This is a genomic window from Flavobacterium chryseum, from assembly GCF_004362015.1.
Taxonomy (GTDB): domain Bacteria; phylum Bacteroidota; class Bacteroidia; order Flavobacteriales; family Flavobacteriaceae; genus Flavobacterium.
Genome location: NZ_SNWW01000005.1, coordinates 173,015 through 230,685 on the forward strand (window position 1 = coordinate 173,015; position 57,671 = coordinate 230,685).

Here is a 57,671-nt window from a genome sequence, read left to right on the forward strand (position 1 = left end):
AATTAAATGCGTACTGATTGATGATGAGCCTTTAGCTATCAAGGTCTTGCAAAATTATTTCAACAATTTTACAGATTTTGAGGTTATTGGTACGTTCAATAATTCTCTTGAAGCACTTGATTTTATAAACAGTACGCCTGTTGACGCTGTCTTTCTGGACATCAATATGCCTATGATGACGGGATTTGAATTGATTAGTTTAATCGAAAACAAAACTAAAGTCATCATAACAACTGCTTTTAGAGAATTTGCTGCCGAAAGTTATGATCTGGATGTTTTGGATTATTTAGTAAAACCTATTCCGCTTCCAAGATTTATAAAATGCATTAATAAAATCACAACCGAATACAATTTAAAAAACAATATTAAAGTAGAAACCACAAAAGGCGATTCTCATATTTTTATTAAAGTAGATAAAAAAATGATGAAAATTAATATTGAAGAAATCTTATTTGTAGAGGGAATGAAGGAATACATTAAGGTTGTCACTCCCGATAAAACCTACATTACACACAAATCCTTAACTTCTTTATCTGAAGAATTACCGGCAGATCGTTTCCTGAGAATTCATAAATCCTACGTTATTGCGCTCAATAAAGTAAAATCTATAGAAGGAAACCGAATTCAAATACAATCTTACACCATTCCTATTGGTAGAAATTACAGTAAAGATGTAAAAAACAAAATTCTTGAATAAAATACATTTCCATTTTTCGTTTTCTAACTCGGTAAAAATTAACACATTGTTGAAAAAATGATGCCGTTGGTTTAATTTTAACATTATTTGTGCCATTTTATTTTTTTTTAATATAGTTAACAAATATATTTACGGTCTTCAAAAAACAATAAAATAAAAAATTAACCTTATTAAAATTATGAGTTCAGAAAATGTACAAACCAAATGGGGCCAGTTTATTCCCTTAGTTATCGTATTCTTCTTTTGGGGCTTTGTTGCTGCCAGCAATGATATCTTAATTCCTGTTTTTAAAACAGCTTTTAATCTGTCACAAGGAGAAAGTCAATTAGTATCATTAGCTTTTTATATTGCTTATACAGTAGGATCGCTGATTTATATGGGAATTTCCGTTTTAATCAAAGAAGATTTAGTGAATAAAATTGGCTACAAAAATGGTCTGTCATTAGGTTTGCTTATTTCTGCACTTGGAACATTATTGTTTTATCCTGCTGCAAATACAGGCTCATTTCCTTTAATGTTGTCAGGTTTATTCATCGTTGCACTTGGTTTTTCATTACAACAAACGGTTGCAAATCCTTTAGCAATTGCACTTGGACCAATTAAAACTGGATCTCAACGTTTAACTTTAGCGGGAGGAATCAACAATTTAGGAACTACAATCGGACCGTTAATTGTAACTTTTGCTATTTTCGGATCAAGTACTGGAGCTTCTACTCTAAGTATCGAAAGCGTTAAAATTCCTTATTTAATATTAGGTTTAGCGTTTTTATTAGTTGCTATTTTATTAAAATTCTCTTCTTTACCGGACAGACCGGCTTTAATCGAAGAAGAAATTGCAGCAGACGGTACAACTGCAAAAAAATCTGCATTGCAATATCCACAATTAGTAATGGGAATGATCGCTATCTTCCTTTACGTTGGTGTTGAAGTTTCTACAGCAAGTAATTTACCTGCTTACATGGAATCTATTATAAACGCGAAAACTGGTCTTATCTACACTTTACAAGAAATTTCTCCTTATATTTCTCTTTACTGGGCGAGTTTAATGATCGGCCGCTGGACAGGAGCTATTGAAGCTTTTACAGAAAAAGCAAGCTTACAACAAATATTACGTTTCGTTGCACCGTATTTAGCTTTTGGAGTATTCTTAGCGGTAAATGCAATTGCAAAACACGATTTAACTCCATTTTATGTATACGGTTTAATTATCTTGGTGTTAATTGCTGCAGATATTGCGAGCAAAGGAAATCCTGCAAGAATGTTGCTTATATTCTCTATACTAGGAATTGTTGCTTTAGCTGTTGGAATGTCAACTAATGGTATTGTGAGTATTTATGCTTTTACAAGTGTTGGCTTATTCTGTAGTACACTTTGGCCTTGTATTTTTACATTAGCGGTAAGCGGATTAGGAAAAAATACAAGTCAGGGAAGCAGCTTCTTAATCATGATGATTATGGGTGGTGGAGTTGTGAGCTGGTTACAAGGTTTTATTTCTGAGCATATTGGTATTCACGCTAGTTATTTAGTTGGAGTTTTATGTTTTGCTTATCTTGCATTTTATGCTTGGAGCGTAAGCGGAATTCTTAGAAAACAAGGAATTAGCTTTGACAAAAAACTTTCAGGAGGTCACTAAAACTGAATAAAAAAATAATTAAAAAATCCCAAATCCCAATATGTAAATTGGAATTTGGGATTTTTTTTATTGGCTTTTTAAATTTTACTTAGCAGTTAAAACTGCCTGTATGTTCTTCTTGAATATAGCTTTATTTTTATCAGATATGTCGTAAACAACATCTTTATCTGCATGCACAATAACCTTGTCGATATTTGCATCTTCAAGCGCTTTCGGGTTTTTTATTCTTAAAGTACAAGCTCCATCAAAATAACCATCATCTTCGACTATTTGTCTGGCTTCGATAACGGTTCCATCCTCTAATACTGCGGAAATCGTCATGTGATCATTTAAGGTTTTAGAATAAAAACCATCCATAACTAATAATAGTCGGTATGAATTTTTCATTTCCGGACCTTTAAATTCATGACGTGTAAAATTATAACGTAAACCTTTTGCCAGCGTCTGAAATTTTACAGTACAATCTAATTCAAAAGTGGCGACATCGCCAGCTTCATTAACACTTTTTAAAACTTTGGCCTGTGCATTTGCATTTAAACCAGCCACTAAAAATACTACGATTACAATTACTTTTTTCATATGTGCTTCGTTTTGAGACATATAAAAGTAAAAAAAAATCGCCATTTTCTGATAAAAATGACGATTAATATATTGTGTTTAAGTATTTTACTTATTTCCTTTTTCGAAATCAGCAACAAACTGAGCCAATCCGATATCTGTTAATGGGTGTTTCAACAAACCATAAATTGCAGAAAGTGGTCCGGTCATAACATCAGCACCAATTTTAGCACAGTTTACAATATGCATGGTGTGACGTACAGAAGCTGCTAAAATTTGAGTTTCGTAACCGTAGTTATCGTAAACTTCTCTAATTTCCTGAATTAAGTTTAAACCATCAGTAGAAACATCATCTAAACGACCAATAAACGGAGAAACATAAGTTGCTCCCGCTTTTGCAGCCAATAATGCCTGACCTACAGAAAATACAAGTGTAACATTTGTTTTAATTCCTTTATCAGAGAAATATTTCGCAGCCATAACACCTTCTTTTGTCATTGGCAATTTTACTACGATCTGATCATGCAATTCAGCCAATTCTTCACCTTCTTTGATCATTCCGTCATAATCCAGCGCATTTACTTCAGCACTTACATCACCGTCAACAAGGTTGCAAATGTCCACATAATGCTTTAAGATATTGTTTTTTCCGGTAATACCTTCTTTCGCCATCAAAGACGGGTTAGTCGTTACACCATCTAAAACACCTAAAGCCTGTGCTTCTTTAATCTGAGCTAAATTAGCTGTGTCAATAAAAAATTTCATATTATATCTATTTAATTGTGTTGGTTTCAAAAATAAATTTTACGTAAAGCAATCCCTCACGTAAATTTCGGTGCAAAATTACAACTTATAATTTTCAAAAATTAAAATGTCAAAAATAATTATAAAATTTCATTACTAAAATCAACAAAACCTTTAGCAAAAAATTTGTAATTTTAAAAAATAAAATATCCCCCAAAGTGTTAGAACAAAATTTTCAACAAGACGTTACCAATATTCAAAATATATCAATTGTTCCAAAATTACTGGATGTAATCTCCCAAACTACCGGAATGGGTTTTGTAGCAGTAGCGAGAGTTACTGAAGACAGATGGATCACTTGTAGTGTTTTGGATAATGTAGAATTCGGTTTAAAACCTACAGATGAACTACAGGTAAAAACAACAATTTGCGATGATATACGCAAAAACTACAGAGCCGTAATAATCGATGATGTCAATAAAGATGATGAATACCGAAATCATCACACACCGGCAATGTATCATTTTCAAAGTTACATTTCGATGCCTATTATGCGCGTCGACGGAAGTTTTTTCGGTACATTATGCGCTATAGATCCTAAACCAAATAGTTTAAACACATTCAAAGTTCGTGAAATGTTTAGTTTATTTGCCGAGTTAATATCGTTTCACCTAACTGCTATTGAAAAAGAAATTGAAAGCAAAACATCTTTAGAACAAAAGAGTAATCTTCTTGCTAAAACAGAAGTTGAAAAATTAGAGGTTGAAAAACTAAAAATAAATATTGAAAAAAAACTGATAGAAAAAAACATTTCTCTTGAAAAAATGAATGATGAACTTGAAGCTTTCAATTATATTTCAAGCCACGATCTTCAGGAACCTTTAAGAAAAATTCAGCTTTTTACAGATATTATCGAACGTGACGAAGCCAAAAATCTATCGGAAAAAGGCATAATGGCATTTGATAAAATCCGAACTTCTGCATATAGAATGCAAAATTTAATAAATGATCTTCTTATCTATTCTAAAACTAAATTTGACGAACGAAAATTTGAGTTAAAAGACCTTACTTCTATCGCAAATGATGTAATTGAAGATCTTACGGAAGAAGTAGAAAATAAAAATGTAGCCTTTGAAATAGAAAATTTAGGCATGCTGCATGTAATCGAATTTCAGTTCAGACAATTATTATACAACCTGATAAGTAATTCGCTAAAATTCTCGATTCCAGATAAAAAGCTAATCATTTCTATAACTTCGAAGATTGTAAATAGTGCTGAATTGAGCTATGACCAACTTTTACCAAATACACAATATTGCAAAATAACCGTGGCTGATAATGGTATTGGATTTGACCAGTCTCACAATGAAAAAATATTTGGTCTCTTTCAGGCTTTGCATACAAAACCCACCAAAAGTACCGGAATTGGACTTACAATTGTAAAACGAATTGTAGAAAACCACAAAGGTTTCATCAAAGCAGAAGGCGTTTTGAATGAAGGAGCAAAATTTGATATTTTTATTCCAATGGAATAATTTCAAAAATTGCTCCGATATGCTTTATTACAATTTATAGTGATTCATTAACATTTTCTCATAAACCTTATCTGGTAGTGCACGCTTTAAAACAATTGAAAACTTCTGCATAAAAACACCCACTTTATAATGCACTTTTGGGCTTTTTTGTTGCATGATTTTATAAACTGCTTCTGCCATTTCGTTTGGATTGCTTCCTGCATCAACATGTTCGTTCATTGTTGCCAATACATTTCCGTAAACTTTTTCGTAAGCAGATCCCGGAATAACAGGCGCATGATAACGTCCTGAAGCAATATTAGTGGCAAAATCGCCTGGAGCAACATTTGTGATTTCGATTCCAAATGACTTTACTTCCATTCTTAAAGCTTCGGTAATTAATTCTAAAGCTCCTTTTGATGCAGAATAAACGCTTCTGTAAGGCAATCCCATATAACCGGCAATCGAAGTAATATTGATAATTAAACCTGATTTTTGTTCACGCATTTGTGGCAAAACGGCTTTCATAACCTCAATGGGTCCAAAAAAGTTGGTTTCGAAGTTGTTTTTGATTTCTTCCGTCGGAATTTCTTCTAAAGGTCCGGTAATTCCAACTCCCGCATTATTAATCACAACATCTAATCGTCCTGATGTTGCTATAATTTTTGCTACAGCAGATTGAATTGATTCAGTATTTCTAACATCTAAAGCCACAAGTGGAAAAATAGAATTTAATACTTTTTCAGGATTTCGGCTTGTTCCGTAAACTACAAAACCTTTTTGATGCAAAAATTCTCCAATAGATTTTCCGATCCCTGAAGATCCTCCGGTAATTAAAACGACTTTACTCATTTCTAAGTTAGATGTTAAATGTTATAAGTTAAATGTGATTGTCTATAAATTAGATTTGATGCTTTAGGTAAAACTTCTCACCTCTTACATAAATTCTACTTCCGACAGGGGTAAAAATAAAAAAATCCTCCATAAGGAAGACTAGTTTTGTGTAAATTCTAAAAAATAAAAAATGGCAAGCGACCTACATCGCACCGCTCAACCACGTACCCTTGCTATGTTCCCATCCTGGGGGAGTCTGCAGGAGCTGGTCGTGTAGGACTTGCCGGTGCAAATATACAATCTTTTTATATTTTTGCAAGAGCTTTGTTGCTATAAAAATATCGTCGTATATTGGCTTATTCAAATTTTTAACTATGAAAAAATATAACTTCCTAACTGTCATTTTATTAGGAATCACATTAATTGGATGTGGAGATACAAAAAAAGGTGAAAATTCTTTATTTACCATCGATGATTCGGCTTTTCCTGCACATTTTTTGTCACAGGAAGCAGTTTCTATAGGTATTTTAAACCCAAATTCGAAAGAAGTTGATAGCATTGCCTACTTCGTAAACGACAAAAAAGTGGGAAGTAAAAAAGGGTCTGAGAAATTTAAATTTGAGTTAAAAGATCAAAAACTAGGTTATCAATATCTAAAAGCTACCGTTTATTTTGGAAGTGATTCATCTGACGCTACTAAAAGAATCGAATTAGTTTCGAATGTTGAACCAAAATTATTGAGTTACAAAATTGTAAATACATATCCTCACGATACAAAAGCTTTTACCGAAGGTTTAGAATTTCATGATGACGTTTTATTCGAAAGTACAGGTCAAAAAGGAGATTCTTATTTTAGATCTGTCGATTATAAAACCGGAAAAGTAATTAAACAAGTTGATCTTGGAAAAGAATATTTTGGTGAAGGAATTACTTTTCTTAATGGAAAATTATTTCAATTAACATGGCAGGAAAAAACAGGTTTTATCTATGATGCTAAAACTTTGAAACTGGAAAAAACTTTTAAATACGACAAAGAAATTGAAGGTTGGGGAATGACAAATGACGGAAAATATATCTATCGTTCTGACGGAACAGAAAAAATCTGGAAAATGGAACCGGAGACCCAAAAATTGATTGATTATATTAATGTTTATTCGGGAACTTCAAAAATAAAAGCGATCAATGAACTGGAATACATTAACGGAAAATTCTATGTAAATGTTTGGCAAAAAGATGCGATTGCAGTTGTAAATCCAATTTCGGGGGCTGTTGAAGGAATTCTAAACATGTCCGGTTTACGTAAATTCATAAAACATCCGGAAGCTGAAGTTTTAAACGGAATTGCCTACAACCCAAAAACCAAAACTATTTTTGTTACAGGTAAATATTGGGAAAAAATGTTCGAAATAACCGTTTCAGAATAGGATTATATATTAATACAAACGAATTTCACAAATTATCACAAATCAATTCGTGCTAATTTGTGAAATTTGTGTTTTATAATAAAAGCTATATAATGATTACTTTAATTCAAAATATAAAAGAACTGCTTCAGGTTCGTGAAACTGCTGTATCAAAAGTTTCTGGAGCCGAAATGGCTGTTCTACCTACTATTAAAAATGCTTTCTTAATTTTAAATGATAACATAATTGCAGATTTTGGACCGATGGAAAATCTTCCTGAAATTAAAGCAGATAAAATTATCGACGCAACTGGCCGAATCGTTTTGCCTTCATGGTGCGACAGCCACACACATATTGTGTATGCAGGAAATCGCGAACAGGAATTTGTAGACAGAATCAACGGATTTTCATATGAGGAAATCGCAAATCGCGGTGGTGGAATTTTAAATTCGGCTAAAAAACTCAACGAAACTTCTGAAGAAGAAATCTATGAGCAATCGAAACTTCGATTGGAAGAAGTAATGCATTTAGGAACAGGAGCTGTTGAAATAAAATCCGGTTACGGCTTAACGATTGAAGGAGAACTTAAAATGCTTCGTGTTATCAAAAAGCTGGCAGATCATTATCCCATTTCAATAAAAGCAACTTTTCTGGGCGCACATGCTTTTCCATTACATTTTAAAGAAAACAAGGCGGGTTATATTGAAGAAATTATAACTAAAATGCTGCCTGAAATTGCTCAAAATAAACTCGCTGATTATATCGATGTGTTTTGCGAAACCGGTTATTTTTCTGTTGAAGAAACAGAGAAAATTATGCAGGCAGGAATTGAATTCGGCTTAAAGCCAAAAATTCATGTCAATCAATTTAATTCTATTGGAGGAATTCAGGCCGGAGTCAAATTTAAAGCACTTTCTGTCGATCATCTCGAAGTTATGAACCCGGAAGACATTGAAGCTTTAAAAGGTACAGAAACAATGCCTGTTGCTTTGCCGTCCTGTTCTTATTTTTTAAGTATTCCGTATACGCCTGCGCGCGAAATGATAAAAGCAGGCTTACCGCTTGCTTTGGCAACAGATTTTAATCCTGGTTCTACTCCATCCGGAAATATGAACTTTGTTGTGGCAACAGCTTGCATCAAAATGAAAATGACACCTGAAGAAGCCATAAACGCAGCCACTATAAACGGCGCCTATGCGATGGGGATTTCAGAAACCCACGGAAGTATTACTAAAGGAAAGAAAGCAAATTTAATCCTGACAAAACCCATTTCATCTTATTATCAGATTCCTTACGCTTTTGGAAGCAATTTGATTGAAAGTGTTTTTGTCGAAGGTAAAATTTTAGCATAAAAAAAAGAGGAGTTTTAGGCTCCTCTTTTTTTGTGGTATTTTAGATGTCTCTTATTATCTTAAAGAAAAACTAGTTTTAGAAACTAACTCATCATTGTCAAATACATTAATGAAGTAAGTACCTTTTACGAAATCTTTACCTGGTAAATCTTCAGAAACATTTACTGTTTTGTTTTCGTATTGTACAGTTGTTTTAAAGCTGTAAGTTAAAGTATTATCACCAAAACTTTCTGTTTTTTTATCTCCTAAAACATTGTTTTTAGCATCGATAACTTGTACGTAGTACGTTTTATCTCCAGATTTAGCAATTGAATTTTCAGCAATTGTAAAACTTACTTTTAAAACATCTGCACGGCTTGCTTTATCTGTTTCAATTTGTTTTCCTGAGCTTTTCATTTTGTAAGCTGCAGTTTTTGTGTTTAAAACTGATAATTTAGAACCTTTTTCAACAGTTTTAGCCAATTCTTCGTTTTGACCAACTAATACTTCGTTGAATTTTTTAGATTCTCCTAAAACCACAATAGTACTATCTCTCTGAACTGTTAAAACACCATTTTGTTTTTTCAATTCATCGTTTTCAGCAACTAGAGTTTTCATTTTAGTTTGCATCCCTTGCACTTGATTTCTGTATTTAGATACATCTCCTTTAGATTTATTTAAATCATCCATCAAAGCTACTACTTTGTCTCTCTCCTGAATTAATTCATCAGACATTGAAGTGTTTTCTGCAATTGCAGCATCGTAAGTTGCTTTTAATTCTTGCAAATCTTTCATAACAGATTCTTTCTCTGTTAGAGTTGAAGTTAGTTCTGTTTTAACTACGTCAGTATCAGACGATAATTTAAAAATGTACACTAAACTACCAATTAGTAGGACTGCTAAAACAGCGATTACCGCCTTTAGACTTGAGTTGTTGTTCTTTGGGTTTTCCATATTTAATAATTTTCTTTAAAAACAAATTTAAGAATTAATATATCTTAATAACGTAACTTAGTGTAATTATATTATTTTTGGACAATATTTTTTTTTTATGGAGAAATTAATCCCTTTTACTATTAATGATTTAGCAAAAGTCACAAATCATCGAAGTGGTGAAATAAAATTCGGCGAAAAAATGATCATAATTCCGAAAGGAATTGACAAAGTCGACTTTTTGAGAGAAAGCGAAGCTAAATATGTATTACTGGGAATTCCGGAAGATATTGGTGTACGTGCTAATTATGGCAGACCCGGAACGGCATCTGCGTGGGAAAGTGCTATAAAAAGCATTGCTAACATACAGCATAATCGTTTTGCTAAAGGGAGCCAGATTATCGTTTTGGGACATATTGATGTTTCTCAGGAAATGAGAGAGGTTGAATATCTAGATTTTAATGATATTGATGACCGGTCTAAATTGAGTCAGCTGGTTGAAAAAATAGATAAAGAGGTTTCTCATATTATTTTTACGATTATCAAAGCAGGGAAAACACCCATTATTATTGGTGGAGGCCATAATAATGCTTACGGAAATATAAAAGGTTCGGCTTTAGCCAAGGGAAAACCAGTAAATGCCATTAATTTTGATGCGCATTCAGATTTTAGAATTCTCGAAGGCCGTCATAGCGGAAATGGATTTTCGTATGCTTATGAAGAAGGTTTTCTTAAAAAATATTTCATTTTTGGTTTACATGAAAATTATACTTCAAAAAGTGTTCTTGATATTATTAAAAAATTAGAAGACCGCGTTCGATATAACACTTACGATAGTGTGAATATTCGAAAAGAAAAAGATTTTAATCAGGAAATGGCTTTGGCTTTAGAGTTTATAAAAACAGACTCTTTTGGTATAGAAATCGATCTGGATGCTATTCCTAATATTGCAAGCAGCGCCATGACAATCAGCGGATTTTCGATTGAAGAATTGCGTCAGTTTGTATCTTTTTTCGGGGAACACAGAAATGCTACTTATCTGCATATTTGCGAAGGCGCACCAGATTTGGACCAATCGCCAAACAATCATTTAATTGGGAAATTAATTGGTTATTTAATAACAGATTTCATTAAAGCCAACAACGAAAAAAGTTTATTTTAAGACATTCATAACCACTTAATAATAAGTCTTTTACCAAATAAAACCCGATTCAAATAAACGATTGGCTGAATAAAGCTATCTTTGCACAGAATTTTAGTACTTAAAACTAGATTTCTTAATAAATAAGATATGTTATTCGAAGATTTATCACTTTCAAAAAGTATACAAAAAGCCGTATTTGAAGAAGGCTATTTAAACCCTACACCTATTCAGGAACAATCTATTCCGATCGTTTTGGCCGGAAGAGACCTTATTGGCTGTGCACAAACAGGAACAGGAAAAACGGCAGCATTTGCCATTCCAATTATACATCAGTTACACCGAATTGTTGGTTCTACAAAAAAAGCCAAAGTAATTCGTGCTCTTATTGTTACGCCAACACGTGAATTAGCAGTTCAGATTGGACAAAGTTTTGACACTTATGCTAAATATACCAATTTAACGCAATTGACTATTTTTGGTGGAGTTTCTCAAAACCCGCAAGTTGACACTTTAAAAAAAGGTGTTGATATTTTAGTTGCTACTCCGGGACGATTGCTTGATTTACAAAAACAAGGTTTTCTTGATTTAGATCATTTACACACTTTAGTGCTGGATGAAGCAGATCAGATGTTGGATATGGGTTTTATAAACGATGTAAAAAAGATCGTAAAACTGACTCCTAAAAACCGTCAGACCTTATTATTCTCTGCTACAATGCCAATTGCAATTCGCGAATTAGCCGAGATGTTTTTGCAGGATCCTGCAAAAGTAGAAGTTTCTCCGGTTTCATCAACTGCTGAAAATGTAGAGCAACGTGTTTATTTTGTGGAGAAAACAGAGAAAAGAAATTTGCTTTATCACTTAATAAAAAATGAAGATTTATCTAATGTTTTGGTTTTTTCTAGAACCAAACACGGAGCTGACAATGTTGTAAAAGCATTGCGCAAAAAAGATATTCCTGCAGAAGCTATTCACGGCGATAAATCTCAAAATGCGAGACAACGTGTTTTAGATGCTTTTAAAAATAAAGAAGTTGGTGTTCTTGTAGCGACAGATATTGCAGCAAGAGGAATTGATATTGACCAATTACCGTTTGTAATCAATTTTGATTTGCCAAATATTCCTGAAACATACGTTCACCGAATTGGTAGAACCGGTCGTGCAGGAAATGGCGGAGTTGCAATTTCTTTTTGCAGTAAAGATGAAGAGCCTTACTGGAAAGACATTCAGAAATTGATAAAAGTTGATGTTAAAATCGTAACAGATCATCCGTATCAATGGCATTCTGGAGGTCCGGAAGCAACGGCAGAAAAACCTAAAAATTCTAACCGAAGCGGAGGCGCTCATAAATCGAGAAAATCAAATGCTTCTAAGCAAAATAAAAAACGTTGGTATTAACCAACGTTTTTTGTTTCGTATATTAAGTAATTTATAATCTTAAATAATTTGACAGGCTCAAATGGTTTTATAATAATATCATTCATTCCTGACGAAATGGCTTCATCTGTTATTTCATCTTTATCAAAAGCGGTCAAAGCTACAATAGGCGTTTTTATACCTAACTGACGGATTCTTTTGGTAGTTTCAAATCCATTCATTAAAGGCATATTAATATCCATTAAAACAAGGTCAAAATCTTCGTTTTCGAGTATTTGTATGGCTGCAAAACCATCATCAACCACTGTACAGAGGTAATTATTTTTTTCGATAATTTTTCTGGTTACCAATTGATTAATGACATTATCTTCAACAATTAAAATTTTATATATTTCAGAAGAAGTCAGATCAACCTGAATCTCATCAATAATTATTTTTGTTTTAGCGAGGTCACATTCAAAAGGAATGGTAAATGAAAAAGAGGTTCCTTCGCCTATATTACTTTGCAGAAGAATATCGGTTCCAAAAAGTCCTAATAACCTTTTTACAATACTCAAACCTAAACCTGTTCCTTGATAATCTTCATCTTTTCGGCCGACCTGCACAAATTTTTCGAAAATTTTACTTTGATCTACAGTTGCAATTCCAACACCATTATCTTTTACCTGAAATTCTAAATAATAAAATTTTCCCTGAATATTCTCCAGATTAACGATGATTTCGACTTGTCCGTTTTTTGTAAATTTCAAAGCATTACTCACTAAATTCATAAGAATCTGAGCCAGTCTTAATTTATCGCCTATTAAATATTCGGGAATATTGGGATCAATAAAAATCGAAATTACATTGTTATTTTTTTGGGATAAAAAAGAAAGGGAATTTTTAATCATTGAAATTTCATCAGAAATATTGAATGTCAAATTTTCCAGGACAACTTTATTTTCTTCTATTTTATTGATTTGCAAAATATCATTTACCAAAGACAATAAATATCTGGCAGAAAACTTTAAAGAACTCAAATGCTGACTGTTTGATAATTCTTTGTGCTCTTCGAGCAGCATATTTGTTATCCCGACAACGCCATACAAGGGAGTACGCAGTTCGTGGCTTATGGTCGAAATAAATTGTGTTTTTAATAATGAAGCTTCTTCTGCGATTTCTTTTGCCTGTAAAAGTTCTAAATTGAGTTTTTTCTTAAATCTGATATTCTTTATCAAAGTAATAATTAACAAAAGCAGAATGAAGGAAATTATGATGAAAAGAATAACAATAATTCTTGATTTTTTTAGACTTTGGTATTGTGAAATTTTTTCGTTTTCAATTTTTTCGATCTGTCTTTTATATTCGTCTAACTCAAGATTAAAACCGGCATTAGTTGCTTTTTTAAGTTTTTCATCATTGTAGATTTGTTCTGTTATCTCGTTATAAGCTTCTAAATGTGTATAGGCTTCTTTATGTTTTCCAATTTTGGTCAGGAATTTTGAATATTCTAAGTGTGCATAAGATAAATCCGGCTTATCGTCTTTAGCATTATAAGAAACAGCTTTTAAAAAATATTTATTTGCCTTATCATTATTATTTTCATTCGCCCAATACATTCCGTTTAAAAAATTTAAAGCAACATCGTTCGATTTTCCTTCTAAATCATTTTGATGTTTATTGATGTAATGCAAGTAAGGTAATCCTTCATTATAGTTTCCAATCTTAAAATACGACCAAACTATATTGAGGTTTGTTATAGCAACTTCTTTGAGATATTTTTCTTGTTCTCCAAATTTTAATGACTCTTTATAATATGCAATTCCTTTACTGTACATTTTCTTTTCAAAAAAATATAAGTTACCCAAATTGCTCGTTATCATCATTCTTAAACTCACAATATTAGATCGTTCAGCATAGAATAATGCTTTCTTATAAAAAAATACAGCTTTATCAACTTCGCCTAAATCGTGAAAGTTGATACCAATTATGTTATAGTTTCTGGAAATTAAAGTGTCATTTTTTAGATCAAATGCGTATTGAAGGGCAATTCCGGATTTTTCTAAAGATTTTTCGTAATTCGTCTCATCTAAATAATCACAAGCCTGTTTGGTTAAAGCTTCAATTTTTCCAATCGTTACACTATTGGTCTGGGCTGGCAGCTCAAGACAAAATAGGTTTAGAAAAATAAAAGCTAAAAAACAAAATCTATTAAAGGGCATAATTTGGAAGTATGTTTATTCAAATATACATCTTTAATATAAAACTATAGGCAAGAGTATAATGTAAGCATTCAATAATCAATATTTTAATCATTCGAATTTTGAAAAACTAACAAAAATAAAGTTTAAAACATTAACAAAGACAACACATTTAGAACGTTATTTTAGTGGTATTTTAATCTAAAACCAAACAAAATCAGGATATTAAAAAGCCGTAATGAGATATTCATTACGGCTTTTTTTTAAGGCTATTTTTTTCTTAGATATTATTTTCAGCAATAATATCTGATTGTTCTTTATCACTTTCCCATTTTCCAACTACTGAAGTTGCTAAGGCATTTCCTAAAACATTGGTTGCACTTCTAAACATGTCACAAAAGTGATCTATTGGCAGAATCAATGCAATTCCTTCAATCGGAATTTTAAACATACCACATGTAGCTGCAACGATAACCAAACTCGCTCTTGGCACACCCGCAATTCCTTTACTGGTAAGCATTAAAACCAAAAGCATTGCCATTTGTGTTCCCAAATCTAAATGAACTCCATAAAACTGAGCAATAAAAATACTGGCAAAAGTCATGTACATCATACTTCCGTCAAGGTTAAACGAATATCCTAGCGGTAACATGAAGGCAACAATTTTATCTTTAACTCCAAAATCTTCTAATTCTTCTGTTAATTTAGGAAAAACAGCCTCACTGCTTGTGGTTCCAAAAGCAATGGCTAGCGGACCTACAATACGTCTCAATAATTCAGTCATTCTTCCTTTTAAGAAAATATAACCTACGGCAACCAAGACAACCCATAATGTACCGATTCCTACTAAAAATGATCCGAAGAATTTAAAATAGGTAATTATTAATTCCTCTGCATCTCTTATGGCAAATACTCCTGCAATAGCACCAAAAACCCCAATTGGAGCAAAGTTCATTACATAATTTACCATTTTTAAAACAATATGCGAAGCTTTATCAAAAGCATTTATGATTGGTTTTACAGTGCTTCCTAAAGAAGCTGCTGCTAATCCGAAAAAGATAGAAAATATTACAATTTGTAAAATCTCATTGGTTGCCATTGCTTCAAAAATACTTTTAGGAACAATATGCTCTACAAAATTCTCAACAGATAATATTTTTGTTTTAGCAGTAACCTCAGAAGCTGCATTCATATCAACGTGATCTAATTTTAAACCTACTCCCGGTTCTAAAATATTCACATAAAATAATCCAATCAATAAGGATATAAAAGAAGCTGTAAAAAACCAGCCAAGTGCTTTTCCTCCAACTCTTCCAACCGTTTTTATATCGCCCAACTTTGCAATTCCTACTACAAGAGTGGTAAATACTAAAGGAGCGATAATCATTTGCACTAATCTGATAAAGATAGTAGCCAGCATTTTTATTTTATTACTAAATGATACCGCTGCTTCCTGTGAAATTGAATTATGAATAATAATTCCCAGAGTTGCTCCAAGTATCATTGCAATTATAATTTGCCCGGTTAATCCTGAAAAAAATGATTTCTTTTTGGTTTCTGTAACTTGCATTAATTTGTTTGTTTTAAATTAAAATATTAAGACCCTCACTGTCTTTAATTTATTAATATGTTTTGTTGATTAAGTAAAAATCAGCCAAAACAATCGCGGCCATTGCTTCTACAATTGGCACTCCGCGAGGTACTACACACGGGTCATGACGTCCTTTTCCGGTCATTGGTGTAATATTTCCTTTATTATCAAGTGAATCCTGAGTTTGCATAATGGTAGCAACGGGTTTAAAAGCAACTCTGAAATAAATATCCATTCCGTTACTAATTCCACCCTGAATTCCCCCTGAAAGATTTGTTTTTGTAGTTCCGTCAGGATTATATAAATCGTTGTGTTCGCTTCCTTTCATTTCTGATCCTGAAAATCCGCTTCCGAATTCAAAACCTTTTACTGCATTAATAGAAAGCATTGCTTTTCCTAATTCGGCATGCAATTTATCAAATACAGGTTCTCCTAAACCAACCGGAACATTTTGAATAACGCATGAAACAATTCCACCAACAGTATCGCCCTGTTTGCGAATATCACGAATATATTCTTCCATAATTGCTGCTGATTTCTCGTCAGGACAACGAACCGGATTGCTTTCTATTTTAGAAAAATCCAAATCCTGATACGGTGTATCTAAATGAATTGGACCAACAGATGAAACGTATGCATTAATTTTAATTTCAGGTAACATTTGCTTCGCAATTGCACCTGCTACTACTCTACTCGCTGTTTCTCTTGCCGAACTTCTTCCGCCACCGCGATAATCGCGAAAACCGTATTTCTGATCGTATACATAATCAGCATGACTTGGTCTGTAATTGTCTTTTATATGCGAGTAATCGTCTGATTTTTGATTGGTATTCGGGATAATAAAACCTATTGGTGTTCCTGTGGTTTTACCTTCAAATATTCCTGATAAAAACTGAACCGCATCCGGTTCTTTACGTTGGGTTACAATTGCTGACTGTCCTGGTTTTCTTCTTGCCATTTCAACTTCAATTGCTTCTAAATCAAGTTGTATTCCTGATGGACAACCGTCGATAATTCCGCCTAAAGCTTCTCCGTGCGATTCTCCAAATGTAGTAACTTTATATAGTGTGCCGTAGCTATTTCCTGCCATTGTAATTTGTTTTGAGCAAATGTAAGTTTTATGAATTAAATTAAAAAATTTAAAGTTGGTATTATTAAGTAAACATTAAACACTTTAAAAATCGTAATTTATTAAAATTGAAGCCAAATTGATAACCTTTTGATAAAACAAATCGAGCGCAATTTCCTTTTATTTGTTAAACTTCAAAATAATAAAAATTGAAAAAGAGAAATGTCGAATTGGTCATTATTTCAGATGTCCATTTAGGTACTTACGGCAGCCACGCTAAAGAGCTAAACAACTATCTGTCAAGCATAAAACCAAAAACATTAGTCTTAAACGGCGATATCATTGATGCCTGGCAATTTAGAAAATCCTACTTTCCGAAAGCGCATTTAAGAGTTATTCAAAAAATTATCGGAATGGCTTCTAAGGGCACAAAAGTGTATTACATTACCGGAAATCATGATGAAATTCTGCGCAAATTCAGCGACATGAATATGGGGAATTTCGCCTTGGTCGATAAATTACTTTTAGAACTGGACGGCAAAAAAGCCTGGATTTTTCATGGAGATGTTTTTGATGCTTCTGTACAACATTCAAAATGGATTGCAAAATTAGGTGGTTTAGGATATGATTACCTAATTCTTATAAACCGTTTTATCAACTGGCTTTTATCTAAACTGGGTAGAGAACCTTATTCTTTCTCTAAAAAAATAAAGGCAAGTGTAAAAAAGGCGGTAAAATTTATCTCAGATTTCGAAACTACAGCTACAGATTTGGCTATCGAAAAAAATTATGATTATGTAATTTGCGGGCATATTCATGAACCAAAAATTATTACTAAAGAAAATAAACACGGATCTACTTTATATCTAAATTCCGGCGACTGGATCGAAAACTTAACGGCTTTAGAATACCATAAAAAGCGTTGGAAATTATTCTCTTATTCTCAATCTAATTTTACTGAGGAAGAAAATCTTTTTGAAATGGAAGACATTCTGACCAATCACTTAATCACTTCAATCATAAAGCAAAAGTAAGTTTCGATAAAATATTAATTTGCATGTTTTATAGTGAAATCTTTCTCTGAACATGGTGTAGAATAGTTTTAAATGTGAATTATATAACAATTTAAAATAATTTTATACGTTTTCACTTTTACAGTAATTGTAAGTTTGAAAAAAATTAATACCACTTTTATGAAAAAGATTATTTTATCTGCGCTTATGCTAATTGGTTTAGCATTTACGGCTCAATCACAAGAAATTGCAAAAAATGCATTAGGTCTAAGACTTGGAGATAACAACGGATTTGGAGGAGAGATTTCGTACCAAAGAGGTTTATCAAAAAATAACAGACTTGAGTTCGATTTAGGATGGAGAAACAGTGATGATATTGATGCTATTAAAGGAGTTGCACTTTATCAATGGGTTTGGAACATTGATGGTGGTTTTAATTGGTACGCTGGTGTAGGTGGTGGTTTAGCTGCCTGGGATGACAATCATTATTACAATAACAACGATTACGATCATAATGGTGTGTATGTTTTTGCAGCCGGTGATATTGGTATCGAATATGGTTTTGACAATGTGCCAATCTTATTATCATTAGATGCAAGACCAGAAATTGGTTCAGGATATTATAATGATGACAACTTCGGATTTGATGTAGGTTTGGGAGTGAAATTCAAATTCTAAAAATATCAAATAAAAAAAATTGTAAAAAAAAAAACCTGTCGTTTAACGCGACAGGTTTTTTTTTATTTCTTTATTTAATTATAATTTCTTTTTTCGAATGTATTTTCACAACCGTATAAGGATAAGTAATTGCCTGCATCACCATTGCGTCTTTTGCAGGACTATTTTCTTTTACCGTAATAATGATATTTTTATCTGTTTCTTCTACTTTTTCAACACCAATAGTATATCCGCCTGTGTTTTTCTCACCCATATTCAGGATAATATAATTAGAATTGCTTATGTCAGGCTGCTTCATTTTGTTAGCTAAAAGTGGGTCAGTTTCAAGCATTTTGATTTCATTAGGTTCTGTCAAAATCTCAAAAAATTTAATATTTCCACCTCCGTCAGATTGCTCTGTCAGAATTTCATATAATGCATTTGGACCTGAAGTTTTTTTCGCTCCACAAGAGACCAGAACAAAAATTATTAAAACCGAAATTACTTTTTTCATCTGCGTTTATTTAAATTAATGTTTCTCTAATTTATAATCATCTATAGCCCTTTGATACAAAGCTTCATATTTAGGCAAGATATTTACAATATCAAATTTCTTTGCAACCTCTAAAGCGTTTGCTTTAAACTGATTTAAAATAGCATCATCTTCCAGAATCTTTATTGCATTTGCTGCCATTTCTTCTACATCTCCAACGTTGCTCAAATAGCCTGAATAACCATCAAAATTTACTTCCGGTAAACCACCTGAATTACTTGAAATTACAGGAACTCCACAAGCCATTGCTTCTAAAGCTGCCAAACCAAAACTTTCCGTTTCTGAAGGAAGTAAAAATAAATCTGTTAAAAGTAAAATTTTATCGATTTCATTACTGTTTCCAAAGAAAATTACTTTGTCATAAATGCCTAATTCCTGGCACAAAATCTCCGCTTTTTCTTTTTCAGGACCATCACCAACCATCATCAGTTTTGCAGGCATTACTTTTTGAATATTATAGAAAATTTTAATAATATCCGGAATACGTTTTACCTTTCTAAAGTTACTGATGTGTGTAATTATACGCTCGTTTTCCTTTGCCATAACATAACGGTGACAAGGCGCAAGCGGATCTTTTTTCACTTTATCCAATTCGATAAAATTCGGAATTACCTTTATTTTATTCTTGATTTTGAATAATTTCAACGTATCATCTTTCAGACTTTGAGAAACCGAAGTCACATAATCCGATTTATTGATGCTAAAAGTCACTGCAGGTTTATAAAATGGGTGATTTCCCACCAGTGTAATATCGGTTCCGTGAAGCGTCGTAATCATCGGAAGATTAATTCCCTCATTCTTTAGCATTTGCTTCGCCATATAACCCGCATAAGCGTGGGGAATTGCATAATGCACGTGTAGTACTTCAATCTTATATAATTTCACCATATCAACCAATTTGCTTGACAAAGCCAACTCATAAGGCTGATAATGAAAAAGAGGATATTCAGGAACGTTTACTTCGTGATAATGAACATTGGGGTTTAAAAGTGCCAACCTAACCGGCTGACTATAAGTAATAAAGTGGATTTCGTGTCCGCGTCTGGCTAATTCAAGGCCTAGTTCTGTGGCTACTACCCCACTACCACCAAAAGTCGGATAACAAACTATTGCTATTTTCATGTATTAAATTTAATACTACGAAAGTACTCAAAATTCACGTTTAATTAAGTATTTCAATTGTTAGATTTTTGTGAATTTAAGATTTATCAGATTATTAGAATGATAAAGAGGAAGAGTTACAAATTAAGATCTTTCCAGTTCATCTAAGCAAAATCGAAGTATTTTGCTCAAACTCATAACTCATAACTTATAATTCATAACTTTTATCAGGAGCAGAAAACAATGATTTTCAAAAGAACAACTTGTCCCGCTGTCCGTTATATCTTTTATGCCTCCCGAAGCCTCGGGACCGGCACAAAAGGATGTCACTTCCATCGGGACTAGACCAGAGATTATAGTTTTTATAAGAACTTTTTTTGCCTTTATTAAACCTAACAGGTTTTAAAAACCTATCGGGTTTGGTGTAGTTTGTCCATTTTAAAATCTTTACACAATTTGTCATCTGACAAAGGAAGAACAACATTCGAAATTTAATAAAGAGTTCCGAAGGAACAAATCATATTGTAGGGATGGATTTTAATCCATTCTTCGCAATTAAAACACACAGTTTGTCATTCCGAGAAACGAGGAATCTTCGCAAGAAACTCTAAAAAGATTGAAACTTTTGATTGCGGAGCTACTCGTGGAAATTCCTCGTTCCTCGGAATGACAAACGGTGTGTTTAAAACCAGAACTAAGGATACAAAAAAAGGCACAAAATCTAAATTTTATGCCTTTCAAATATATTTTAAATTTCTTCTAGAAAAATCTGCTATGCCAACTATCGGCGGCAGGAACTTCCCAAGATTCGTTGTATTCTTCGATGTTGTTTACAAGATTATTAAAAACAATCGTATTCTCAGAAACCGATTTGTCTTTAACCATTTTCTTGAAGTCAATTAAAGGTTTGTGTGCGATATGTTCGCCAAGTTTAAAAGTAACGTTCATTTTATCTAACAAATCAACGTTGTATTTTTTCTCTAAACTTTGAATAAACTCTACTGAACTATCAATAGAACAACCTGTAGCGGCCTGTACATCCTGATTTACAGCCAAAATAATGAATCGGTTGTATTTTAGTTGATACGAAGCTTCTAAACTTGTTCCGTGTGCTGCCCATTCTTCAACAAAAGCTTTCAGGTCAGTTTCTATTTCAGAAAATTCCTCCTCAGAAAATTTTCTGTTCGATTGATAAATCCATATTCTGGATTCACCAGGTAAATCTTCAAAAGGTATATACATTTTAATTTTAGATTTTAGATTGATGGATTTTAGATTTAGAAGTTTCAAGTTTCAGATTAAAAACTTAGAACCTTAGCAACTTAGTACCTCAGAACCTTTATTTACAAATCCTGCGCATTAGCAATTAACTCTGCAATGTCCATTACTTTAACTTGTCCTTCTTTTTCTTTGTTTTTAATACCATCTGTTAACATCGTATTACAAAACGGACAACCTGCTGCAATAATATCCGGCTGAACTTCTAAAGCGTCTTCCGTACGCAGTACGTTTACTTCTTTGTTTCCTGGTTCGGCATCTTTAAACATTTGTGCTCCACCCGCTCCACAGCATAATCCGTTTGCTTTTGAACGTTTCATTTCAACCAATTCAACATCTAATTTTTCAATTAAATCTCTTGGTGCTTCATATACGTTATTCGCTCTTCCTAAGTAACAAGGATCGTGAAAAGTAATTTTTTTGCCTTTGAACTGACCGCCTTCAACTGTTAATCTTCCGTCATCCATTAATGATTTTAAGAATTCAGTATGATGGATTACATCATATTTACCGCCTAATTCAGGATATTCGTTTTTTAAAGTATTAAAACAATGCGGACAAGCGGTAACTATTTTTTTTGCTTCGTATGCATTCAAAACCTCGATATTCATCATGGCCTGCATTTGAAACAAAAATTCATTTCCAGCTCTTTTTGCCGGATCTCCGGTACAACTTTCCTCAGTACCAAGTACTGCGAAAGAAACGTTTGTACGATTTAAAATACGCACAAATGCTTTTGTAATTTTCTTTGCTCTATCATCAAAACTTCCTGCACAACCTACCCAAAACAAAACTTCTGGTTGTTTTCCTTCGGCGAGCATTTCTGCCATTGTTGGTACTACTAAACTTTCTGACATCTTATTATTTTGTTAAATCGGTTAATCGTTTATTTGGTTAATCGTTACATGTAAACAATCTTCACTAAAAAAACCGAAATTCTATTTTATTAATCGATTAAACGGTTAAATAAATAACCAATTAAACTCTTTTTAATTTTCGTTTTTCCAATTCAATCTGTCTTGCTGACTGTATTGCCAAGGCGCTCCATTGTTTTCAATATTGGTCATCATTGCGTTTAATGACATTGGAGCTGCACTTTGTTCCATTACAAGGTAACGACGCATATCCATAATAATAGACAACGGACTGATATTTACCGGACACTCTTCTACACAGGCATTACAAGACGTACACGCCCACAATTCTTCTGGTGTGATATAATCGTTTAATAAAGTTTTATTATCCGGAACAAAAACACCTTTATTAGCATCAATATTTTTTCCTACTTCCTGCAAACGGTCTCTTGTGTCCATCATAATTTTACGAGGAGACAATTTTTTACCGGTTTGATTTGCCGGACAAGCTGACGTACAACGTCCGCATTCTGTACAAGTGTAAGCGTTTAATAACTGAACCCAGTTCAAATCCTGAACATCACTTGCACCAAATTTACTTGGAGCAGCATTTTCATCAACCGGAGCTGCAGCAAACGGATCAGCATTAGGATCCATCATTAATTTTACTTCTTTTGTAACAGACTCCAAATTATCAAATTGACCCTTTGGTCTCAAATCTGCAAAATAAGTATTTGGGAACGCTAAAAGAATATGCAAGTGTTTTGAGAAATATAAGTAGTTCATAAAAACTAAAATACCTGCAATATGCAACCACCAAAATATTTCTGTCAATAACATCACCAATTCATTTGACATCCCATTAAAAATTGGCGCAATAAACTGACTCACAGGAAAACTTCCTGCTTTATGAAAATGAGAAAACCCACCGGGAACATTCTGTAAATGCAAGTCGGAAGCATTCATCAATAAAAACAATGTCATCAAAATCATCTCGAAATACAAGATGTAATTGGCATCACTTTTAGGAAATCCATTTAAATCCGGATTTATAAAACGTTTTAATCGGATTACATTTCTTCTGATCCAGAAAACGATAACCGCTACAAGAACTAAAAGTGCTAATATTTCGAAAGAACCGATTAATATATTATAAGCAGTTCCTAAAAAAGCAAAAACTCTGTGCGTACCAAATAAACCATCAATAACGATTTCAAGCAATTCGATATTAATAATAATAAAGCCCAGATAGACAATAATATGCAAAACACCCGCTACCGGACGTTTGACCATTTTAGACTGTCCGAGCGCAATTAAAGCCATGTTTGCCCAACGTGCCTGAGGATTGTCTTTTCTATCTACATCAACTCCTAAGTTAATGTTTCGGATAATTTTTTTTACACTCGTTGCAAAAAAACCAAAACCTGCTATTAGAAGAATAGCGAATAAAATATTATCTAAATAGCTCATTCTTATTATTTTTTGTCAGTTGTATTTGCATCTTCTTTAGGCGCTACGTAAGGTTTGTTTTTCTTTCCGAAAAGTGAAACATTTACATATCGTGTTGGGTAAAGACGAACATCTTGTAACAATAACTCAAGCTCTTTTGAAGTTTTAGCCAGATTATTATACAAAGCATCATCATTTAAAAGTTTTCCTGCTGTACCTTTTCCTGAATTTAGGTTACTCATAATACCATCAACTTTAGCTAAAGTCTGGTTTAAGTTACGAACTGTTTTCCCTAAATCAGCTTTATTTAAAGAATCAGATATTTTATTGAAGTTATTTGACATTTTATTAAAGTTTGTCACTACTCCGTTTATCTGACCTTTGTTTGTGTCTAAAATAGAATTAAGAGTTCCTGATGCTCTATGAAATTGCTCCATCGTCTCGCTTAATTCTGCCAATGATTTCTTAATATCTTGTTGCCCTTTTGCATCCAGAACATTGTTTAGTCCTGTTACCAGAGTATTGATATTAGCAAGCATTAAATCTAATTTTTGCTGAATTGGTTCAATTTTACCTCCTAAAGATTCTGTTAAACCTAGTTCAACATTTCCTTGTAACGTTTGTCCGTCAACAACTGGTTCCTTATCCTTAAGATTAGGTACAATTTTAATTTGTTTTCCACCAATTAAACTTGGTGAATATAAATAGGCTTCACTGGTTTTAGAAATAGGGAAATCAGTTTTTAACTGAAGTTCTACTAATAATTTCCCTGTATTTTCATTGATCGTAATTTTAGTTACTTTACCAATTGCAAGTCCGTTTAAAGTTACTGGTGCTGATTGCGGCAAATCTTCTACATTATCATATTCAACATATAATGTCTGATAATTTGTAAAAAGATCCTGACCTTTTAAAAAGCTATATCCCCAAATAAATAATAATATTGACGCGATGACTAATATAGCCGTTTTGATTTCTCTTGTTAGTTTCAAAATTCTAAGTGTTTCTACAAAATTAATATAAATATTCGAACTTGTTGCTTTTATTTAATAGCGTCCTGAATATTGATTTTTTCTCCGTCTTTGTATGCTATCAGGAAAGAAGCTCCATATCCTTTACTTTTAGCTTCTTGCAAATATTTTTTGGCATCTTCATAATTCGAAGTTTCCTGATAAAAATATTTATAAATATTGTTTTCATACAACATTGTTACATTTTTAAGGCCTTTAAAATTTTTAGGCTCTAATGGTGTTTTCTTAATACTGGCAATAAGCTGTACTTTAAAAAAAGTTCCTTTTGGAGCATTTTTTATTACAGGAGTATCAACAACCTTTGGTTTAGTAGGACTTGACGTGTCTCTTACCGGTTTTACATCTACTTCTGTATTTCCATTACCAAAATATTCTCTTTTATAACTTATAATGGCATCAGCAATAGCTTTGGCAATATCGTTTTGTCCTTCTTCAGAATTTAATACATTCCCTTCTGCCGGATTTGAAACGAAACCAGTCTCTACTAATACCCTTGGCATAAACGCTTTATGAAGCACCATAAAAGGAGCCTGTTTTACACCTCCCTGACGAAGTTTTTTCCCCAATTTATCAAAATTATCTTCAATTTTACTCGCTAAAGAAATACTATTATCAAGATATTCTTCCTGCATTAAGGTCATTCCTACCATTGATTCAGGCGAATTTGGATCGTAACCTTCATATTTACGTTTATAATCTTTCTCTAACGTAATTACCGAGTTCTCTTTTTTCGCAGCTTCAAGATTCGATGCCGTTTTACTCAAACCCATTACATAAGTTTCAGTTCCATCTGCAGCGGTATTTTTGTTCGCGTTACAGTGAATAGAGACAAAAATATTTGAATTTGCTCTGTTTGCAATGTTGGCTCTTTCGACAAGATCGATAAAGACATCTGTTTTACGAGTATAGATTACATCAACATTGGGACTTGTTTCTAATATTTTTCCAACTTTTAACACAATTGCCAAAGCAATATTTTTTTCAATCCTGCCACTATAAACGGCACCAAAGTCATGATCGCCATGACCGGCGTCCAGAGTTACTTTAAAGACATTCGATTGACTGTAAGCACAAAATGTTATTATTGTTAGAAAAAAACTAAAGATTAGTCTAGTTTTGCTAATTATATTCATAAATCTAAAAGTTAATTTTAATAAAATGCAACTGCTATAATTTTTATAATTGATTATTTTTGACAAAAAATTATATGTAAGTTTGACATGTCAAAAAACAAGCCATACTTTTACAAAAATAGCATTTAAACCTTTGCATACAAACTTATTTAATATCGTTTTAATATCATTTTTCCTAACACTAGGATGTGGTAAATTATATTCGCAAGAAATAAAAAACAAAAACAAGCCCTTACCGGCTGTAAAACAAACAGATAAACCAACAACTAGTATAACTGATACCATAAAATTGGATACCGTTAGACCTAAAAAGACTTTTCTTGACGGAAAAGTTAAATATAGGGCGAAGGACTATGCCAAAATAGATCAGAAAAATAAAACCATCACGCTTTATAACGAAGCTGAGTTATACTATAAAGATGTTGAGTTAAAATCAGGTATCATTGTACTTAATTACGAAAAAGATGAAGTGTACGCCGGCAGGATAAAAGATTCTGTTGGAGTTTTGACACAATACCCTAATTTCAAACAAGGCGCAAGCGAAGTTCAGCCCGACTCTATTCGTTTTAATTTTAAAACAAAAAAGGCTTTAATTTACAATTCGAGAACTGAACAAGGTGAATTTAAAATTAAAGCAGCAGTTACTAAAAAAGAAAACGACTCTGTTTACTTTTTAAAAGGTGCCCGTTTTACTACTGCAAAAGATATCGATAATCCTGAATATTATTTTAGAACGAACAAAGTAAAATTTGTTCCCAACAAAAAAGTAGTGGTTGGTGTGACCCAAATGGTAATTGCTGATGTACCAACTCCTTTGGCACTGCCTTTTGCTTTTTTTCCAATGACGGAGGAAAAAAGTGTTTCAGGAATTATCATACCAAGTTACAATGACTCAAATACACGTGGATTTTCGTTGCAAAACATGGGGTATTATTTTGCTTTAGACGATAATTATGACTTAACTGTTTTGGCAGATTATTATACAAACGGTAGTTACGCAATGCGATTTGAATCTGCATACGCCACAAGATATAAATACAGAGGTAATATTAATGTCCGTTTTGAGAATTTAATAAACAGCGAAAGAGGTTATCCTGATTATTCTAAACAGAATATCTACAACATTCAGTGGTCGCACTCAAAAGACACAAAATCGAATCCTAATTCTACATTTTCTGCTTCCGTGAATATGGGTAGTAGTAAATATTTTAAGCAATCTATTAATCAGGCGAACGTTGGTTCTAACTTGAATAATACTTTAAGTTCCTCTATTTCCTATAATAAAACTTTCAATACAATTCCGCAAGCGAGAATATCGCTAACAGCAACGCATTCGCAAAATACTCAGACAGAGCAAATCAACATGACTTTGCCAACATTACAGGCAAGTATAGATCGTGTTTATCCGTTTGTTGGCAAGGATGGTGTAAAAAAGGGTTTTATAAAGAACATCAACTTGCAATATAACTTAAGCGGTAAAAATAACATTGTAACTACTGATTCGTTATTCTTTAAACCACAAATGTTTAGAGATGCGCAAATTGGTATGCAACACTCTATTCCTATTAGTACTAACTTTAAAATATTTAAATATTTTAGTGCCGGAGCTTCTACTAATTACCAGGAAACATGGGTTACTAAAACCGTTCAAAAAGATTATAACACCGATTTAAGCAAGGTTGAAACTTCAACCATAAATGGTTTTGATGCTTTTAGAACTTATAATTTCAGCACGAATTTAGGAACTACTATTTACGGTACTTTTAATTTTGGTGATAATAAAAAAATTCAATCGATTCGTCACGTTATGCGTCCTACTATTACGTATGCGTATACGCCAAGTTTCGAAAAATACTACGATACTTATGCTGTTGATGCTTCAGGAAGAATAACAACTGAATACACGCGATTTGAAGGCGGTGTTTACGGTGCTCCCAGCAAAGACAATTCTAATATAGTTGCATTTGCTTTAAGCAATACCTTTGAAGCTAAAGTAAGAGATAAGGACAGCACAAAAACAGAACCTAAAAAAATTATGTTACTGAACAATTTAAATTTCAGTACCAGTTATAATTTTAATGCTAACGGAAAAGAAACTTTAGCCTGGCAGCCTGTACTTGTAAGTGGTGGAACTCAGTTTTTTGACAATAAAATGAATGTCAATTTTGGAGCTACTCTGGATCCTTATGCAATTGACAACTCCGGAAACAGAATGAATATGTATAACATTGACAATGGAGGAAGTTTATTTAGAATGACTAGTGCTAATGTCACCATGAACTATTCGTTCTCTAATAAGGGCGGAAAAGAGGAAAATAAACAGAGTGAACGGAACGGTGGTCGGAAGGATGATTTATTTGGTACTAATACCGACTTAAACGATAGCCGAAACAGTCAGTTTGCGAATGAAAAAGACGATGGCGAGGATGTTATTACAGAATTCTTTAATTCTAAAATTCCCTGGGATATGACAATGGCATATTCTTTAACATATTCGAATGTAAATCGTGAAAGTAAAATTAGTGGAAACTCCATTATGATTTCTGCTAATATGGATATTACTCCTAAATGGAAAGGTGGAGTTTCTACCGGTTATGACTTTGTACAAAAAGGAGTTACATTTACTCAGTTTCGTTTTGAAAGAGATTTATTAAGCTGGAGAATGGCCTTTAACTGGAGTCCGCTTGGGGTTAACTCAAACTGGAATTTCTTTATCGGAATTAAATCAGGTGTCTTGAGTGACATTAAATGGAACAAACGAAGTACTTCTAATCGATAATAAAATCGTATTTTAGTTATATTATTCTTTTGATCATTAAAATCTTAATGGTTCAATAAATCTATATTTAGCATTTAACAATCTATTACTATGAAAAAAATAATTTTTACAGACAAAGCGCCAGCTCCAATTGGGCCTTATAATCAGGCTATTTTATCAGGGAATACACTTTATGCTTCTGGTCAGATCGCAATAAATCCTGCTTCCGGAGAACTTGTTACTGATAACATTAATGACGAAACAACTCAGGTAATGCAAAATATTGCTGCCATTTTAGAAGCTGCTGATATGACTTTTGAAAATGTAGTAAAAGCAACTATATTCATTATGGATATGAATAATTTTGGTGCCATTAATACGATTTACGGATCTTATTTTAACGAAAAAACCGCTCCAGCTCGTGAAACGGTTCAAGTGGCTTGTTTGCCAAAAAATGTAAATGTTGAAATATCTATAATTGCTGTGCAATAGCATCTAATAATAATTGTGCCGTTGCTTCATTGGTTGCCAGCGGCACATTATGCACATCGCAAACACGAATTAACATATTAATATCGGCTTCGTGAGGATGACTAGACAATGGATCTTTAAAAAAGAAAACCATTTTTGTAATTCCTTCTGCCACTCTGCCTGCAATTTGCGCATCTCCGCCTAAAGGCCCGGAAAGCATTCTTTGGGTTTTAAAACCCGCAGCTTCCGCTTTTCCTCCAGTTGTTCCTGTACCAATAAGCTTTATTTTTTCATGATGTAAAACAGCTTCATTTTTAATTAAAAAATCAATTAAATCTGCTTTTTTACCATCATGTGCAATAATAGCAATTTCCATTAAACCAGAACTATTGATTAGCGACATGGTATGCAATTAATCCGTCGATTGGTCTTCTTAAAACATTTCCTAATTGAAGTTCGTATTTATCAAAAGTTTCTTTTAATTCATCTTTTAAATAAAAAGCAATAGAACCCACAAAATGTACTGGAACTTCTTTACAATTATCGAATTGTTTGATGTAGTTTTTAACGAAAGATTTCATCCCTTTGAAGATGATTTTTCTGCAAAATTCTGAATCTTTATGTTTGATTAAAAACTTAGCAAATGTTGCTAAATAAGCATTTGGATTTGGTTCTTTATATAATTTGTTTTTGATAAAATCAGCATCTAAATTATATTCTTTTTCAAATTCAACTGCCAGTTCTTTAGGCATTTTATTGAAATAATATTTTCTGATTAGTTCTTTTCCGAAAACATTTCCGCTGCAGTCATCCATAGCAATATAGCCTAATGACTGTACTTTTTGATGCAATAGTTTTCCATCAAAATAGCTGCAGTTAGAACCTGTTCCTAAAATACTTACGATTGCTTCTTCTCCTTTTGGAGTTGTTGCATAAACCGCAGCATAGGTATCTTCGTGAACTTCTACGATAGCGTTGTTAAAATATTCCTGGAATATTTGAGAAAGTGATGTTTGCATTCTCTCTGTTCCACAACCTGCTCCGTAAAAGAACAAATGAGTAGCATTTTTTTTATTTTGTAGAATATCAAAACGATCGTTTAATCTTGAAATAATTTCAGGACCGTCAAGAATTTCAGGGTTTAATCCCAGAGTTTGTGTGGTGAATAATACTTTTCCATTATCATCAATTGCAATCCAATCTGCTTTAGTAGACCCACTATCAACTATTAATTTCATTTTCTTTAGTTTTTGGATTAGTTTTTTCTCATATTAATTTAAAAGTGTGTTTTTTACATTAATTAAAGTCGAAACAAAATAAGAAAATCCCGTTACTTTTAAATAACGGGATTTTCCAAATTTATATACTATTATTTTAAACCTGCGATGTGCACAGATAAATCAATTAATTTACTAGAGTATCCGTACTCATTATCGTACCAAGATACAAATTTGAAGAAAGTTGAATTTAAACCAATTCCTGCAGTTGCATCAACGATTGAAGTTCTTTTATCAGAAATAAAATCCTGAGAAACAACAGCATCTTCAGTATATCCTAAGATACCTTTCATTGTAGTTTCAGAAGCCGTTTTTAACACAGCCAAGATTTCTTCGTATGAAGTTTCTTTAGCTACTTTTACAGTTAAATCTACTACAGAAACGTCAGCAGTAGGAACACGGAAAGACATTCCTGTTAATTTTCCATTCAAAGAAGGAATTACTTTCCCAACTGCTTTTGCAGCACCTGTTGAAGAAGGAATGATGTTAATTGAAGCCGCACGTCCACCTCTCCAGTCTTTTCTAGAAGGTCCGTCAGCTGTCATTTGAGTTGAAGTTGTTGCGTGAACAGTTGTCATTAAAGCTTCTTCAATTCCGAAGTTATCGTGGATAACTTTAGCTAAAGGCGCTAAACAGTTTGTTGTACAAGAAGCGTTAGAAACTACTAAATCAGAAGCTTTTGCAGTTTCGTGATTTACTCCCATTACAAACATTGGAGCATCTGCAGACGGAGCAGAAATAATTACTTTTTTAGCACCACCTTTAATGTGCTCATTTGCAGTTTCGATAGTTGTGAAGATACCAGTACATTCTGCTACTACATCTACATCAACTTCGTTCCATTTTAAGTCAGCAGGATTTCTTTCTGCAGTGATACGGATATTTCTTCCGTTTACATAAAGTTTTCCTTCTTTTACTTCGACAGTTCCGTTGAAACGACCGTGAACTGAATCATATTTTAATAAGTAAGCTAAATGATCTACATCTAATAAATCGTTGATTGCTACTACTTCTACGTTATCTCTATTGAATGACTCTCTAAAAACGATTCTTCCAATACGTCCAAATCCGTTTATTCCTAATTTTACTTTTGACATTTTACTTAATTTTTGCTTTTGTTTTTATTACACTAATTTAAAGTCTAATTTCCTCACAATAAACTTCTTCTATTTTTTAAACTTTTATTCTTATGTTGACATTATATCAGACACTCTCAATAATTCTCTATCAATTTCAGATTTTCCTTTAATTGCTTGTTCTAATGGAGTTAAAGCTACTTTATCTTCACGCAAACCAACCATATAGTTTGATTTACCTTCTATTAAAGACTCTACTGCTTTTACACCTAAACGGCTTGCTAACACACGATCAAAACAAGATGGAGAACCACCGCGCTGCATATGTCCTAAAACAGAAACTCTAACGTCGTACTCAGGTAAATTAGCTTCAACATAATCTTTTAATTCGAATACGTTTTTACCAATTTTATCTCCCTCTGCAATAACTACTATACTTGATGATTTTCCTGAAGCTTTACTTTTTTGGAGTGAGTCCAGCAATCTGTCTAAACCTAAATCTTCTTCAGGAATAAGGATTTCTTCTGCTCCTGCGCCAATACCGGCATTAAGAGCAATATGTCCTGCATCTCTACCCATAACCTCTACAAAAAACAGACGGTTGTGTGAACTTGCAGTATCTCTAATTTTATCAATACAATCTACAACGGTATTTAAGGCCGTATCATATCCTAAAGTATGACTTGTACCAAAAATATCATTATCAATTGTACCCGGAATTCCCATTATAGGAAAATCGTATTCTGAATTAAAAATCAGACCTCCGGTAAAACTTCCGTCTCCACCAATAACAACCAAAGCATCAACTCCGGCTTTTAAAAGGTTTTCGTGCGCTTTTTTTCTACCTTCCGGTGTTCTAAATTCAACAGAACGAGCTGATTTTAAGATCGTTCCACCTTTGTTTACAATGTTATTTACGCTTCGGGGCCCCATTTCTTTGAAGTCTCCCTCAATCATTCCCTGATACCCTCTATAAATTCCTATGCATTCTATATTATGATAAGCACATGTTCGAACAACTGATCGTATTGCGGCGTTCATTCCTGGTGAATCTCCTCCTGAAGTTAGAACACCAACTTTTTTTATTGTTTTTGGCATTATTTAAGTATTAAAGTGTAAAATTAGCAAACATTCACCACTTTTTAGGTTATGATTATAATAATTTAATTAATTGTGTTAAATGCAAACGTTTTCGTTAATAAGTTTTTTGATATGAAAAAATTCATTTAAAATAATAAAAGGCACTTATTTTAATTAAATCCTTAAAATTAACAATACATTAATGAAGTGTTATAAAAATCGGGTTTAGTTCTCATTTTCAAAAACTTATCAATCTATAAATTTAGCATAAAAAAAACCATTACGAAAATGGTTTTAATAAACTTAACAGTTTTATCGATAATCGACTTAATAATCGTTGTCATCAGGAATATATCCCTGGTTGTTTTGCTGTGGTTTTTCTTTTTCTTTCTCCTCTTCTTTTTTGTCAGCTGCCTTTTTATCTTTTTCAGCCTGCTTTTTATTAGAAAAAGTAATATCATCCGGTAAATACGAATCCGGTAAATCATCAGGAGAACTTTTTAGCGTTCTTTCTAATTTATGGTTTTTGAAAATTTTATTGACTAATTCCGTAAAAGTATCGAAATCGACTTCGTATGAAACCCCTACTCCTTGTGTATATCCAATTCCCTGACCTACATAATTGATGTCATTTTCTTTATTAAACAAACGCAGGTTCATAGATCCATCTTCATTTACTCTGTAAAGCACTTCGATATCTCCCACAATAGCAGATTCGTTAACGCCACCAACGGGAACTCCTAATTTTCCGTTTATGGATATTTTTTCATTAATCTGAGATGAAATATTAGCTACAAATTGCCCATCGGCTTCCTGACCAATTCTTTTATCTGCAGAGATAAAATTCAGATCTATATTAAATTTATCATTATCCGATTTTATAATTCCTCCTAATAAACTTGCAGCGGTTTCAGCAAATGTTCCGGATAAATCGCTCTGGTTAAAACCATCCGGACTCATAAACGAACCTGTCGAAAGCAGATACAAAGCCTGGGTCTGGCGCACATCTTTATCGTCTAACTTATATTGTATCTCTGATTTTAAAACATTACTTACAGATGGAAACTGAATATCAAAATTAGGCTCCGGGCTTGTTAAATCTCCTCGTAAACCAATAACAACTTCGACCGGTACTTTTTTATTGAAAGATGAATTGTTTAATAATACAGCCGGATTTGCCGATGTTCTGTAAACGGCTTCTAAATTCAGCTGGGCTTTCATCGGGTTCCCTTCCCAAATAATCGATCCGCCTTTTTTAACTGCGAATTTTTTATCAATTAAACCTCCGTATTTAAAATTATAAGTTCCTTCATACGCCTGGAAATCTCCCCACATATTAAATTTACCAAGTGTATTAATTTTAAACAATAACGATCCGTAACCTTTTCCTTTCATACCGTGGCCTGAATTTCGATCAAGAATTACCTCGACTTCTGCGTCTGGCGTAATATCAAAATCAAACTCTAATTCAAGACCGTTGTAATTTCTGGTTTTTTCGACAATACCGTTTGCCAGATTGTATTTCTCTTTTGGTGTTACAAAATGTATCCAGCTGCTCTCCCCTACACTTTGAACATTATTTATAGGTATTTTAACCTCAGTACCTTTCTCCGATTTGGCATCTACTTTTATAAATAAACTTTGCGTTGGTCCTTTAATACTTGCTGTACCATTAATAAATGCCGTACCAAAATAAGCCGCATCGTCACTATCTTTTGTATCAAGTGCTAATAGTCGTTTCGAAGTAATAGTTAAATCCAGTTTCCAGTCTGCGAAATTATGATGCTCAATACTTCCGTTCAGCAATCCTTTTGTACCGTATTTAGTATCTGTAAGCTGATTATTTCTAAACAAAAACTTTTCATCGCTAAGATCAATAACCGTTCGGTCGCTTAATGCATAATCTACATTTAGGTACGGAATTGTCATTCCTGCCTTTTCAACATAAAGTCTTCCGTCGATTTCAGGTTTTTTAATATTACCTACAACAGCCGCATTTCCGGAAACACTTCCTCTAATATTAGACAAAACATCTCCGCCAACCGTTCCTAGAGTAGCCAGATTAAAGCCATCTAATTTTAATCGTATATCCAGAATTGTTTCTTTATTTTCGATGGCAAAATTTCCGTTTGCACTAAACGATTCTGTAAAACCATTTTGAATGGAAGAATTTATAGTAAACTTTCTCAGACTCTGATCTCCTGAAATATCAAAATTTAAAGTTCCTAATTCGGTTGCATTCAAATTAAGATGATCAATTACAATGGATGCCGTGGGCTGATAAACATCTTTATTCTGTTTAAAATTCACCTTTCCATTCAAATTACCATTAAATACGAATTTAGAATTGAGGGGTGTAATCTTATTAATATCAACATCTTCAAAATTCAGGACTATATCTTTATAATCAGAACCTTTTAAAACTCCGTTTAAATCAATCTTTTGGTCTTCGTGAGAAAGCACAATGTTATCGATGTTGAAGTTTTTAAAACCTTTATCAAAAACAATTTGATTATCTGTTTCTTCATTTTCATTGAGGTACCACAAATAATCTTTAAATTTCATTTCCGATTTTTTGATACCAACAACGTTATTTTTGTTTTTATCGATCGTATGAAATAAATTAAGATTATAATAATCCTGGCCTTTATCTCCGCCTTTAAATTCTGAACGAATATATAAGGTATCTTTTGAGGTAACATTAATTAAATTGAAATCACGAATTTTATAATAAGGCGTCTTGATACTATCCAACTCTATAAAAGCATTGTACAGTGGATTTTTATTATCAACATTGATTCGGATATTATCGAATGTATTTTTTGCAGCCGTTACTTTTTGAGATTTAAATCGGAATTTAAATTCGCCTAAATCAGCATCAATTTTTCCGCGTACTACTGTGGATGAATCTACATTAATTTCCGGATACAACATTTCGACAACCTTATCATAAACATGAAAATTGAAACGCAAAAATTGCCCTTTTTTAATTTTATAAGGTTTATAATTGGTATAAAGACTTCCTATCGAATTCATTACCAGTTTATCTAATTGAGCAAACTGAAATTTACCTACAATTTGACCGTTTACAATATCAGTAGAATTAATGGTTATGGTACGCAGTTTATTGGCATCAAAACTAGAATTGACCGTTAGCTCATCAAAAGCATAAGTCGATTTTGGATTTTGATAAACAGCATCTTTAATGTAAATATTCCCCTGAAGATTTTCGATAGAATTTCCAGTAACCGCTACAACGGCATCTCCTTGAAAATGAGAAATAGAATCGTTTACAAATTTCAGTTTTCGCAAATCTGCATTTTCAACATTGATGTGAAAATCGTATTTACTTTCCCGCGTACTTAAATCAACTAATCCATCAAAGGTTAAAGTTAAATTAGGATCGTTTACAGAAATTTGCCCTTTATAATAAGGCAGTTTGAAATTACCATTTACAACAATATTATTATAGGTATATTTATTATAATCTAATTTTGCAATATCCCCTTTTATAATAGTATTCAGGTATTTTTCTCTAAAACCAACACCATCAACATCTAAATTTAAGGTTGTTCTGCCAATATCTTTGCGCTGCAGCAATGCACCAACATCAAAATTATCTAATATAATATTTCCCGAATAAGAGGCTTTATCGATAAAATCCATATTATTCATATGCAAATCGACCTCACCATTTCCTATTTCGGTAATTAACTTAAAATTACTTTCTAATTCTGTTGTCGAAATTTTGGCTTTTCCAACAATATTAAATTTACCAATTCGCTTAAGTTCTTTCGGAAGTTTTTTTCCTAAAACATTAGGCAATATAGCCACTAAATTATCGTAACTGGAAACAAGTCTGTCAAACTTTCCTTCCATAGCAAATTTTTGATCTTTGCTGCCTAAAAGATTCTTAAAATTGATATTACCAACAATCCTTGAACCGTTAGTATCTGTAAGCCTAAGCCTTTTTAGATTTAAATTATTAAGCGTTCCTTTTAATTTTGTTTTAAGTTTAAAATGCTGATTTTTACCTAAACCGTCATAAAAATAACGAATATCATTTGTCGCTAGCGAAGCCGAATCCAGCGCGACATCAAACTTAACTTTATCTGTAAAAGCTAAAAAATCGCCCGGTTTATAATTCAGGATGGCTTTTCCGTAAATAGATGATCTTTTGGTTTTTATAGCCAGGTTTTCAAGTTTAATCTGCTTTTTGGTATAACTAAACTTTGCTGCTAAATTCGACACATATAAACCGCGATGATCCTGAAATGAAAACCTGTGAATTATGGTATTGATATCCGGACCGTAAATTTTAAAATCGCTGATATAAGCGTTAAGCTTTTTAAAATCAATAAGTTTTGGTGTTTTTTTATTTTCATCAATAACAGAAAAAGTACCTTTTGAGATGTATGCATTTTTGGCTGTTAGTAAAAAGTGCCTGTTGGTTTTAGACGGTTTATCCGATTCAAATAATTTAATAAATTTATTGATATTGTTTTCGTTTTCGCCTTTATAGGTTTTCAGGTTAAAAACAAATCCCGTTAACCGAATATCTCCAAAAATTAAATCGCCATCTAGTAATCGTGTTACACTTAAAATGTCGGTACTAATAATATCAGAGTAAATTAAAGTTTTTTTATGATGATCTCGAATCAAAACATTCTTAAGTTTTACACCTCCAAAAATGTTGATCGCCACTCTGTCTATCGTAATATCAGTTTTAAAATCACTATTTAGTGAATCGGTAATGTAATGTGCAATCTTTGTTTGAACAAAAGGCAAGGACAATGTGATTGCTAATGCTAACAAAAGTAAAATTAACCCAATTAGGGTTCTGGATATTATTTTCTTTACTTTTTTGATAGCTGCTTTAATTTTAGTTTTCTTTTAATTTATTTTGAACAGACAAAGTACGACTGTTTTTGATAAAAATTCTTTAATTTTGGCGTCTGCTTTACAATCAAAGAAATTTAAAAATTTGATTTGTCAAATATAATCCAAAATTCGTGCCTTTATATGCAAAATTCAGAGGTTTTTATTCTTGCCATCGAAAGTTCCTGCGATGATACTGCTGCTGCAGTTTTACATAACGATAAAGTTCTCTCAAATGTTGTAGCCAATCAGCTAATTCATAATCAGTACGGGGGCGTTGTACCGGAATTGGCTTCAAGAGCACATCAGCAAAACATCGTTCCTGTAATTGATGCTGCGCTTCGCAAGGCAAATGTACAAAAAGAACAGCTAACCGCCATTGCATTTACGCAAGGTCCTGGCTTAATGGGCTCTTTATTGGTAGGAAGCTCTTTTAGCAAATCGTTATCATTGGCGTTAAAAATTCCGTTAATTGCTGTAAATCACATGCATGCGCATATTTTAGCCCATTTTATTGATGAAGAAGGATTTGATAAACCTGAATTTCCTTTTTTAGCCTTAACCATTAGCGGCGGACATACGCAAATTGTAAAAGTGAATGGTTTTTTTGATATGGAAATTATTGGCGAAACTACTGATGATGCGGTTGGAGAAGCTTTTGACAAAAGTGCCAAAATACTCGGACTTCCTTATCCGGGCGGGCCTTTGATCGATAAATACGCGCAATTAGGAAACCCGAAAGCTTTTGCCTTTACAAAACCAAAAGTTCCCGGATTAGATTTTAGTTTCTCCGGATTAAAAACAGCGATTTTGTATTTTATTCAGAAGAAAAAATTAGAAAACCCAAATTTCATCGAAGAAAACCTGAATGATATTTGTGCCTCTATTCAATATACGATTATCGAAATTTTGATGGACAAATTGAAATTAGCGGTAAAAGAAACCGGAATTACACAAATCGCAATTGGTGGCGGAGTTTCTGCAAATTCAGGAATTAGAAACCGATTGAAAGAAAGTGAAGGCAAATATGGCTGGAAAACTTTTGTTCCCAAATTTGAATACACAACAGATAATGCCGCAATGATAGGAATTGTAGGATATCAAAAATATTTATCAAGTCGTTTTGAAACTTCAGCCGTAGTTTCGAAAGCGCGAATTCAATTTTAATTATGCAATTATTTTACAATCCGGATATAGACGAAACTACTGAAACTTTTTCTTTTGATAAAGAAGAAAGCAAGCACATAATAAAAGTTTTACGAAAAAAAGATTCAGATATTCTACACGTTACAAATGGTTTAGGACTTTTGTTTGAAACTCAAATTACTTTAGCATCAGATAACAAATGCATCGTTGAAGTACTTTCAATAAAAAAAGCCGACGAACCAAAATTCCGTTTGCACTTGGCCGTTGCGCCAACCAAAATGAACGATCGTTTTGAATGGTTTTTAGAAAAAGCTACAGAAATTGGCATTCAGGAAATTACACCTATTTTTTGCGATCGGTCTGAGCGAAAAGTGATTAACAAAGAGCGTTTTGAAAAAATTATTCTTTCGGCCATGAAACAATCGAATGAAACTTTTCTGCCAAAATTAAACGATGCCATATCATTTAAAGAATTCGTCAAACAAAAAAACGAAGGTTTACAATTGATCGCACATTGTGAAGAAACAGATAAAAAATCATTAAAAGAAGTTTTAAAACCAAATGAAAACGTTACTTTACTGATTGGTCCTGAAGGCGATTTTTCGGATAAAGAAATTGCATTGGCTTTAGAAAATAATTTTCAGCCTGTTGCTTTGGGAAATACACGTTTACGTACAGAAACCGCCGCGATTGTTGCTTGTCATAGCGTTGTTTTTTTTAATGAAATAACGAATAAATAATCCTTGTTTGTCATTTCTACGAATCGATTGTGTCATTTCGACCGAAGGGAGAAATCACATAACCACGCTGCATTGCTCTCTAGGGTGTGATTTCTCCCTTCGGTCGAAATGACACAAGCGACACTAAGCAATTAAAAGATAATTTATAATTATATGAAAAGAATATTTTACTTATTATTACTTTTTTCAGTTTCTTCATTTTCACAGGAAATTGCTTTGCTAAAATACAGTGGCGGTGGCGATTGGTATGCAAACCCTACCTCATTGCCCAACCTGATTCGTTTTTGTAATTCGAATATTAATACCCGAATCAAAGCAAAACCATCAACGGTTGAGCCAAGTAATCCTGATTTGCTTTCGTATCCTTTTGTACACATGACAGGTCACGGAAATGTGGTTTTTAGCGATGCTGATATCAGTAATCTTAGAAATTATTTAAACGGAGGTGGTTTTCTTCATATTGATGACAATTACGGAATGGATCAATACATTCGAAAAGAAATTAAAAAAATATTTCCTAATAATAATTTAGTCGAAATTCCGGCGAATCATCCTATTTTTCAAAAACCATTTCCTTTTCCAAACGGATTGCCAAAAATTCATGAACATGATGGTACCCGCGCCCAGGCTTTTGGAATTTTCATTGAAAATAAATTAGTCTTACTATATACGTACGAATGTGATTTAGGTGATGGCTGGGAAGATCAGGAGGTACATAACGATAGTGCGACGGCAAGAGACAAAGCGTTAAAAATGGGAGCTAATATTATCAATTATATTTTTACCAATTAATATTTAAAAAGTGCAGCTTACTCACGAAGAAAATCAATTTGAACGAAAAACGTTCCCGATCACTTTGGTATGCGACCATATTTATTTTCAGCAAAATATTGGTTCTCTTTTTAGAATTGCTGAAGCTTTTGGTGTTGAAAATATTATTTTTTTAGGAAAAGATATTCCATTAACGCCACGAAAAATAAATAAAACTTCCAGAAGTACACATCTTCATGTACCGCATCTTATTATTGAAGAAACAAAAGATGCTGTTGAGTATTTAACTGAAGGCAACTTTGAAATTATTGCCTTAGAAATTGCAAACAACAGTAAACCGCTAAAAGAAGTCATAATTCCTGACAATCAAAAAATTGCACTTTTAATTGGAAGTGAAATTGATGGAATTTCTGCAGAACTTCTAAAAATTTCAAACCAAATTGTACACATAAATATGTTTGGAAAGAACAGTAGTATGAATGTTGTACAAGCCACAAGTATAGCTTTGTACGAATTTACTTCGTAATTAATTTAACGATTTTTTTGTAGGAATCAGGCTGTGTAAGGGATTATAAAAATTCTGACAAATAATGCTATAAAATATTTTGTTACGTAAAGTTTTTGTTATAAAATTGTCACATTGTTTAACTAATCAACAATATTATAACAAAAACCCCTATTATTATGAAAAAAGTTCTTTTATCCGCATTTGCAGCTTTAGTGCTGTTTGCATGTCAAAATGACCAAACAGATTCAGCATCGGCTGATGCAAGTGTAAATGCAATTGCCCGCAGAGGTTGCGCCTCTCAAGAAGTTTTAGAAGCTCAACTAAAAGCTGATCCTATGTTAGCGATCAGAATGAACCAAATTGAGGCCTTTACACAAAATGCTTTATTAACCCACAAACTTGTAAACGGCAAAGTTCAAATTCCGGTTGTAGTTAATGTTCTTTACAGAACGACTGCACAAAACATTTCTAATGCTCAAATTCAATCTCAGATTGATGTTTTAAACAAAGATTTTAATGCATTAAATTCTGATTATAACAGCGTTCCTGCGTTATTTGCTGGTGTAAAAGCCAATGTAGGAATTTCTTTTGTACTAGATCAGGTTATTAGAAAATCGACTACAAAAACATCTTGGGGAACTAATGACGCAATGAAAAAAGTTGCTCAGGGTGGTTTAGCGCCAACTTCTCCAACTACAAAACTTAACTTATGGTCTTGCGCTATTGGCGGTGGAATCTTAGGTTATGCTCAATTTCCAGGAGGAGCTTCTGCAACTGACGGAGTTGTAATCGATTCAAGATATTTCGGTTTATCTGGTGCTGCAAATGCTCCCTTTAATTTAGGAAGAACTGGTACTCACGAAGTGGGTCACTGGATGAATTTACGTCACATTTGGGGAGATGCAACTTGCGGAAGCGATTTAGTATCTGATACTCCAACTCACAATGAAGAAAATTATGGTGTACCAGCTTACCCTCATTACAGTACTTGTTCAGGAACTCCTGTCGAAATGACAATGAACTACATGGATTATACTGATGATAATGCAATGTATATGTTCTCTAACGGACAAAAAAGCAGAATGGCAGCGATTTTCCTTTCTGGAGGAGCAAGAGCTGCTTTTGGAATCTAAAACCACTTAATTCCATAAATATAAAAGCGAGATAGATTCTATCTCGCTTTTTTTTGTTTAGACACTAATTTCAAAAGCTTTTTCCTATATTTATAATCTAAAATAAAATCATGCTTACATCAAAAATTATATCTAACGGAATATTAAGGGCTCTAGCAACAATATTAATAATTGCTATCATTTTGTATTTTTTATATGAAATACAAACCGTAATTGTTTATTTGTGTATCTCTCTGTTGTTATGCCTATTAGCAAATCCGTTGGTACAGTTTTTAAAGAATAAATTAAAGTTTAGTAATTCACTGGCGGCTGCAACGACCATAATTATTTTCATTTTAATGATGGTTGGTTTTATATTCTTGTTTGTTCCGCTAATTATTTCGCAGGCAAACAATTTGTCTCTGTTAGATACCAACAAGCTTCAACTCCAGTTTATGGAAACAGAAAGAAGTATAGAAGCGTATTTTAATATTCAGCATGTTGATTTGAATAAAATGCTCAAAGATTCAAAAGTAACTTCGATGCTTGATTTTAGTTATTTTACCGGTTTTATAAACTCTATATTAGGCTTTGTGGCTGATATGGGAATGGGATTGGTTTCGGTATTTTTTATTACATTTTTCCTTGTGAAGGATCAGGATGCTTTTAAAGCTACAGCCAGAAAAATTTTACCGGATAACAATGAAGATAAAATCATAAACTCAGTTACTAAAATAAATCACTTTTTAACGCGCTATTTTATTGGCTTACTGCTGCAATTAACAGTTGTATTTATTTTATACCTAATCGTTTTAATGATTTTTGGAAATCAAAATGCTTTTGTTATCGCTTTTTTATGTGCCATTTTAAATATCATTCCTTATATAGGACCCATTATAGGAACTATTTTAGCCGGTATTTTAACAATGATCAGTATGATTGGAAGCGATTTTCAATCGGAGATTCTACCTAGAACTATTTACGTAATTATTGGTTTCTTAATTGTTCAGGCTATTGATAATAATATCAGCCAGCCTATAATTTCATCAAAAAGTGTAAATTCGCATCCGTTAGAAATATTTCTGATTACTTTAATTAGCGGAATTACCTTTGGAATTGTTGGAATGATTATCGCAATTCCGGTTTTTACGATGGTGAAAGTAATTTTAAAGGAATTTTTTCCTGAACACAAAATTGTCTCCGTATTAACCGAAAGAATTTAGCATTGAATACTTCTATTTTAAACAAAAGCATTCAGGATTTTATAACTAAAAATAGCGGTGTCTCCATTACAACATTAGCACTTCAGAAAAACCCTTTTCCTGAATTAGAATGGGTTTCAATTTTAAATCAGATTGAAGCAAAATCAAAGGCAAAAGACAAATTACCAACTTGGTTTTCAACCGAAAACATCATTTATCCCAGCAAAATTTCTGTCGAACAAACCTCATCCGAAAAAACAGCTTCTTATAAAGCATCTTTAATTTCGGGAAAAACTTTAATTGATCTTACCGGAGGTTTTGGCGTTGATGATTATTATTTTTCTAAGAAATTTAAAGTCGTTGCACATTGTGAAATAAACGAAGATTTATCTGCCATTGTAAAACATAATTTTAAACAATTAGATGTGAAAAATTGTTTTTGTTATGCAGATGACTCAGCCAATATCTTAAACGAAGCAGAATCAGGTTTTAAATGGGATTGGATTTACATTGATCCTTCGCGCAGAAATGATGCAAAAGGCAAAGTTTTCATGCTTAAAGATTGTTTGCCAAATGTGCCGGAATCGTTAGATTTTTATTTCGAAAAAGCGGATTCTATTTTAATTAAAACAGCGCCTTTATTGGATATTTCAGCTGGTTTATCAGAATTAAAATTCGTAAAAAACATTCATATTATTGCGCTGGAAAACGAAGTAAAAGAATTGCTTTTTGAAATTCACAATCAATATCGTGGAGAAATAACGATAAAAACAGCTAATATTTTAAAAGATAAAATTGAGACTTTTGAATTTGTTTTAGGCGAAGCAGATTACCCATCGTATCATTTACCTCAAAAATATCTTTATGAACCCAATTCTGCAATTATGAAATCGGGCGGTTTTGATGAAGTTAGTACTTCTTTCAATATAAATAAACTGCACAAACATTCTCATTTATATACTTCTGACGATTTAATTGACTTTCCGGGAAGAACTTTTGAAATTGAAAAATTGCTTTCGTATGGTAAAAATGATATGAAAACAGCGCTTTTAAATCAGCAGGCAAATGTCACAACTCGAAATTTTCCGGACACGGTAGAAAACATCCGAAAAAAGTGGAAAATAAAAAATGGCGGAAATGTTTATTGTTTTTTTACAACAGATAAAAATGATAACAAAATAGTTTTAATTTGCAGAAAAATTACTTAAAAATGAAACAACTAATTACTTTAACTTTTTTCTTATTAACTCTTACTGCTTTTGCCCAAAAACCTTGTGAATATAGTGCTAATGTAACCGATTCTATTGGTACTTATAAAGTAACAAATGAATATCTGATTAGCGAGAAAAACTTTGGTGCAACATTTAATTATGTATTCTTTTCTTTAGCACAAACAGATGGTTTGCCAACGCTAAACTTACAATTGATTCAAAAGAGCAACTCCTTTATAAAAGCCAATTGTTTTGACAAAAATTCAAAAGTATTTTTACAATTAGAAAACGGAAAAATCGTATCGTTAATACATATTGATCAGGAAAGCTGCGGAACTCTTATTCGTGACAAAGGTTTTGACAATAGAGTAAACACGGGAATTTTTATGTTTATGAAAGATAATTTTGAAGAATTGAAAAAATCTCCGGTTTCGATTATGAGAATTAAATATCTGACTGATACAGAAGATTATATTGTAAGAAGTGAGTTAACATCTGAAATGAACCAGAAAGTGTATCATCCGAATACTTATTTTATGGAAAATATAAGATGTGTTGAATAACTAATCGCAATTCCATTTTTGATTCGAGACTTTATCTTTTAAAGCTGTTTTTAAATTATAATGCCACCATTCTGAATCGAATGAATTGAAACCATTTTTAATCATAACTTTTTTAAGAAACTTTCTGTTTGATAAAACTTCATTTGAAAGTTTAGTATAATTATGCCCCGCCTGAATTCCGAAGAAATCAAAAGGAGTTCCCATATCTACTTCTTTTCCATTTGTATCAACTATAGAAATATCAACGGCTCCTCCTCTATTATGGATGGAGCCTTTTTTTGGATCTGCTACATATACGGGATTCGGTACAATTTCGAACATTTTTTTCTGAATAGATACAGGTCTGTAGCAATCGTACAATTTTATTTTATAGCCTTTTTTTATAAAATCTTTATTTGCGGTAACTAACGCTTTTACTGTTTTTAAACGCAAAAGACATTCGGCACAATCATACACTTTTGCCTTCAAAAAATTATCTTCGGTTGCATATTTCATATCGTAGATAAAATCGTTACTATAGTCTTTTAAATTAACAAAAGTCGTATCAGCACTATCGTGTTTTACGGGACTAGAATAAGATTCATTTTGAGCATTTGCAGCTACTATCAGAAAAAGAAATACAACTGAAAATAATGTTTTTTTGAAATGTAACATAAAGTTATAATTGATATCTATTATAAATAAAAGTAAATATAGAGATAATATTTAAGCACCTCAACTTAAAAAGCCTTAGAGTTATTTATTTTAAAAATTACAAAATTTAAAAAATTCCCATATTTTCAGGTTTGATTGTAAATCCTAAACGCACCATGCTTTTATGTTCCTGGTAGTCTATTAAACTTTCTGTATAGCCTACAAACCATTGAAGTGTAAGGTAATAGTTTTCGCTTTTGTATGGCCTCCAGTTTACCTGAGTCTGCAAAGATCCGTATCTGATCAGGCCACTTCCTTTTCTGAAAAGAATATCTGCACTCCATCTTCCCGGTTGTATTTGATAGGTTGCACTTGCTTCGCCATAACCCACATATTTAGTGAGTTCAGGATTATCTTCTTTATCAACAAGCGGAATCCATCCTCTTAACCCGACAATCCATCGAGGAGAAATTTGCGACTTTAATGAAAAAGCCAGCATGTTCCAGGTTCTTGAATAAATAGAATCCCTGCCGTTTGATTCGTGTTCTAACGAAATTGTTCCATACGTTAATCTGTTGCCCTTTAAATAAAACGGACGGACGACGGCAACGCCGGGATTAAAATTGATTTCTGCAAATGGTTTTGAGTTGGCGTATATATCCCAAAAAGATTTTTGAGTGTACATTAAATAAGGATAAAAACCACCCCACAAAGGTTTTGAGTTTAGTCGAAGTTTAAAACTTACCTGGTATTTTACATCGGCAGTATTTCGAGTGATATCAGTATTTACAGGTACACCGGTTAAAAAATAATTGTCTTTATGAACAGAAAAACTAGGTTCTTTCAATAGTGAATCTGCTGCGCGGTAATTCTTTTTTTCTTCGACAATTTGTGAGTTTGATGTGATTGAAAATAAAATCAAGCAAATCGAGAGGTATTTTAGGTACATTCTAATGGATTAAATTGGGGATATTCTTAGTTTCTTAATTTTAAAAATAAATGTACTTAATCCTAATAAATCTTATTAACTCAATAAAAATAAGAGTTAACGCAATAACATAATCGTTTAATCATCAATATAATAATGCATTATTCTAAATACAAAAAGCCCTCAAAATCAATGATTTGAAGGCTTTTGAAATTTAATGAGAAACTGAAAAATTAATCTTTTTGCAATGCAAACCAACCAAATGCCCGTAATCTCATTTTATAAAATGAATCCGGCAATATGCCATCTAGTTTTTTCCATGCTGTTTCCACCAGCTCTTCTGCTTCTTGTCGACAGGCGTCAAGTGCTCCGCAATCTTGTAGCAATTTGATTACAGAGCCTATTACAGCCGGATCCTTTGGCATTGTTTGAATTGTATTCCACACATATTCCCGTTGCTCTAACGGCAATAAGCTCATCGCTTTTGCAACAGGCATTGTTATTTTTCCTTCTGCAATATCTTCTCCTTTATCTTTAAGGTTATTTTCATAGCCCTGTAAATTCAATACATCGTCTACAATTTGATAACCAAGTCCAATGGCTTCAAAAAAGTTGGCAAGTGCATCAATTTCTTCTGGTCGTCCGCCTCCTACTATTCCACCTATTTTAGCTAATGTACAAGCAGGTGCAGCTGTTTTTAAACGATGTATAGTATAAATCCTTTTTTCAAGATTTAAACTTTTTCCAGTGTTTACAGCATCTGGCATGAGTGAATGAAGCCCACTTATATCCAAACCTTGACCGGCATGTGCCGCTCGCATCATTTCAAAATAAAGTTCATAAATTTTTAATCGGATATCATCTGAAATTTGAGGATTTTTTATGACCAAATCTCCAATAAAATAACATGTATTTCCTGCATTGATAGCAAGAGGTGTTCCATAAAGATGATGCAGGGCTTTACCTCCTCTTCGTGTATCAGAACTATCCTGCACATCATCTACAATTAATGAACCTGAATGAATAAGTTCCGGCATTGCCAAAATATCAATAAAAGGTTGTGAGTTTCCGCCAACCACATCTATACAGGCCAGTAATACATAAGATCGCCATGCTTTTTTACTTCGATCAACAATTTCTCTAATGGGCTTAATAACAGAATTAACATACTGTTCTTTATCTGTATTACTAAAAAAATCAACGCCCACCGGACTATTAATCAGCTTATAAAACTCATCATCTGTAGGTGTTAAAGGCAATAAAGATTCTACCGCTCTTTGTGTACACTTGCCAACACTTTTTAAGAAGCTTTCAATACTTTCCTTAGTATTAAATCCGGTTCTTTCTATATATCCAAGCCCAGTAACTTGTACTCCTGCAAAATTACCTGTAGCATTAATAGCGCCCTCCCAAAATGCAGGCATTGATAGCGTAGTAATAAACTCCTGTTCAGGAAAGTCAGCTGTAACAGAAAGCGATATATGAAGATTGGGTATTTCTAGTTTCCAGGAAACAGGATAGGATACAAAGGTTTTGGCACTTGTCCAATAATCTTCTGGAGAAAATAAGTAATTTTCGACATTGATTCTTTTACCATCCTTATCAATTACAACTGCAGTTCCACCAGCATATTCACCATTTTTTGTGTTATCAAAGAGGTCATATATAGAAATTTGAAATTCATTGTCAAGTTGCAGCGATATCCAGTTCCATGCCATATCATGTTTAAATTCACGTTTTGTAGCTTCATCTTCCGGCTTGCTAAATTCATGATCATACCACCCATTCCCTTCGACTTCGAAGACATTGTCTCCAATACGAATATCACCGACCACTTTGCATTTTGGAATAAAGTAATAAAACATATCTTCTTTCCTGATACCAGATATCGATCCATCATTACCATGTCTTATTGGTTCTATTAATGGAATAAACTCCAGATGACATTCTACTCCAGCCATTGAGTTGTTGAGTAATAAATGATAATTACGTTGCGCATCTTTTTTAAAAAGATTTTCATCGTATTCAAGTGAAAGATTTTCTAACCCTATAGTAGCCGGTTGTTTTAAAAGCCTGTCAGGCAGTGGCACATTTCCTTTTTCGTATACTTCTTTTAGCGCCCTGTAAAATGGTTTATTAACTTTTTCATCTTTCTTATTCAGAATCTTAAGTGATTCTAAAGGCATAATTGGATCTACAAGTGAATCCATATAGTATTTTTTGTCAAACTTATCAGATAGAGACCAAATTACAGAATGTGCGTATGTAAAATCTTCTGTGTCATCTTTGTCTAATGCCAGTCTAAAAAAGGAGGCAAACAAAGAAAATTGCCTACCGTCTTTAGAAGTTACATGACAATTTTGATACCACCATTCAATTATAGATCCATCGTGTGGAAGATCATGAAGGTTCAAATCAATTGGTCCATCAGCAGGCCAGGTAGAAGGGTAATGATCTAAAATAAAATTTGAGTTTGTTTGTTGTGACTTCATTTCATTTTTCATATTGCTATATATTAGTTATTAAAAAAATATATTTATCTCGCTTCGAAATCTTCTCGAGAGCGAAAAATAGTATTTGAAATTGAATGTATGCAGGGAACTGAACAGATGTAAAGGCTTAGATCTTTAATTAGAGGCTGTAAATAATTTCTGTTCTTAAATTATTATTTTGTAGGAATAAAATTAATATAATTAAATCACATGAACAACAGTATATTTACTGTATTTTACTGAATAACAATTATTTAACACACGCAAAAACAAAAAATCCGCTCAATGAGCGGATTTAAACCTGATGTTAAAACAAGCTTTTTACCAGAATAAAATTAATTGAAAATATACAACTGATATAAATTTCTATGCCAGATGTAGGTACAAATCAACTGTCAATTAACTTTATTTCACTACATAAGAAACTTTATCTGCTTCACAAAGCCTGAAATAACCAAAGGCATAATTATTAGAATCAGTTGTATTAACAATATTTCCTCTGATATTTCCGGGAGGAATAGAAAACGGATTTCCGTCGTATATCTCTAAAAGTAAATTCATATAATTATAAAAGTTTTTAGAAATACCACGATTTGTAATATCTACAACGGTTCCGGGTTGTATTTTATCTTCATCAGAAAATCGATTATTTATTTCATTTCCATTGTATAATTCATCTTTTGTGAGTTCGTATTCCGGAAAAATTAGAAAATCACTTTTATAATCTGTTAGATAAAAATTAACCTCATCGACAGGATCTTTATAATAAAAAGTAAGTTCGATTACATCTTCTCCTCCAAAATCAGGAACAATTTCTTGCTCTACCCTGTCAATTGGTGTTACAGAAGTTAGTTTTTCAACCGCTGTAAAACTTTGTCCTTCGGCAGTTACAAAAAGTGTATAATCCATATCTATAACAGGAACAAAATTTGTACAAACGTAGGATCCTGGTTCTGTTTCAGTAAAAGTAAAAACATCGCCGTCACGGTTTTCAACTCTTACTTGTGCACCTGAAACTTTTGGTGTTGTGTTATTATAATAAGGAGCTGTTTTACTGATTTTTATAGTTTGCTCGTTGCCGGTTGTTCCTTTTAGCCAAATAATTTCTGCGTCTACAACTATTTTTGTTTCACCATTCTTTAAATCAAGCGTTACTACATCTTCGCAGGATGAAAAGAACAGCACAAGAAGAAGACTTAATAAAGCTAATGCCTTATTTTTAAAATTATATTTTTCTAACTTTTGCATAATCATTAAAATTTAAAATTATAAGAAATACCAGGAACTATTCCGAAAATAGAAAGTCTTCTGGTTTCATTTGCTCCTGTATCTTCATTTGTTGTAAATGTCATAGAAGCGGCATTTTTTCTATTGTAGATATTATAAATACTAAATACCCAATAGCTTTGCCAGCCTTTCTTTTTATCTGGTTTTGGCGTATAAGTTGCTGCAAGATCTAAGTGATGAAAAACCGGTAGCCTGTTTTCATTTCTCAGTGAAAAATTAGGGATATTGATTCCGCCAAATTCATAATATCCGTTTGCATAAGTTACCGGCTGACCGGATTGCAAAGAAAAATTAGCATTAAAAGACCATTTTGGATTGTATTGATAACTACCTACAACGTTCAGATTATGCATTTTATCATATCCGGATAGATACCATTCCCCATTTGCAATTCCTGGTTCCTGCGGAGTTCTGCCAGGCGTTTTTTGTTCTGCTCTTGATAAGGTATAAGAAACCCAACCTGTAAAATTGCCGGTGTTTTTTCTAATTAATAATTCTAAACCATACGATCTCGCTTTTCCGTTCAGGATAGCCTGTTCTATATTATTATTAGCCAAAATATCTGCCCCGTCTATATAATCAATACGGTTTTTGATATTCTTATAAAACATTTCTCCTTCAAAAGAATAATCGCCATCTTTAAAATTCTTAAAATATCCTACAGCATATTGATCCAGAATCTGAGGTTTGGTAAAAGGTCCGCTTGGTGTCCAGATACTCATTGGTAATGGCGACTGTGTATTCGATAAAATATGAATATATTGTGCCATTCTGTTATAACTTGCTTTTACTGAAGTATTGTCGTTAAAAGCGTATGATAATGCGGCACGCGGTTCTAAATTATTAAATTTACTAATCGTTTCTCCGCTTTTATAAGCTATAGTTCCTGTTGGAGTTCCTTCTTCATAAATATTGTATAACGGATTATATACTACTGCCTGACCATTTTCATAGGTACTAACTTCTTCGCCTCCTAAACGGTAAAACATGCTATAACGAAGCCCATATCGAAGATTTAATTTCTCTGTAATCTGGTGCTCAAAATCAAGATAAACAGAAGATTCAAAAGAATATTTTTTATCCAGCTGCTTGTAATTAAACTGTGAATCTGAACTCGTTGGCTTTACGGTTCCCGGATTAAAATCATAATACTGACCGTCGATTCCGTAATTAAGTTTAAGCTTTTGTGTTACAACATGATTCCACGCATACTTAAAACCGTACGTTCTTATGGTATTGTCCCACTCAAAACTTTCCGTTGAAATGCCCAGATTAAATTTATAATCACTGTAGAAAACAGATAAATTGGTATTTAAATTATCAGAAAATTTATGTTTCCAACTTAAAATTCCCATAGTATTTCCGTAGGTACTTGAAAAACGATCATTGATGTCAAAAACGTCATTTCCTAAATATCCCGAAAAAGTCAGCGTATTATTAGCTCCAAAGCGATAATTTAATTTAGCATTGATATCATAAAACATGGCAGAATTAGCATTATCGGAAAGCTTTAAAAATAAATGTGCATAAGAAGTTCTTGCAGCAACGATAAACGATCCTTTTTCTTTTTTAATTGGTCCCTGAACCAATAAACGACTTGATATCAATCCGATACCACCATTTACTTTATAATTTTCAAAGTCACCTGTTTGCTGACTTACGTCAAGAACCGAAGAAACTCTTCCTCCAAATTTAGAAGGAATACCCCCTTTGTATAAATCAAGTCCGCTGATGATATCTGCATTAAAGATGGAAAAAAAACCAAACATATGAGAATCTCCATAAACAGGAGCTCCATCTAAAAGAATCAAATTCTGATCTGCAGCTCCTCCACGGACATTAAAACCAGAAGAAAGTTCCCCGGCATTTGTTACTCCCGGCAATGTTAATATTGATTTTAAAGGATCCGGCTCGCCCATTGCGGCCGGAATTCTCTTTATATCTTCCATAGTAAGCTTATTAACACTCATTTGAGTATTTCTCACATCAACTGCTTTGGTGTTGGTAATTATAACCTGTTCCAATTGCTGGCTGTCGGCCTCAATGTTAAAATCAATTCTTACGTCATCAGAAACTGTAATTTGTTTTTCTCTGTTTTTAAAACCAACATAACTAACTAAAATAGTATAAGTTCCTTTGTCTAATTCTATAGAAAACATACCATTTCTATCGGTTGTAGCGCCTGTTTCAATTTCCTTAATAAAAACATTGGCTCCAATAACCAATTCTCTGTTTCCATCAAGAACCTGTCCTGTTAACTTGCTTTTTTTTTTGGCTGTTTTTGAGGATTTTTGCTTCACAAAAATATTATTACCAACAATAGAAAATTGAATTAAGTTATTTTGATTCAGTTCGCTTATAAGTTCTTTTATCGGTATATTGGTGTAAGTATTCTTTTGAGTAAAATACTTTTGGTTTTTATCAATTTGATCTGTAAACGCAAATTTATAGTCTGTTTGATTTTCAATCTGTTTAAAGAGTTCTTTAAGAGTAACATTTTTATCAACAGTTACGGTTACATTTTGGGAAAACATACACAAACTGAATAAAAAAAAGCATGCTGAAATTATATGCTTCATGAAATTTTGTATTTTTGAATATTATTAAATGGGATAGTTTCATACTACCCTGAAGAATATTAGGAAGGATGTTTAGTTTCGCGGCTAGTGCATCCTTTTCTTTTCTATTGAAAAGTAATCTGTTTTAATTTTTCATTTACTTCATAGTTTAGGTTATACATTTGTGATATTAATTCGATAATCGTTTTTAAATCTTCTTTTTTATTAATTCGCACTGTAATTCTTTGGTTATAATATTCTGATGGAATAGTGACTTTATAACCATAATTCGACTGGATATAATTGCTTATAACACTAAGCTTTTCATTATCAAAATCCATGAATCTGTTAAATTCGGCTACTAAAGCAGTTTTGTTTCCGTAAGTAAATTTTTCGCCAGGTTTCAGGATCCATTTTTTATGCTGATTTTTTATACTCATCTCAACGCTTCCTTCATAAAGTTCAACAGCGACTTCTTTTTGAGTATATCCTTTAACCGTAAAAGAAGTTCCTAAAACTGTCGTGGTGGTTTCATTACAAAATACCTGAAAAGGATGTTTTTTGTCTTTTTTAACTTTAAAATAAGCTTCACCCTTAACTCCGACTTTTCTGTTGATTGCAAAATTATTGCTATAAGAAATTTTAGAATTTGGATTTAATTCTACCCTTGAACTATCTGGTAATACTATGGTTTTTATTATAGATGTAGAATTTTCTATTACATTTTCAGCAAGCGTATCATCATTGCTTACTGCATTACTATTAAAGTATAAAGCTGCACCAGCCACTGCAAAAATTAAAATAGCCGCTGCTGCATAAGAGCGCCATGGTTTAAATTGCTGCGGTTTTGATGAGAATGCTTTTAATTGGAATTCTTCCCAAGAAGTCTCTTTTTCATTATCAGAATGTGAAATAGGAGTTTCATCCCATATCTTTTTCAATTCTTCTTCTAATTTCTTTTCGTCCATCTCTTATGTCTGTTAAAGTTTTTGACAATAAAATCCTTGTTTATTAAAAACACCATAAACCATTTCTTTAATATCTCTGTTGGTTTCGATTTTTAGAATATGATTACGATCTTCTAAATCAAAATTCATGATACAATCAGAAATAATAAACTGCAGAAGAACTACAATAAAGCTTGCATCTTCTTTGGTTGTAACATCTGTTTTATAAGATTCAATACGCATTTTATGTTTCTGTTTATATCTATAACAAACGAGAACATAAAAGTTCCTAATGATCTTCGATTTTTTTTCGAATAAATTTACTGGCAAGGTAAATATGATTGGCAATTGTCTTTTCAGATAAATCTGTAATTGCTGCAATCTCCTTATAGCTAAGATTTTCCAGTTTATGTAAAGTAAATATTTTTTGTTGCTGCTCCGGAAGCTGATTTATGAAAGTATATAATTTTTCTTTTCTTTCTTCAAAAATTCCAGTATCAGATTCTTCCTGTGCAGTTTCGAACGGTAAAGTATCCAGTTGAATTATTTTATTTTCTCTGTTAAGATGATTGATAATAATGTTCTTGCATATTGTAAACAATTGTTTATCAAATAAAACATCTTCATTAAGCAACTCCCTTTTATTATAGAGTCTTAAAAAAGTTTCCTGAACAAAATCCTGCGGGGTTAGAACTGTAAAATTAAAACGTCTGGCAATGTTTATCAGTTTGTCATAGTAATTTAGATAAGCCTCTTTAAAAGAAGCTTCATTACCTTTTTTTAAACTTAATACAAACTTTTTGTTGTCCATAACGCAATGTAGATAATTACTCTAAACTCAATCTCTAAAATAATATTGTATTCTGAAGTTTCTAAGCTAAGACAATCTTACTTGTTTTTTAAATAAATCTTAAGGTGCAAAGAACAGAAATTTATTCTAAAATTATCTAGTAGAAAAAATATTTTAAGTCCAAATCATAGATTTATTTTTTATTGCAAAAATGATTCAAACTTTTTTAAAAAGAATAAAATCTGGAAATATTTGATTTATACAAAACAAAAAATCCACTTCATAAAGTGGATTTTTGTAAAAGCACAAGTACAAAATTTAAATCTTTTAAAAGCATCTCATACTGTTTCTTCTCATTAATCTATCTCTAAAACTTCATTTTTTGAATTCGTACTGCATTTAATATCGCTAATAATGCCACGCCAACATCTGCAAAGACTGCTTCCCACATGGTAGCGAGACCTCCTGCGCCTAAAATCAAAACAACTCCTTTAACTACAAAAGCCAGAGTAATATTCTGCCAGACAATTTTTCTGGTTTGCTTTCCGATATTTATAGCCATTGGTATTTTACTGGGTCTGTCATCCTGAATAACAACATCAGCGGTTTCAATTGTAGCATCGCTTCCTAAACCACCCATTGCAATCCCGACAGTGCTTAATGCTACTACTGGCGCATCATTTACACCATCACCCACAAAGGCCACGGTTTCATTTCTGGCTTTGATTTCATTCACCTTATTTACTTTGTCTTCCGGTAATAAGTCACCAAAAGCATTTGCAATTCCCAATTTATTGGCTACAAATTGCACTACATTGGTTTTATCACCGCTTAACATTGTTGTTTTAACTCCCATAGCTTTTAGTTTGTCGATAGTGACTTGTGCATCTTCCTTAATCGAATCGGCAATGGTTAAATAGCCAACAAACTTTTTATCATAGGCAATTGCGATCAGCGTATAAACAATAGAATTTGGGTCAATATCATATTGAATCCTGAATTTATCCATTAATTTAAAGTTACCTACGTGAAGTTCTTTTCCATTAATTTCTGCTTTTAAGCCATGTCCTGATATTTCTTCTACATTTTTTAGTTCAATCGAAGCATCAATTTCGCCAACATGATTATGAATTGCAGTCGCAACCGGATGTGTACTTTGGCTCTCTAAAGCATTAACCATTTTAAGTATTTCGTCCTTTTGAAATTCATCTGCAATAACGACTTCCTGTACTTTAAAAACTCCTTCGGTCATGGTGCCGGTTTTGTCCATAACAACATTTTGAATATTGGCAATACTGTCGAGGAAGTTACTTCCTTTAAACAATATTCCATTTTTACTTGCTGCGCCAATTCCGCCAAAATAACCTAACGGAATACTAATCACTAAAGCGCATGGACAAGATATTACCAAAAAAACCAAGGCTCTGTACAGCCAATCGTTAAATACATAATTATCGACAAATAAATAAGGTAGTAAACAAATAGCAATAGCGAGAAAAACTACTATTGGAGTGTAAATTTTTGCAAACTTTCTGATAAATAATTCCGTTGGTGCTTTTTGCGTTGTGGCATTTTGCACCATTTCAAGGATTTTAGAAAGCTTACTGTCATTATAGGCTGTTGTTACTTTAACCTGAGCGATGGTTGTTCCGTTTATCATTCCTGCCAAAACAGTTTCGCCTTTTATTTTTGTATCCGGTTTGCTTTCACCGGTTAAAGCGGCAGTATTAAATGATGCTGTTTCTGATAGTAATTCGCCATCAAGACCCAATTTTTCACCGGCTTTAAGCTGGATTATTGCTCCAATAGAAACTTCATTGGCTTTTACCACTTTTGGTACATTATCTTCTAGTATCGTTGCCTCGTCAGGACGTTGATCTAACAAACTTTTTATATTAGATTTTGCGCGGCTTACTGCCAAAGTTTGAAACACTTCTCCAATGGTGTAAAAAAGCATTACAGCCACACCTTCCGGATATTCGCCAATGGCAAAAGCACCAAGTGTTGCAATACACATCAACAGAAATTCAGAGAAAACGTCACCTTTGGTTATACTTTCAAATGCTTCTTTCAGAACCGGAATTCCAACTGGCAGATATGCAACAATGTACCATGCTAATCGTACATATCCTTTAAACCAATCTTGTGGTATATAATTGTCAAATGCAATTGCAACAAGCAATAACAGGAAAGATATAATAGCCGGAAGGAACATTTTAAAGGTGCTGCCTTCTGCATTATGTTCATGATTGTGTCCGTCATCATCTGAATGAACATCATCATCCGTTGAGCAGCAATTACTATTTTTAGCCGACTTTTTATTCTTTTTTTCTTCTACTGTGCAATCCAATTGTTCACTGTGTGAATCGTGGTTATGTTGATGTGCCATCTTTATTTTTTAAATTATAATATTTAACGTCCTTAATACTATATGATGAAGCGTGCGTTCATTGCCTGTGACAGAACGAATTTAAAGTTACAAATTTTAATACTTCTATACTTTATAATTGTTCCTTCCTCATCAATAAGAAACTGTTTTCTAATGTTCGTGTTCGCCGCCGCCTTTCATAGCAGATAATAAATAGAATGCACCTTTGATTACAATTTTTGCATCGGCAGGAATTTCTTCAACAAACTTAACTTCGGTATAGCCTAAATCTGTGGTTCCCGGTATAATTTCTATTGCTTTGAAATGAATTTCGTTATGTTCTTCTTTATCTTGAGATTCTGCTTTTGTAGCTGCATTTTTTTCTTCGTTTTCTTCCTGAATATACACAAAGTATTTATCTCCATTTTTTACGACAGCATCTTTAGGCAAAGCCGGAACGGTCGTGTTTTTGATATTGATATTGGCAGAAACATACATTCCGGAAATTAAATCTTTAGAATCAGCAGGATTAATTTTGGCGTGAACGGCAACGGTTTTACTTTCGTTTGAAAATGATTTATTGATACCAAATATTTTCCCTTTAATGGATTTGTTGCCTTGATTTGTTAAAATAAAATCTATCGTTTGTCCCACAGAAATTGATCCCAGATCTTTTTCATACACGTTTAAATCCAGGTGCATCTGACTATTATCGACCACTTCAAAAAGTGTGATTCCTGTTTCTGCAAATGCTCCTTTAGCAATACTAATTTTTCCCACATAACCTGAAATTGGTGA

Annotated in this window: 49 protein-coding genes and 1 other RNA gene (3 of these 50 only partly in view); 20 read left to right on the forward strand and 30 right to left on the reverse strand. The window is 32.8% G+C overall.

Annotated elements, in window-relative coordinates:
* Positions 1–6, forward strand: the final stretch of a protein-coding gene (locus EV143_RS11430) for a sensor histidine kinase (protein ID WP_133508074.1). The gene continues 1,047 nt to the left of window position 1, outside the view; the window shows 6 of its 1,053 coding nt (coding positions 1,048–1,053); its start codon lies beyond the left edge, outside the window; its stop codon occupies positions 4–6.
* Positions 1–697, forward strand: the 3' portion of a protein-coding gene (locus tag EV143_RS11435; RefSeq protein WP_133508075.1) for a LytR/AlgR family response regulator transcription factor. 5 nt of this gene lie to the left of the window's left edge; the window shows 697 of its 702 coding nt (coding positions 6–702); its start codon lies beyond the left edge, outside the window; the stop codon is at positions 695–697. Before EV143_RS11430 ends, EV143_RS11435 begins: the two co-directional genes overlap by 11 nt.
* 178 nt (positions 698–875) lie before the next feature.
* Positions 876–2,330 (forward strand): MFS transporter, encoded by a 1,455-nt coding sequence (locus EV143_RS11440; RefSeq protein WP_133508076.1) that lies wholly within the window; start codon positions 876–878, stop codon positions 2,328–2,330.
* 84 nt (positions 2,331–2,414) lie between these two features.
* On the opposite strand, the gene EV143_RS11445 is transcribed toward EV143_RS11440, so the two are convergent.
* Both EV143_RS11445 and fsa read right to left on the reverse strand, forming a co-directional pair.
* Positions 2,415–2,909 (reverse strand): hypothetical protein, encoded by a 495-nt coding sequence (locus tag EV143_RS11445; RefSeq protein WP_133508077.1) that lies wholly within the window; start codon positions 2,907–2,909, stop codon positions 2,415–2,417.
* A gap of 87 nt (positions 2,910–2,996) precedes the next feature.
* Positions 2,997–3,653: a fructose-6-phosphate aldolase gene (fsa, locus tag EV143_RS11450; RefSeq protein WP_059115118.1), complete on the reverse strand. Its 657-nt coding sequence runs from the start codon at positions 3,651–3,653 to the stop codon at positions 2,997–2,999.
* Between the two features lie 197 nt (positions 3,654–3,850).
* Here fsa and EV143_RS11455 point away from each other — a divergent pair, with 197 nt between their 5' ends.
* The gene (locus EV143_RS11455; RefSeq protein WP_133508078.1) at positions 3,851–5,167 is read left to right on the forward strand and encodes a GAF domain-containing sensor histidine kinase; all 1,317 of its coding nucleotides are present in this window, start codon (positions 3,851–3,853) and stop codon (positions 5,165–5,167) included.
* Positions 5,168–5,194: 27 nt separating this feature from the next.
* Here the strand turns inward: EV143_RS11455 and EV143_RS11460 are convergent, their stop codons facing one another.
* Positions 5,195–5,998 (reverse strand): SDR family oxidoreductase, encoded by an 804-nt coding sequence (locus tag EV143_RS11460; RefSeq protein WP_133508079.1) that lies wholly within the window; start codon positions 5,996–5,998, stop codon positions 5,195–5,197.
* A 170-nt stretch (positions 5,999–6,168) separates the two neighbouring features.
* Positions 6,169–6,266: signal recognition particle sRNA small type (gene ffs, locus EV143_RS11465), an RNA gene on the reverse strand.
* 88 nt (positions 6,267–6,354) lie between these two features.
* On the opposite strand from ffs, the gene EV143_RS11470 reads away from it, so the two are divergent.
* Both EV143_RS11470 and hutI read left to right on the forward strand, forming a co-directional pair.
* The gene (locus EV143_RS11470; RefSeq protein ID WP_133508080.1) at positions 6,355–7,404 is read left to right on the forward strand and encodes a glutaminyl-peptide cyclotransferase; all 1,050 of its coding nucleotides are present in this window, start codon (positions 6,355–6,357) and stop codon (positions 7,402–7,404) included.
* Positions 7,405–7,496: 92 nt separating this feature from the next.
* Positions 7,497–8,735 (forward strand): imidazolonepropionase, encoded by a 1,239-nt coding sequence (gene hutI, locus EV143_RS11475; RefSeq protein ID WP_133508081.1) that lies wholly within the window; start codon positions 7,497–7,499, stop codon positions 8,733–8,735.
* A gap of 54 nt (positions 8,736–8,789) precedes the next feature.
* On the opposite strand, the gene EV143_RS11480 is transcribed toward hutI, so the two are convergent.
* Positions 8,790–9,668, reverse strand: coding sequence for a hypothetical protein (locus EV143_RS11480; RefSeq protein WP_133508082.1), 879 nt, complete (start codon positions 9,666–9,668; stop codon positions 8,790–8,792).
* 97 nt (positions 9,669–9,765) lie between these two features.
* Here EV143_RS11480 and EV143_RS11485 point away from each other — a divergent pair, with 97 nt between their 5' ends.
* Positions 9,766–10,809: a formimidoylglutamase gene (locus tag EV143_RS11485; protein WP_133508083.1), complete on the forward strand. Its 1,044-nt coding sequence runs from the start codon at positions 9,766–9,768 to the stop codon at positions 10,807–10,809.
* Positions 10,810–10,938: 129 nt separating this feature from the next.
* A complete protein-coding gene (locus EV143_RS11490) occupies positions 10,939–12,189 on the forward strand; it encodes a DEAD/DEAH box helicase (RefSeq protein ID WP_133508084.1) in 1,251 nt (416 codons plus the stop codon).
* Here EV143_RS11490 and EV143_RS11495 read toward each other — a convergent pair.
* The 3 genes from EV143_RS11495 to aroC form a co-directional block, all read right to left on the reverse strand.
* Positions 12,186–14,369, reverse strand: a complete 2,184-nt coding sequence (locus EV143_RS11495; RefSeq protein ID WP_133508085.1) for a response regulator — start codon at positions 14,367–14,369, stop codon at positions 12,186–12,188. The genes EV143_RS11490 and EV143_RS11495 overlap by 4 nt on opposite strands.
* 259 nt (positions 14,370–14,628) lie before the next feature.
* Positions 14,629–15,918 (reverse strand): dicarboxylate/amino acid:cation symporter, encoded by a 1,290-nt coding sequence (locus tag EV143_RS11500; protein ID WP_133508086.1) that lies wholly within the window; start codon positions 15,916–15,918, stop codon positions 14,629–14,631.
* A gap of 52 nt (positions 15,919–15,970) precedes the next feature.
* On the reverse strand, positions 15,971–17,029 hold the full coding sequence (gene aroC / locus EV143_RS11505; protein ID WP_133508087.1) for a chorismate synthase: 1,059 nt from the start codon (positions 17,027–17,029) through the stop codon (positions 15,971–15,973).
* 188 nt (positions 17,030–17,217) lie between these two features.
* Here aroC and EV143_RS11510 point away from each other — a divergent pair, with 188 nt between their 5' ends.
* Both EV143_RS11510 and EV143_RS11515 read left to right on the forward strand, forming a co-directional pair.
* A complete protein-coding gene (locus EV143_RS11510; RefSeq protein WP_133508088.1) occupies positions 17,218–18,042 on the forward strand; it encodes a UDP-2,3-diacylglucosamine diphosphatase in 825 nt (274 codons plus the stop codon).
* A gap of 159 nt (positions 18,043–18,201) precedes the next feature.
* Positions 18,202–18,699, forward strand: a complete 498-nt coding sequence (locus tag EV143_RS11515) for a hypothetical protein (protein ID WP_133508089.1) — start codon at positions 18,202–18,204, stop codon at positions 18,697–18,699.
* A 70-nt stretch (positions 18,700–18,769) separates the two neighbouring features.
* On the opposite strand, the gene EV143_RS11520 is transcribed toward EV143_RS11515, so the two are convergent.
* The 7 genes from EV143_RS11520 to EV143_RS11550 all read right to left on the reverse strand — a co-directional run bounded on the left by EV143_RS11520 (position 18,770) and on the right by EV143_RS11550 (position 26,077).
* Positions 18,770–19,192 (reverse strand): protease complex subunit PrcB family protein, encoded by a 423-nt coding sequence (locus EV143_RS11520; RefSeq protein ID WP_133508090.1) that lies wholly within the window; start codon positions 19,190–19,192, stop codon positions 18,770–18,772.
* 15 nt (positions 19,193–19,207) lie between these two features.
* Positions 19,208–20,353: an N-acetyl-alpha-D-glucosaminyl L-malate synthase BshA gene (bshA, locus tag EV143_RS11525; RefSeq protein ID WP_133508091.1), complete on the reverse strand. Its 1,146-nt coding sequence runs from the start codon at positions 20,351–20,353 to the stop codon at positions 19,208–19,210.
* Between the two features lie 738 nt (positions 20,354–21,091).
* The gene (locus EV143_RS11530; RefSeq protein WP_133508092.1) at positions 21,092–21,574 is read right to left on the reverse strand and encodes an ABC transporter ATPase; all 483 of its coding nucleotides are present in this window, start codon (positions 21,572–21,574) and stop codon (positions 21,092–21,094) included.
* Positions 21,575–21,675: 101 nt separating this feature from the next.
* The gene (locus EV143_RS11535; protein ID WP_133508093.1) at positions 21,676–22,467 is read right to left on the reverse strand and encodes a (Fe-S)-binding protein; all 792 of its coding nucleotides are present in this window, start codon (positions 22,465–22,467) and stop codon (positions 21,676–21,678) included.
* Positions 22,468–22,599: 132 nt separating this feature from the next.
* On the reverse strand, positions 22,600–23,934 hold the full coding sequence (locus tag EV143_RS11540) for a (Fe-S)-binding protein (protein WP_133508094.1): 1,335 nt from the start codon (positions 23,932–23,934) through the stop codon (positions 22,600–22,602).
* A gap of 5 nt (positions 23,935–23,939) precedes the next feature.
* Positions 23,940–24,905, reverse strand: a complete 966-nt coding sequence (locus EV143_RS11545) for an MlaD family protein (RefSeq protein ID WP_133508095.1) — start codon at positions 24,903–24,905, stop codon at positions 23,940–23,942.
* A gap of 50 nt (positions 24,906–24,955) precedes the next feature.
* Positions 24,956–26,077 carry an N-acetylmuramoyl-L-alanine amidase family protein gene (locus tag EV143_RS11550; protein WP_133508096.1) on the reverse strand — a complete coding sequence of 374 codons (1,122 nt, stop codon included), beginning with the start codon at positions 26,075–26,077 and terminating at the stop codon, positions 24,956–24,958.
* 82 nt (positions 26,078–26,159) lie between these two features.
* On the opposite strand from EV143_RS11550, the gene EV143_RS11555 reads away from it, so the two are divergent.
* Together EV143_RS11555 and EV143_RS11560 are read left to right on the forward strand one after the other, a co-directional pair.
* Positions 26,160–28,856 (forward strand): putative LPS assembly protein LptD, encoded by a 2,697-nt coding sequence (locus EV143_RS11555; RefSeq protein WP_166638144.1) that lies wholly within the window; start codon positions 26,160–26,162, stop codon positions 28,854–28,856.
* A 90-nt stretch (positions 28,857–28,946) separates the two neighbouring features.
* Positions 28,947–29,327, forward strand: coding sequence for a RidA family protein (locus tag EV143_RS11560; RefSeq protein ID WP_133508098.1), 381 nt, complete (start codon positions 28,947–28,949; stop codon positions 29,325–29,327).
* Here EV143_RS11560 and EV143_RS11565 read toward each other — a convergent pair.
* The 5 genes from EV143_RS11565 to EV143_RS11585 form a co-directional block, all read right to left on the reverse strand.
* Entirely contained in the window at positions 29,308–29,682 is a 375-nt protein-coding gene (locus EV143_RS11565) for a methylglyoxal synthase (protein ID WP_133508267.1), read from the reverse strand. The genes EV143_RS11560 and EV143_RS11565 overlap by 20 nt on opposite strands.
* Positions 29,683–29,692: 10 nt before the next feature.
* Complete coding sequence (locus EV143_RS11570; RefSeq protein ID WP_133508099.1) at positions 29,693–30,544, reverse strand: N-acetylglucosamine kinase; 852 nt, start codon at positions 30,542–30,544, stop codon at positions 29,693–29,695.
* A gap of 131 nt (positions 30,545–30,675) precedes the next feature.
* The gene (gene gap / locus EV143_RS11575; protein ID WP_133508100.1) at positions 30,676–31,680 is read right to left on the reverse strand and encodes a type I glyceraldehyde-3-phosphate dehydrogenase; all 1,005 of its coding nucleotides are present in this window, start codon (positions 31,678–31,680) and stop codon (positions 30,676–30,678) included.
* 90 nt (positions 31,681–31,770) lie between these two features.
* Entirely contained in the window at positions 31,771–32,757 is a 987-nt protein-coding gene (pfkA, locus tag EV143_RS11580) for a 6-phosphofructokinase (RefSeq protein ID WP_133508101.1), read from the reverse strand.
* A 309-nt stretch (positions 32,758–33,066) separates the two neighbouring features.
* Positions 33,067–37,554 (reverse strand): translocation/assembly module TamB domain-containing protein, encoded by a 4,488-nt coding sequence (locus EV143_RS11585; protein ID WP_243739849.1) that lies wholly within the window; start codon positions 37,552–37,554, stop codon positions 33,067–33,069.
* A 207-nt stretch (positions 37,555–37,761) separates the two neighbouring features.
* Between EV143_RS11585 and tsaD the strand changes: the two genes are divergently transcribed.
* The 8 genes from tsaD (at position 37,762) to EV143_RS11625 (ending at position 44,870) form a co-directional block, all read left to right on the forward strand.
* On the forward strand, positions 37,762–38,784 hold the full coding sequence (gene tsaD, locus EV143_RS11590) for a tRNA (adenosine(37)-N6)-threonylcarbamoyltransferase complex transferase subunit TsaD (protein ID WP_133508102.1): 1,023 nt from the start codon (positions 37,762–37,764) through the stop codon (positions 38,782–38,784).
* Between the two features lie 2 nt (positions 38,785–38,786).
* Positions 38,787–39,503 (forward strand): 16S rRNA (uracil(1498)-N(3))-methyltransferase, encoded by a 717-nt coding sequence (locus EV143_RS11595; RefSeq protein WP_133508103.1) that lies wholly within the window; start codon positions 38,787–38,789, stop codon positions 39,501–39,503.
* A gap of 153 nt (positions 39,504–39,656) precedes the next feature.
* Positions 39,657–40,295: a DUF4159 domain-containing protein gene (locus tag EV143_RS11600; protein ID WP_133508104.1), complete on the forward strand. Its 639-nt coding sequence runs from the start codon at positions 39,657–39,659 to the stop codon at positions 40,293–40,295.
* A 10-nt stretch (positions 40,296–40,305) separates the two neighbouring features.
* Entirely contained in the window at positions 40,306–40,800 is a 495-nt protein-coding gene (locus EV143_RS11605; protein WP_133508105.1) for a TrmH family RNA methyltransferase, read from the forward strand.
* Positions 40,801–40,958: 158 nt separating this feature from the next.
* Entirely contained in the window at positions 40,959–41,915 is a 957-nt protein-coding gene (locus EV143_RS11610) for a zinc metalloprotease (protein ID WP_133508106.1), read from the forward strand.
* 110 nt (positions 41,916–42,025) lie between these two features.
* On the forward strand, positions 42,026–43,117 hold the full coding sequence (locus EV143_RS11615) for an AI-2E family transporter (RefSeq protein ID WP_133508107.1): 1,092 nt from the start codon (positions 42,026–42,028) through the stop codon (positions 43,115–43,117).
* A gap of 2 nt (positions 43,118–43,119) precedes the next feature.
* Positions 43,120–44,304, forward strand: coding sequence for a THUMP-like domain-containing protein (locus EV143_RS11620; RefSeq protein WP_133508108.1), 1,185 nt, complete (start codon positions 43,120–43,122; stop codon positions 44,302–44,304).
* 2 nt (positions 44,305–44,306) lie between these two features.
* Complete coding sequence (locus tag EV143_RS11625; RefSeq protein WP_133508109.1) at positions 44,307–44,870, forward strand: hypothetical protein; 564 nt, start codon at positions 44,307–44,309, stop codon at positions 44,868–44,870.
* On the opposite strand, the gene EV143_RS11630 is transcribed toward EV143_RS11625, so the two are convergent.
* The 10 genes from EV143_RS11630 to EV143_RS11675 form a co-directional block, all read right to left on the reverse strand.
* Positions 44,871–45,524, reverse strand: a complete 654-nt coding sequence (locus EV143_RS11630; RefSeq protein WP_133508110.1) for a M15 family metallopeptidase — start codon at positions 45,522–45,524, stop codon at positions 44,871–44,873.
* Positions 45,525–45,630: 106 nt separating this feature from the next.
* Positions 45,631–46,452, reverse strand: a complete 822-nt coding sequence (locus EV143_RS11635) for a phospholipase A (RefSeq protein ID WP_133508111.1) — start codon at positions 46,450–46,452, stop codon at positions 45,631–45,633.
* Positions 46,453–46,664: 212 nt separating this feature from the next.
* A complete protein-coding gene (locus EV143_RS11640) occupies positions 46,665–48,935 on the reverse strand; it encodes a polyprenyl synthetase family protein (RefSeq protein WP_133508112.1) in 2,271 nt (756 codons plus the stop codon).
* 393 nt (positions 48,936–49,328) lie between these two features.
* Positions 49,329–50,171, reverse strand: a complete 843-nt coding sequence (locus EV143_RS11645; RefSeq protein ID WP_133508113.1) for a DUF4249 domain-containing protein — start codon at positions 50,169–50,171, stop codon at positions 49,329–49,331.
* Positions 50,172–50,176: 5 nt separating this feature from the next.
* Positions 50,177–52,789, reverse strand: coding sequence for a TonB-dependent receptor (locus EV143_RS11650; protein WP_133508114.1), 2,613 nt, complete (start codon positions 52,787–52,789; stop codon positions 50,177–50,179).
* Positions 52,790–52,893: 104 nt separating this feature from the next.
* Entirely contained in the window at positions 52,894–53,736 is an 843-nt protein-coding gene (locus tag EV143_RS11655) for a FecR family protein (RefSeq protein ID WP_133508115.1), read from the reverse strand.
* Positions 53,737–53,748: 12 nt separating this feature from the next.
* Positions 53,749–53,958 (reverse strand): hypothetical protein, encoded by a 210-nt coding sequence (locus EV143_RS11660; protein ID WP_133508116.1) that lies wholly within the window; start codon positions 53,956–53,958, stop codon positions 53,749–53,751.
* Positions 53,959–54,004: 46 nt separating this feature from the next.
* The gene (locus EV143_RS11665; protein ID WP_133508117.1) at positions 54,005–54,526 is read right to left on the reverse strand and encodes an RNA polymerase sigma factor; all 522 of its coding nucleotides are present in this window, start codon (positions 54,524–54,526) and stop codon (positions 54,005–54,007) included.
* 346 nt (positions 54,527–54,872) lie between these two features.
* Complete coding sequence (locus EV143_RS11670; RefSeq protein ID WP_133508118.1) at positions 54,873–56,894, reverse strand: heavy metal translocating P-type ATPase; 2,022 nt, start codon at positions 56,892–56,894, stop codon at positions 54,873–54,875.
* Between the two features lie 150 nt (positions 56,895–57,044).
* Positions 57,045–57,671: the 3' portion of an efflux RND transporter periplasmic adaptor subunit gene (locus tag EV143_RS11675; RefSeq protein WP_133508119.1), read on the reverse strand. Its footprint extends 633 nt past the window's final position; the window shows 627 of its 1,260 coding nt (coding positions 634–1,260); the start codon falls outside the window, past its right edge — the gene reads right to left on this strand; its stop codon occupies positions 57,045–57,047.

What these genes read in the sequence shown, in the direction of transcription:
- EV143_RS11540 (WP_133508094.1), bottom strand. Translation starts at nt 23,934, where the DNA reads ATGAGCTATTTAGATAATATTTTATTCGCTATTCTTCTAATAGCAGGT.
- EV143_RS11670 (WP_133508118.1), bottom strand. Translation starts at nt 56,894, where the DNA reads ATGGCACATCAACATAACCACGATTCACACAGTGAACAATTGGATTGC.
- EV143_RS11530 (WP_133508092.1), bottom strand. Translation starts at nt 21,574, where the DNA reads ATGTATATACCTTTTGAAGATTTACCTGGTGAATCCAGAATATGGATT.
- EV143_RS11445 (WP_133508077.1), bottom strand. Translation starts at nt 2,909, where the DNA reads ATGAAAAAAGTAATTGTAATCGTAGTATTTTTAGTGGCTGGTTTAAAT.
- hutI (WP_133508081.1), top strand. Translation starts at nt 7,497, where the DNA reads ATGATTACTTTAATTCAAAATATAAAAGAACTGCTTCAGGTTCGTGAA.
- aroC (WP_133508087.1), bottom strand. Translation starts at nt 17,029, where the DNA reads ATGGCAGGAAATAGCTACGGCACACTATATAAAGTTACTACATTTGGA.
- EV143_RS11595 (WP_133508103.1), top strand. Translation starts at nt 38,787, where the DNA reads ATGCAATTATTTTACAATCCGGATATAGACGAAACTACTGAAACTTTT.
- EV143_RS11655 (WP_133508115.1), bottom strand. Translation starts at nt 53,736, where the DNA reads ATGGACGAAAAGAAATTAGAAGAAGAATTGAAAAAGATATGGGATGAA.
- EV143_RS11645 (WP_133508113.1), bottom strand. Translation starts at nt 50,171, where the DNA reads ATGCAAAAGTTAGAAAAATATAATTTTAAAAATAAGGCATTAGCTTTA.
- EV143_RS11565 (WP_133508267.1), bottom strand. Translation starts at nt 29,682, where the DNA reads ATGGAAATTGCTATTATTGCACATGATGGTAAAAAAGCAGATTTAATT.
- EV143_RS11520 (WP_133508090.1), bottom strand. Translation starts at nt 19,192, where the DNA reads ATGAAAAAAGTAATTTCGGTTTTAATAATTTTTGTTCTGGTCTCTTGT.
- EV143_RS11665 (WP_133508117.1), bottom strand. Translation starts at nt 54,526, where the DNA reads ATGGACAACAAAAAGTTTGTATTAAGTTTAAAAAAAGGTAATGAAGCT.
- bshA (WP_133508091.1), bottom strand. Translation starts at nt 20,353, where the DNA reads ATGAAAATAGCAATAGTTTGTTATCCGACTTTTGGTGGTAGTGGGGTA.
- EV143_RS11615 (WP_133508107.1), top strand. Translation starts at nt 42,026, where the DNA reads ATGCTTACATCAAAAATTATATCTAACGGAATATTAAGGGCTCTAGCA.
- EV143_RS11570 (WP_133508099.1), bottom strand. Translation starts at nt 30,544, where the DNA reads ATGAAATTAATAGTTGATAGTGGGTCTACTAAAGCAGATTGGATTGCA.
- EV143_RS11660 (WP_133508116.1), bottom strand. Translation starts at nt 53,958, where the DNA reads ATGCGTATTGAATCTTATAAAACAGATGTTACAACCAAAGAAGATGCA.
- gap (WP_133508100.1), bottom strand. Translation starts at nt 31,680, where the DNA reads ATGTCAAAAGTAAAATTAGGAATAAACGGATTTGGACGTATTGGAAGA.
- fsa (WP_059115118.1), bottom strand. Translation starts at nt 3,653, where the DNA reads ATGAAATTTTTTATTGACACAGCTAATTTAGCTCAGATTAAAGAAGCA.
- pfkA (WP_133508101.1), bottom strand. Translation starts at nt 32,757, where the DNA reads ATGCCAAAAACAATAAAAAAAGTTGGTGTTCTAACTTCAGGAGGAGAT.
- EV143_RS11440 (WP_133508076.1), top strand. Translation starts at nt 876, where the DNA reads ATGAGTTCAGAAAATGTACAAACCAAATGGGGCCAGTTTATTCCCTTA.
- EV143_RS11560 (WP_133508098.1), top strand. Translation starts at nt 28,947, where the DNA reads ATGAAAAAAATAATTTTTACAGACAAAGCGCCAGCTCCAATTGGGCCT.
- EV143_RS11550 (WP_133508096.1), bottom strand. Translation starts at nt 26,077, where the DNA reads ATGAATATAATTAGCAAAACTAGACTAATCTTTAGTTTTTTTCTAACA.
- EV143_RS11495 (WP_133508085.1), bottom strand. Translation starts at nt 14,369, where the DNA reads ATGCCCTTTAATAGATTTTGTTTTTTAGCTTTTATTTTTCTAAACCTA.
- EV143_RS11625 (WP_133508109.1), top strand. Translation starts at nt 44,307, where the DNA reads ATGAAACAACTAATTACTTTAACTTTTTTCTTATTAACTCTTACTGCT.
- EV143_RS11535 (WP_133508093.1), bottom strand. Translation starts at nt 22,467, where the DNA reads ATGTCAGAAAGTTTAGTAGTACCAACAATGGCAGAAATGCTCGCCGAA.
- EV143_RS11635 (WP_133508111.1), bottom strand. Translation starts at nt 46,452, where the DNA reads ATGTACCTAAAATACCTCTCGATTTGCTTGATTTTATTTTCAATCACA.
- tsaD (WP_133508102.1), top strand. Translation starts at nt 37,762, where the DNA reads ATGCAAAATTCAGAGGTTTTTATTCTTGCCATCGAAAGTTCCTGCGAT.
- EV143_RS11640 (WP_133508112.1), bottom strand. Translation starts at nt 48,935, where the DNA reads ATGAAAAATGAAATGAAGTCACAACAAACAAACTCAAATTTTATTTTA.
- EV143_RS11610 (WP_133508106.1), top strand. Translation starts at nt 40,959, where the DNA reads ATGAAAAAAGTTCTTTTATCCGCATTTGCAGCTTTAGTGCTGTTTGCA.
- EV143_RS11600 (WP_133508104.1), top strand. Translation starts at nt 39,657, where the DNA reads ATGAAAAGAATATTTTACTTATTATTACTTTTTTCAGTTTCTTCATTT.
- EV143_RS11480 (WP_133508082.1), bottom strand. Translation starts at nt 9,668, where the DNA reads ATGGAAAACCCAAAGAACAACAACTCAAGTCTAAAGGCGGTAATCGCT.
- EV143_RS11630 (WP_133508110.1), bottom strand. Translation starts at nt 45,524, where the DNA reads ATGTTACATTTCAAAAAAACATTATTTTCAGTTGTATTTCTTTTTCTG.
- EV143_RS11490 (WP_133508084.1), top strand. Translation starts at nt 10,939, where the DNA reads ATGTTATTCGAAGATTTATCACTTTCAAAAAGTATACAAAAAGCCGTA.
- EV143_RS11500 (WP_133508086.1), bottom strand. Translation starts at nt 15,918, where the DNA reads ATGCAAGTTACAGAAACCAAAAAGAAATCATTTTTTTCAGGATTAACC.
- EV143_RS11470 (WP_133508080.1), top strand. Translation starts at nt 6,355, where the DNA reads ATGAAAAAATATAACTTCCTAACTGTCATTTTATTAGGAATCACATTA.
- EV143_RS11460 (WP_133508079.1), bottom strand. Translation starts at nt 5,998, where the DNA reads ATGAGTAAAGTCGTTTTAATTACCGGAGGATCTTCAGGGATCGGAAAA.
- EV143_RS11485 (WP_133508083.1), top strand. Translation starts at nt 9,766, where the DNA reads ATGGAGAAATTAATCCCTTTTACTATTAATGATTTAGCAAAAGTCACA.
- EV143_RS11515 (WP_133508089.1), top strand. Translation starts at nt 18,202, where the DNA reads ATGAAAAAGATTATTTTATCTGCGCTTATGCTAATTGGTTTAGCATTT.
- EV143_RS11650 (WP_133508114.1), bottom strand. Translation starts at nt 52,789, where the DNA reads ATGAAGCATATAATTTCAGCATGCTTTTTTTTATTCAGTTTGTGTATG.